Annotated in this window: 50 protein-coding genes and 2 tRNA genes (1 of these 52 running past the window's edge); 22 read left to right on the plus strand and 30 right to left on the minus strand. The window is 72.3% G+C overall.

Going from position 1 to position 55,711, the window contains the following annotated elements; genetic code table 11:
• Positions 1-125: the 5' portion of a hypothetical protein gene (locus ACIOGZ_RS20035; protein WP_400811758.1), read on the minus strand. The gene continues 4 nt to the left of window position 1, outside the view; the window shows 125 of its 129 coding nt (coding positions 1-125); its start codon is at positions 123-125; the stop codon falls past the left edge of the window.
• Positions 126-227: 102 nt separating this feature from the next.
• Between ACIOGZ_RS20035 and ACIOGZ_RS20040 the strand changes: the two genes are divergently transcribed.
• Both ACIOGZ_RS20040 and ACIOGZ_RS20045 read left to right on the plus strand, forming a co-directional pair.
• Positions 228-1,055, plus strand: a complete 828-nt coding sequence (locus tag ACIOGZ_RS20040) for a helix-turn-helix transcriptional regulator (RefSeq protein WP_363583608.1) — start codon at positions 228-230, stop codon at positions 1,053-1,055.
• On the plus strand, positions 1,052-1,255 hold the full coding sequence (locus tag ACIOGZ_RS20045; RefSeq protein WP_363583610.1) for a DUF397 domain-containing protein: 204 nt from the start codon (positions 1,052-1,054) through the stop codon (positions 1,253-1,255). The genes ACIOGZ_RS20040 and ACIOGZ_RS20045 overlap by 4 nt, the downstream gene beginning before the upstream one ends.
• A 21-nt stretch (positions 1,256-1,276) precedes the next feature.
• Here ACIOGZ_RS20045 and tgmC read toward each other — a convergent pair whose 3' ends face one another.
• The 6 genes from tgmC to ACIOGZ_RS20075 all read right to left on the minus strand — a co-directional run bounded on the left by tgmC (position 1,277) and on the right by ACIOGZ_RS20075 (position 5,405).
• Positions 1,277-2,419: an ATP-grasp peptide maturase system methyltransferase gene (tgmC, locus tag ACIOGZ_RS20050; RefSeq protein WP_363583612.1), complete on the minus strand. Its 1,143-nt coding sequence runs from the start codon at positions 2,417-2,419 to the stop codon at positions 1,277-1,279.
• Complete coding sequence (gene tgmB / locus ACIOGZ_RS20055; protein WP_363583614.1) at positions 2,416-3,387, minus strand: ATP-grasp ribosomal peptide maturase; 972 nt, start codon at positions 3,385-3,387, stop codon at positions 2,416-2,418. The genes tgmC and tgmB overlap by 4 nt, the downstream gene beginning before the upstream one ends.
• Position 3,388: 1 nt before the next feature.
• On the minus strand, positions 3,389-3,661 hold the full coding sequence (tgmA, locus tag ACIOGZ_RS20060) for a putative ATP-grasp-modified RiPP (RefSeq protein ID WP_363583616.1): 273 nt from the start codon (positions 3,659-3,661) through the stop codon (positions 3,389-3,391).
• 116 nt (positions 3,662-3,777) lie between these two features.
• Positions 3,778-4,626, minus strand: coding sequence for a helix-turn-helix transcriptional regulator (locus ACIOGZ_RS20065; RefSeq protein ID WP_363619969.1), 849 nt, complete (start codon positions 4,624-4,626; stop codon positions 3,778-3,780).
• A 31-nt stretch (positions 4,627-4,657) separates the two neighbouring features.
• A complete protein-coding gene (locus ACIOGZ_RS20070) occupies positions 4,658-5,191 on the minus strand; it encodes a DUF6879 family protein (protein WP_400811749.1) in 534 nt (177 codons plus the stop codon).
• Positions 5,163-5,405, minus strand: coding sequence for a hypothetical protein (locus ACIOGZ_RS20075; protein ID WP_363583622.1), 243 nt, complete (start codon positions 5,403-5,405; stop codon positions 5,163-5,165). The genes ACIOGZ_RS20070 and ACIOGZ_RS20075 overlap by 29 nt, the downstream gene beginning before the upstream one ends.
• 180 nt (positions 5,406-5,585) lie before the next feature.
• Between ACIOGZ_RS20075 and ACIOGZ_RS20080 the strand changes: the two genes are divergently transcribed.
• Positions 5,586-6,134 carry a hypothetical protein gene (locus tag ACIOGZ_RS20080; protein WP_400986618.1) on the plus strand — a complete coding sequence of 183 codons (549 nt, stop codon included), beginning with the start codon at positions 5,586-5,588 and terminating at the stop codon, positions 6,132-6,134.
• Here the strand turns inward: ACIOGZ_RS20080 and ACIOGZ_RS20085 are convergent.
• From ACIOGZ_RS20085 to snpA (ACIOGZ_RS20100), 4 genes are all read right to left on the minus strand, one after another.
• Positions 6,124-8,199 carry a phosphocholine-specific phospholipase C gene (locus ACIOGZ_RS20085; RefSeq protein ID WP_400811744.1) on the minus strand — a complete coding sequence of 692 codons (2,076 nt, stop codon included), beginning with the start codon at positions 8,197-8,199 and terminating at the stop codon, positions 6,124-6,126. The genes ACIOGZ_RS20080 and ACIOGZ_RS20085 overlap by 11 nt on opposite strands.
• A gap of 207 nt (positions 8,200-8,406) precedes the next feature.
• On the minus strand, positions 8,407-9,066 hold the full coding sequence (locus ACIOGZ_RS20090) for a pentapeptide repeat-containing protein (RefSeq protein ID WP_063349277.1): 660 nt from the start codon (positions 9,064-9,066) through the stop codon (positions 8,407-8,409).
• A gap of 123 nt (positions 9,067-9,189) precedes the next feature.
• Entirely contained in the window at positions 9,190-9,813 is a 624-nt protein-coding gene (gene snpA, locus ACIOGZ_RS20095; RefSeq protein WP_350882593.1) for a snapalysin, read from the minus strand.
• A 392-nt stretch (positions 9,814-10,205) separates the two neighbouring features.
• Positions 10,206-10,847 carry a snapalysin gene (gene snpA / locus ACIOGZ_RS20100; protein WP_400986620.1) on the minus strand — a complete coding sequence of 214 codons (642 nt, stop codon included), beginning with the start codon at positions 10,845-10,847 and terminating at the stop codon, positions 10,206-10,208.
• A gap of 260 nt (positions 10,848-11,107) precedes the next feature.
• Between snpA (ACIOGZ_RS20100) and ACIOGZ_RS20105 the strand changes: the two genes are divergently transcribed.
• On the plus strand, positions 11,108-12,082 hold the full coding sequence (locus ACIOGZ_RS20105; protein WP_363583632.1) for a LysR family transcriptional regulator: 975 nt from the start codon (positions 11,108-11,110) through the stop codon (positions 12,080-12,082).
• 13 nt (positions 12,083-12,095) lie between these two features.
• Here ACIOGZ_RS20105 and ACIOGZ_RS20110 read toward each other — a convergent pair whose 3' ends face one another.
• Both ACIOGZ_RS20110 and ACIOGZ_RS20115 read right to left on the minus strand, forming a co-directional pair.
• Positions 12,096-13,286, minus strand: coding sequence for a low temperature requirement protein A (locus ACIOGZ_RS20110; protein WP_400844948.1), 1,191 nt, complete (start codon positions 13,284-13,286; stop codon positions 12,096-12,098).
• A 453-nt stretch (positions 13,287-13,739) separates the two neighbouring features.
• The gene (locus tag ACIOGZ_RS20115; protein ID WP_400986621.1) at positions 13,740-15,443 is read right to left on the minus strand and encodes an ABC transporter family substrate-binding protein; all 1,704 of its coding nucleotides are present in this window, start codon (positions 15,441-15,443) and stop codon (positions 13,740-13,742) included.
• Between the two features lie 345 nt (positions 15,444-15,788).
• Here ACIOGZ_RS20115 and ACIOGZ_RS20120 point away from each other — a divergent pair, with 345 nt between their 5' ends.
• The 4 genes from ACIOGZ_RS20120 to ACIOGZ_RS20135 all read left to right on the plus strand — a co-directional run bounded on the left by ACIOGZ_RS20120 (position 15,789) and on the right by ACIOGZ_RS20135 (position 19,971).
• On the plus strand, positions 15,789-16,769 hold the full coding sequence (locus ACIOGZ_RS20120; RefSeq protein ID WP_400986623.1) for an ABC transporter permease: 981 nt from the start codon (positions 15,789-15,791) through the stop codon (positions 16,767-16,769).
• A 16-nt stretch (positions 16,770-16,785) separates the two neighbouring features.
• Entirely contained in the window at positions 16,786-17,715 is a 930-nt protein-coding gene (locus tag ACIOGZ_RS20125) for an ABC transporter permease (protein WP_350882605.1), read from the plus strand.
• On the plus strand, positions 17,712-19,784 hold the full coding sequence (locus tag ACIOGZ_RS20130; RefSeq protein WP_400986625.1) for a dipeptide ABC transporter ATP-binding protein: 2,073 nt from the start codon (positions 17,712-17,714) through the stop codon (positions 19,782-19,784). Before ACIOGZ_RS20125 ends, ACIOGZ_RS20130 begins: the two co-directional genes overlap by 4 nt.
• Before the next feature lie 113 nt (positions 19,785-19,897).
• Positions 19,898-19,971 (plus strand) — tRNA-Lys (locus ACIOGZ_RS20135).
• Positions 19,972-20,082: 111 nt separating this feature from the next.
• Here the strand turns inward: ACIOGZ_RS20135 and ACIOGZ_RS20140 are convergent.
• Both ACIOGZ_RS20140 and ACIOGZ_RS20145 read right to left on the minus strand, forming a co-directional pair.
• Complete coding sequence (locus tag ACIOGZ_RS20140) at positions 20,083-20,964, minus strand: alpha/beta hydrolase (RefSeq protein ID WP_363583640.1); 882 nt, start codon at positions 20,962-20,964, stop codon at positions 20,083-20,085.
• On the minus strand, positions 20,961-21,698 hold the full coding sequence (locus tag ACIOGZ_RS20145) for a DUF998 domain-containing protein (protein ID WP_363583761.1): 738 nt from the start codon (positions 21,696-21,698) through the stop codon (positions 20,961-20,963). Before ACIOGZ_RS20145 ends, ACIOGZ_RS20140 begins: the two co-directional genes overlap by 4 nt.
• A 202-nt stretch (positions 21,699-21,900) precedes the next feature.
• On the opposite strand from ACIOGZ_RS20145, the gene ACIOGZ_RS20150 reads away from it, so the two are divergent.
• The 3 genes from ACIOGZ_RS20150 (at position 21,901) to ACIOGZ_RS20160 (ending at position 25,890) form a co-directional block, all read left to right on the plus strand.
• Positions 21,901-21,974, plus strand: a tRNA-Lys gene (locus tag ACIOGZ_RS20150).
• A 223-nt stretch (positions 21,975-22,197) separates the two neighbouring features.
• Complete coding sequence (locus tag ACIOGZ_RS20155; RefSeq protein ID WP_363628147.1) at positions 22,198-24,627, plus strand: transglycosylase domain-containing protein; 2,430 nt, start codon at positions 22,198-22,200, stop codon at positions 24,625-24,627.
• 177 nt (positions 24,628-24,804) lie between these two features.
• On the plus strand, positions 24,805-25,890 hold the full coding sequence (locus ACIOGZ_RS20160; protein ID WP_400811732.1) for an EamA family transporter: 1,086 nt from the start codon (positions 24,805-24,807) through the stop codon (positions 25,888-25,890).
• Here ACIOGZ_RS20160 and lepB read toward each other — a convergent pair.
• Together lepB and ACIOGZ_RS20170 are read right to left on the minus strand one after the other, a co-directional pair.
• Positions 25,853-26,662: a signal peptidase I gene (gene lepB, locus ACIOGZ_RS20165; RefSeq protein ID WP_400986626.1), complete on the minus strand. Its 810-nt coding sequence runs from the start codon at positions 26,660-26,662 to the stop codon at positions 25,853-25,855. The two genes, ACIOGZ_RS20160 and lepB, sit on opposite strands and share 38 nt — an antisense overlap.
• Positions 26,663-26,817: 155 nt before the next feature.
• Complete coding sequence (locus tag ACIOGZ_RS20170) at positions 26,818-27,153, minus strand: chorismate mutase (protein WP_363583648.1); 336 nt, start codon at positions 27,151-27,153, stop codon at positions 26,818-26,820.
• A 263-nt stretch (positions 27,154-27,416) separates the two neighbouring features.
• Here ACIOGZ_RS20170 and ACIOGZ_RS20175 point away from each other — a divergent pair, with 263 nt between their 5' ends.
• Both ACIOGZ_RS20175 and ACIOGZ_RS20180 read left to right on the plus strand, forming a co-directional pair.
• Positions 27,417-27,842 carry an OsmC family protein gene (locus ACIOGZ_RS20175; protein WP_363583650.1) on the plus strand — a complete coding sequence of 142 codons (426 nt, stop codon included), beginning with the start codon at positions 27,417-27,419 and terminating at the stop codon, positions 27,840-27,842.
• Between the two features lie 663 nt (positions 27,843-28,505).
• Complete coding sequence (locus ACIOGZ_RS20180) at positions 28,506-30,446, plus strand: putative bifunctional diguanylate cyclase/phosphodiesterase (RefSeq protein WP_400986704.1); 1,941 nt, start codon at positions 28,506-28,508, stop codon at positions 30,444-30,446.
• 56 nt (positions 30,447-30,502) lie between these two features.
• Here ACIOGZ_RS20180 and ACIOGZ_RS20185 read toward each other — a convergent pair whose 3' ends face one another.
• Positions 30,503-31,594 carry an LLM class flavin-dependent oxidoreductase gene (locus ACIOGZ_RS20185; protein ID WP_363583654.1) on the minus strand — a complete coding sequence of 364 codons (1,092 nt, stop codon included), beginning with the start codon at positions 31,592-31,594 and terminating at the stop codon, positions 30,503-30,505.
• Between the two features lie 669 nt (positions 31,595-32,263).
• On the opposite strand from ACIOGZ_RS20185, the gene ACIOGZ_RS20190 reads away from it, so the two are divergent.
• Both ACIOGZ_RS20190 and ACIOGZ_RS20195 read left to right on the plus strand, forming a co-directional pair.
• Entirely contained in the window at positions 32,264-32,851 is a 588-nt protein-coding gene (locus tag ACIOGZ_RS20190) for a VTT domain-containing protein (RefSeq protein ID WP_350882667.1), read from the plus strand.
• A gap of 377 nt (positions 32,852-33,228) precedes the next feature.
• Entirely contained in the window at positions 33,229-34,509 is a 1,281-nt protein-coding gene (locus ACIOGZ_RS20195; protein WP_363583656.1) for a hypothetical protein, read from the plus strand.
• An 89-nt stretch (positions 34,510-34,598) separates the two neighbouring features.
• On the opposite strand, the gene ACIOGZ_RS20200 is transcribed toward ACIOGZ_RS20195, so the two are convergent.
• The 6 genes from ACIOGZ_RS20200 to ACIOGZ_RS20225 form a co-directional block, all read right to left on the minus strand.
• Positions 34,599-35,504 carry an alpha/beta fold hydrolase gene (locus ACIOGZ_RS20200; protein ID WP_400986627.1) on the minus strand — a complete coding sequence of 302 codons (906 nt, stop codon included), beginning with the start codon at positions 35,502-35,504 and terminating at the stop codon, positions 34,599-34,601.
• Positions 35,501-36,586 (minus strand): branched-chain amino acid ABC transporter permease, encoded by a 1,086-nt coding sequence (locus ACIOGZ_RS20205; protein ID WP_363583660.1) that lies wholly within the window; start codon positions 36,584-36,586, stop codon positions 35,501-35,503. The genes ACIOGZ_RS20200 and ACIOGZ_RS20205 overlap by 4 nt, the downstream gene beginning before the upstream one ends.
• A gap of 251 nt (positions 36,587-36,837) precedes the next feature.
• On the minus strand, positions 36,838-37,704 hold the full coding sequence (locus ACIOGZ_RS20210) for a branched-chain amino acid ABC transporter permease (protein WP_363583662.1): 867 nt from the start codon (positions 37,702-37,704) through the stop codon (positions 36,838-36,840).
• Positions 37,704-38,510 (minus strand): ABC transporter ATP-binding protein, encoded by an 807-nt coding sequence (locus ACIOGZ_RS20215; RefSeq protein ID WP_363583664.1) that lies wholly within the window; start codon positions 38,508-38,510, stop codon positions 37,704-37,706. The genes ACIOGZ_RS20210 and ACIOGZ_RS20215 overlap by 1 nt, the downstream gene beginning before the upstream one ends.
• 59 nt (positions 38,511-38,569) lie before the next feature.
• On the minus strand, positions 38,570-39,382 hold the full coding sequence (locus ACIOGZ_RS20220) for an ABC transporter ATP-binding protein (protein WP_363583666.1): 813 nt from the start codon (positions 39,380-39,382) through the stop codon (positions 38,570-38,572).
• Positions 39,383-39,387: 5 nt separating this feature from the next.
• Entirely contained in the window at positions 39,388-40,662 is a 1,275-nt protein-coding gene (locus ACIOGZ_RS20225) for a substrate-binding domain-containing protein (RefSeq protein WP_363628141.1), read from the minus strand.
• Between the two features lie 358 nt (positions 40,663-41,020).
• Here ACIOGZ_RS20225 and ACIOGZ_RS20230 point away from each other — a divergent pair, with 358 nt between their 5' ends.
• The 4 genes from ACIOGZ_RS20230 to ACIOGZ_RS20245 all read left to right on the plus strand — a co-directional run bounded on the left by ACIOGZ_RS20230 (position 41,021) and on the right by ACIOGZ_RS20245 (position 47,266).
• Positions 41,021-41,782, plus strand: a complete 762-nt coding sequence (locus ACIOGZ_RS20230; RefSeq protein ID WP_363583670.1) for a CoA transferase subunit A — start codon at positions 41,021-41,023, stop codon at positions 41,780-41,782.
• 4 nt (positions 41,783-41,786) lie between these two features.
• Positions 41,787-42,524: a 3-oxoacid CoA-transferase subunit B gene (locus ACIOGZ_RS20235; RefSeq protein ID WP_400810251.1), complete on the plus strand. Its 738-nt coding sequence runs from the start codon at positions 41,787-41,789 to the stop codon at positions 42,522-42,524.
• A 637-nt stretch (positions 42,525-43,161) separates the two neighbouring features.
• Complete coding sequence (locus ACIOGZ_RS20240) at positions 43,162-45,267, plus strand: glycosyltransferase family 2 protein (RefSeq protein WP_400986629.1); 2,106 nt, start codon at positions 43,162-43,164, stop codon at positions 45,265-45,267.
• A gap of 67 nt (positions 45,268-45,334) precedes the next feature.
• Entirely contained in the window at positions 45,335-47,266 is a 1,932-nt protein-coding gene (locus ACIOGZ_RS20245; protein WP_400810254.1) for a galactose oxidase-like domain-containing protein, read from the plus strand.
• A 102-nt stretch (positions 47,267-47,368) separates the two neighbouring features.
• Here the strand turns inward: ACIOGZ_RS20245 and ACIOGZ_RS20250 are convergent, their stop codons facing one another.
• The 4 genes from ACIOGZ_RS20250 to ACIOGZ_RS20265 all read right to left on the minus strand — a co-directional run bounded on the left by ACIOGZ_RS20250 (position 47,369) and on the right by ACIOGZ_RS20265 (position 51,628).
• Positions 47,369-48,454, minus strand: coding sequence for a glycoside hydrolase family 6 protein (locus tag ACIOGZ_RS20250; protein WP_400986630.1), 1,086 nt, complete (start codon positions 48,452-48,454; stop codon positions 47,369-47,371).
• Between the two features lie 195 nt (positions 48,455-48,649).
• Positions 48,650-49,378 carry a uracil-DNA glycosylase gene (locus ACIOGZ_RS20255; protein WP_244293451.1) on the minus strand — a complete coding sequence of 243 codons (729 nt, stop codon included), beginning with the start codon at positions 49,376-49,378 and terminating at the stop codon, positions 48,650-48,652.
• Positions 49,379-49,456: 78 nt separating this feature from the next.
• Positions 49,457-50,725 carry a low temperature requirement protein A gene (locus ACIOGZ_RS20260; protein WP_400986633.1) on the minus strand — a complete coding sequence of 423 codons (1,269 nt, stop codon included), beginning with the start codon at positions 50,723-50,725 and terminating at the stop codon, positions 49,457-49,459.
• A 123-nt stretch (positions 50,726-50,848) separates the two neighbouring features.
• On the minus strand, positions 50,849-51,628 hold the full coding sequence (locus ACIOGZ_RS20265; protein WP_063349252.1) for an HAD-IIA family hydrolase: 780 nt from the start codon (positions 51,626-51,628) through the stop codon (positions 50,849-50,851).
• Positions 51,629-52,141: 513 nt separating this feature from the next.
• Between ACIOGZ_RS20265 and ACIOGZ_RS20270 the strand changes: the two genes are divergently transcribed.
• The 3 genes from ACIOGZ_RS20270 (at position 52,142) to ACIOGZ_RS20280 (ending at position 54,824) form a co-directional block, all read left to right on the plus strand.
• Entirely contained in the window at positions 52,142-52,576 is a 435-nt protein-coding gene (locus ACIOGZ_RS20270; protein WP_363628136.1) for a hypothetical protein, read from the plus strand.
• A gap of 173 nt (positions 52,577-52,749) precedes the next feature.
• Positions 52,750-53,601, plus strand: coding sequence for a hypothetical protein (locus ACIOGZ_RS20275; RefSeq protein WP_400986634.1), 852 nt, complete (start codon positions 52,750-52,752; stop codon positions 53,599-53,601).
• A 134-nt stretch (positions 53,602-53,735) separates the two neighbouring features.
• On the plus strand, positions 53,736-54,824 hold the full coding sequence (locus ACIOGZ_RS20280; protein ID WP_363583684.1) for a Gfo/Idh/MocA family oxidoreductase: 1,089 nt from the start codon (positions 53,736-53,738) through the stop codon (positions 54,822-54,824).
• A gap of 149 nt (positions 54,825-54,973) precedes the next feature.
• Here the strand turns inward: ACIOGZ_RS20280 and ACIOGZ_RS20285 are convergent, their stop codons facing one another.
• Both ACIOGZ_RS20285 and ACIOGZ_RS20290 read right to left on the minus strand, forming a co-directional pair.
• Entirely contained in the window at positions 54,974-55,396 is a 423-nt protein-coding gene (locus ACIOGZ_RS20285; RefSeq protein ID WP_363370200.1) for a type II toxin-antitoxin system VapC family toxin, read from the minus strand.
• Positions 55,389-55,673: a type II toxin-antitoxin system Phd/YefM family antitoxin gene (locus ACIOGZ_RS20290; protein WP_363583686.1), complete on the minus strand. Its 285-nt coding sequence runs from the start codon at positions 55,671-55,673 to the stop codon at positions 55,389-55,391. Before ACIOGZ_RS20290 ends, ACIOGZ_RS20285 begins: the two co-directional genes overlap by 8 nt.
• Between the last annotated feature and the right edge of the window lie 38 nt (positions 55,674-55,711).

A 55,711-nucleotide genomic window follows, 5' to 3' on the forward strand; every position in this document is an offset into this window, starting at 1 on the left:
GCGGTCCGACCACGGGGCTCGGCGGGGACGCCCATGTAGACGACGTCCCTGCCGGTCGTCCCGTCCTCGACCAACTCGCCGACCTGCGGGCGGTAGAGCGGCCCGGTCGGGGACTCCTTGCTCACCACAGCTGACTCCGTTCCGTAGTTTAATGACTACCCGGGGTCGCCACTGTCCTCTAGCATTGGACGTCCTTCAACCTCTCAAACGTGCTTGGAGAGTGGTTCATGAACAAGGCCGAGCTGGACCCCGACTCGTCTCCAGCCGCAGAGTTCGGTGCGTTCCTCCGCAGCTCACGAGAGGAACGGGGTTGGCGGCAGGAAGATTTGGCGAGCGCCATCGGCTATTCCCCCACGCACGTGTCAGCCGTGGAAACTGGTCGACGTCCCCCAACACCGCGCCTGGCTCGCGAACTTGACAAAGCCTTCGGATGGGATCGCGTGTTCGCCCGCAAGGCGCTCGACCTCAAGACCTCGGCGCTCCTCGAAGGCTTCCCGGAGTACGTCGCGCACGAGTCAAGGGCGGTGGAACTGAGACTGTTCACCTTGGGTATCGTGCCGGGGCTGCTTCAGACCATGGACTACGCACGGGCCATCGCGGCGGGCGCGCTCCGGCGGGGCAGCATCACGGAGGACCAGGCCGAGGAGCGGGTTGCCTACCTTGCGCGCCGACAGGCGAACTTGCGCCGGGAAACCCCTCCGCTGATCCACGTCGTCCTGGATGAGAGCTGCATCCGACGGCCGGTCGGCGGAAAGTCCATCATGGCCGCCCAGCTCGACGAGCTTGCAGCCTTCGCCCGGATGCCCAACACCGTTCTCCAGGTGGCTCCGTACGCCATAGGCGAGGAACGATCGTTCGATCTCCCGGTGAACATCATCACCCTTCCGGACCGATCGCTGATGTCCTACGCCGAATCAGCGCAACAAGGGAACCTGGAACGGGACAGCGGCGCAGTACCGCCGATCCTCACGGCCTACTATCAGCTACAGGCCCTCGCACTCTCACAAGCCGAGTCTGTGGCCCTGATCAGCCAGCTGAGAGAGGAACTACCGTGACCGCCGAGCCTCAGTGGTTCAAGTCTTCGTACAGCAGCAACGGCGGCGACTGCATCGAGGTCGCGGGGAACTTGATCCCGTCCGGGACCGTCCCCGTCCGAGACTCCAAGGACACCGACGGCCCGGCCCTCCTCTTCGCGACCGAGGCCTGGCAGTCCTTCGTCTCCGCCCTCCGAGCCGGCGAGTTCGACACCGCCTGACGCCCGGTCTGAGCACAAGGGTCAGATCGGCAGGTTCCAGCCCGGTCCGTCCGCACTTCCGATCCAGACCCGCTGCCCGGCCGCCGAGACCGTCATGCCGAACCCCTCCTGGTGCGGCTCGCCGGCCCGCTGCCAGGCTTCGACGGCGTTCTCCACCTGGTCCCAGAGCCGGAGCGGGCCACGCTGAACCACGGCCCATCCCCCGTCAGGGTTGGACATGGTCCGGGCCTGCGATCCGGTGGCCACGTCGGAGAGGATCTGGTGCCCGCCGGCTCCCATCCGTTCGGCCGAGGGCGCCGCGAGCTGGGCGACCCAACTGCCGGTCCACGTGCCGATGACCTCGGGGTCGATCCGCGACGGACGTTCGTCCCCCGGAAGCAGCGAGAGGCTTTGGCGTGGCGGGCGGTCGTGCGGGCGGGCGATCATGAAGCTGGTGTAGCCGGGCATGAACAGCCCCGTCCCCTCTCCCGGGGCCGTCACGACCAGCCGCACGAGTCCGAACCCGAGCCCCCACCCGGACAGGGTGGCCAGGATGACGCCGCCGGGCTTCACCTGGTGCAGCCAGCGGGGTGGCAGGTACCGGACCGCACAGGTGGCGATCAGCCGGTCGTACTCGCCCCCGTCCGGGTCGCCGAGCAGCCCGTCACCGATGACCAGCCGGGGAGCGAACCCCGCCGCCTTGATCGCGGCAGCGGCAGTGGCGCCGACCGCCGGGTCGTACTCGATGCTGGTCAGGTTGGCGTCCCCGAGGCGGTGCGCGCCGAGGGCGGTCGAGTAGCCGGTCCCCGTGCCGATCTCCAGCACCCGGTGCCCGGTCTCGGCGCCGAGCTGGTGCCACATGCGCAGCACCAGCGACGGCAAGGTGGACGATGACGACGGAGTCCCGATCACCGCCCCCTCGGCCACGTCCTCGGGGCGGGTCCGCCCGTCGAGCTGGGTGACCAGCGTCTCGTTCGAGTAGACCTGCTCCAGCCAACCAGGGTCGGTCCTGTGCACCGGGCGGTACGCGGTCGGATTGCTTCCCGGGACCGCCGCGAAGAACGATCCGACGAACAGTTCCCGGGGCACCGCCAACGCGGCGGCCCTCCAGGCCGGATCGTCGACCGCGTCGTCCCCGGTGAGCCCGTCCACCAGGGCGGCGCGGAGCTGAGCCGATGCGCTCACGAGTCGGGGCCCTTCTCCAGTTGGTCGGCGATGGCGTGGGCAATCGCCGAAGCGGTGTCGACACCCTGCCAGGCCCATTGGCCGTTGGGGTTGCACTCAAGGAAGTACCAGTCACCTGCGGCGGTCACCGCGAAGTCGAACGCACCGTAAACCAAGCGGAGTTCGTTCAGATAAGCGATCACAGAGCGCGCAACGGGCCCGGGCACTTCGATCGGCGTACACGTCATCAGGTCTTGACGCTCGCGCCAGTCGAGATCGGGACTGCCGATCCGGACACCGAACAACCGGTCACCCACGGCGGTCACCCGCACGTCGAACGACTTGGACACGGCGGCTTGGAACATGTGCGGACACACGGACACGGCGTCGGTGATCTCGGCCGGATCGACTTCCCGTACCCACACCGTTTGCGCAGTGCCGTCGGGGGCTCGGTACCGGCTGTCCCACACCGGCTTGTAGACGGCTCCGCCGGACTGGTCGGCGCAGAACCGGCGCGCTTCGTCGGTATCGGCGGTGATGACCGTGTTCGGCACCAGGAAACCGCTCCGGCCCGCCACGACAAGCTGTGCGGGCTTGTACTCCGCGTTCCGGATGTGCCACGGGTGATTGACGTAGTGGGCGTCGGGAAGCGACGCGAAGATGCCGCCAGCACCCCAAAATGCTTGCGCACTGGTGAACTTGGACGCGTGTTCGTCCAGTCCCGGCGGCGCCCGGTAGGGCGAGGGCCGGCGGACCCAGACCGACCGCACCCGAGTGAGGTCGAGTTCCCGGCTTGATGTGCGGAGAGTGCCCCGCTGCTCGCTCCTGCTGTAGTGGGCGGTCAGCGAGGCACCCCCGAGCAGATCGGCACCGGGGTCCACCCGGACGACCGGGACTCGGCGCTCGGCCAGGATGCGGAGCACCACATCGGCCGTCACGTCGTGCGCGTTGGTCAGGACCAGGACAGCCCGGTGTCGATCCTGCGCCATGTCAGCCGGCGCCCTGGTCCTGGTCGTTCGCTGGCATGCTGTCCATGTCGGTGGGTGCGCTCTGCCCGCCGCTCTGCCCGTCACCGCCGCCCGTGTTCGTGGGCGTGCTGGTCTCCGTGCTGGTGCCGTGCGCCCCCATCTCGACCTTGCGACCCTGATCGTCCACGAACACGGCAACCTGCGTTTCGGGGTCGATCACGGCCGAGACGGCAGGGACCGAGCGGGTGTCCGGGTACGGACCCATTCGGGTCGTGCCCCACGGTGCGGTTGTCATCTGTGCTGCGCCTCCATGTTCTTCGTTGCCGTGCTCTTCCACGGCCCGAGCAACACCAACGACGGTAGGGAGAAGCCACGCCCGGCCTCAACGAAGTTGCGAGATATTGCGCCGATTCACCCGAGAGTGTCGAGCGCGGCTGTGATCACGGCGCGAGCCGCGTCCCCGTAGACGGCCGCTTCGGACAGCTGGACGAACGCCTTGGCGTAGTCGGCCAGTTCGCGAGGCTGCCTGACGTTGATCTCGGCTGTCAGGGTCTCCACCACGGCGTGCCGGTCATCGAACAAGTAGAACGCTTCCAGCGGCCAGACGGTGCGCTGGGCGGTGAACGGAACGATCCCGAGGGAGACGGTGGCGAGCGGCCCCACGGTGAGCAGGTGCCGAAGCTGGCCACGCATCACCTCGGTATCGCCGATGCGGTACCTCAGCACTGACTCCTCCATCAACACCACGAACCGGCGGCCGCCCTCGTACAGGAACCGGCTGCGGGCCACGCGGGCGGCAACGGCCTCTGTCACGTCGTCGGGAGTTCCCTGGAACTGCGTGATGGAGCGCATCAAGGCCGTGGCGTAGGCCGGCGTCTGGAAGAATCCGGGCACGACGTTGGACACGTACACCCGGCACAGACGGGCCCGCTCGTTCAGCGCGTAGACGTCCTCCTGGACCTTGCGCATGCCGTTGCGCTGGAGCCGACGCCACTCCATGTACATCGACTCCACCGCGCGCGCCGTGGCAATGAGGTCTTGCACCTGTTCCTCGGCGCCACAGGCGATGCACCAGGCCCGAACGTCCGCATCGGAAGGGGCCGTTTTCGCGGAGAGGATGCGCGAGGTCTTCGCCGGGTGCCATCCACACCGGGCAGACAGTTCTTGCCCCTTGAGGCCGGCGTCCAGCATCAGCTCGCGCAGACGCGCGGCAACGGCGGCGCGGGCGGCCTGCGCGCTGGATGAGGGAGAAGCGGGCATGAACTGGCTGTCCGGTGGGATATCGCAGAGGTCAGACGGTGTATTCCGGGTGGTCGATGCCCCGCGCCCAGACGGCTTCGAAGGCCGAGACGCAGAGCTTCACCACCGCCGGGTCCTCGGACAGTTCATATTTGGGGTCGGCCCAGTCCCCGACGCCGGTGAAGTGGTTGAACTCGACCAACCGGCCGTCGAAGACCCAGAAGTCATTGCCCGGTAGTGCGATGTCCGACGCCCGGCGGCGCGGAAGCCAACGGACCTGTTCGCCGGCCGCGACGTTCACGGCGGTCCCGGCGTGCTCGAAGCGGATGTAGTCGGTCACCGGCTCCGAAACGATCCGGGCCCTGCGCATGACCACGCCCCGGCTGACGGCCTCCCGGACGAGAGGCACCCACCCGGCCCAGCCCTCGGACTCGGGGTCGAGATCGGGGTGGACGCCGCTCCGCTGGAAGCGTGCGAAGTCCGTCGACTCATCGCCCACGCCGTACCAGTCACGCATCTCCAGGTGCACGGCCGAGTGTTGCGCGGCCTTGAGCAGGTCAGAGAAGTCCGGAACGTTCTGCGTCATCGAGTGCCTTCCTAATGATCGCCGCCATGCGGAGCGGGATACGGACCACGGCCTCACCCTCGGGGACGCCGATCGTGTGGCCAGGAACCCACTCGGTCGTGCTGACCTCGGTCAGCAGTTCCTCCCTGGGCTTCCAGCCCTGGAACACCAGCTCCCGCTCGTGGTCGTCCACCCACACCGTCGGCGATCCGTTCCCCTGGGTCTCGGGGTCCATCCCGTTGAACCGTAGTGCCATCGGGTCCTCCCGTGCCAAGCCGGTTGCGCGTCCTTGCATTACCGTTCCGCAGAGATGACGGACATTCAAGAGCGCAAGGGGAGCAGGCCGGCGCATTCGGAGCGGGTCCGACGCATCTCGCAAGCGGCACATCCCTTGCGAGTGGAAGGCAGTAAGAGAATGGGCGAGTTCACTCCTGAGGCCGCCGAAGCGCTGAAAACCGCGGCGGCCATCTGCGGACCGCTGGAGCTGGAGGAGATCAGCAACCGGCGGGGCTCGGCGGTCTGGAAGGCGACCGGTCCGCGGCGCGTCGCGAGTATCAAGCTCGGCACCGGCGAGGCCGCCGAGGTCACCGCGCGGGAAGCCTCGGTGCTGGACCAGCTCCCCGGCTACACCGTGACCGCCGGCCGGTTCGACGGCGGCGTCTGGTTCGTCACCCCGTGGCTGGTCGGACCGTCCACCTGGCAGGCCCTCCGCCCCCTGCGCAAGGGCGAAGGAGGGCGGGACGAGGCCCTGGCCGCTGCGGTCGGGCTGTGCCGCGCCGTGGCAGACCTCCACGCCGAAGGGTGGGTACACGGAGACCTCCAGCCCCAGCACGGCATCCACGGTGGCGACGGGACCGTGCGACTCCGCCGTCCGATCCCCCTGTTCGGTCCGCCCAAGACCCCACTGCCCGGCGAGGCGGGTAGTGGGGTCTCCGTCCATGTAGCAACGACCGTCAGCCGGTGACGCTGGGGGTGCCCGTCTCCAGGTGGCCGGTGAAGCGCTGGGACCAGCCGGCGTCCGCGTCCACCGTCACCGTGAAGTCGTACCAGCCGTTGTTATAGGCCACGGCGTTGAAGAAATCGGTGACGTTGCCGCCGGCGGGGACCTGGTACGTCCAGGGGCCGTCCGTCCGGTAGTTGTTGGAGGCGATGGTGAAGGTCAGCGGCGTCGTACCGGAGTTGGCGAGCTTGAAGTAGACCGCCAGCTTGCCCGTCCCCGGCTCGACCGCGTACGAGGCGGTGACGGCCGCGTTCTTGCCGGCCTTGGTGGCGTCGCCCTTGAAGCGGCGCAGGAAGCGGTTGGGGCCGACGACGGTGAGGTCGTAGGGGCCACCGCCGAAGTTGGTGCCGCAGTTGAAGAAGTCGCTGGTGGTGCCGCCCGGGTCGACGGTGTACTGCCAGGGGCCGCCGCTGCGGTAGGCGTTGGCGTAGGCGGCGAAGTGGGCGGACTTCGCCGCTGCCGCGCCCCCGTTGTCCATCGTGATCCAGACCTTCATCACCCCGCCGGAGCCGAACTCCAGGTGGTCCAGGTTGGCGTTCGGCTGGTACGGCAGGGCGCGGGCCGGCCGGGTGCCGGTCTCCTGGATCGGCAACTGGTTGTTGATCGGGGCCGGGTTGGGCAGCGGGCCGCACGCCGACAGGCCGATGGTCTGCGAGGTGTCGGGCAGCCCGGGCAGGCCGTAGACCGGGTTGGCGAAGTCGAACGCGCTGGTCAGGTCGCCGCAGACGCGGCGGCGCCAGTCGCTGATGTTCCGGCACTGCGCGGGCGTGCCGAGGGCGGCCGTCCAGGTCTCCAGGAAGCGCAGCACGGAGGTGTGGTCGAAGGTCTCGGAGTTGACCCAGCCGCCGCGGGTCCAGGGCGAGACGGCGATCATGGGGACGCGGAAGCCGAGGCCGATGTTGGTGCCGTTGTAGAACTCGCCCGGGGTGCCGGCGGGGGCGGCCGGCGGCGGGACGTGGTCGAAGAAGCCGTCGTTCTCGTCGTAGTTGATGAACAGGACGGACGAGTTGAAGACGTTCGGGTCGGCGTTCAGCGCGTCGATCACCAGGTGGACGAAGTGCGCGCCGTCGGCCGGGGTGGCGTACGGGTGTTCGGAGGAGGCCTGGTCGGGGACGATCCAGGAGACCTGCGGGAGGGTGCCGTTCAGCACGTCGGCCCTGATCGCGGCGGCGATGTCGTCCGGGGTCCTGCCGGTGGCCTTGGGCACCGAGCCCATGCCCTTGACGGCCAGCGGGCTGCCGGCCGGGGCGCCGGAGAACTGGGTGAAGTACGCGAGGGCGTTGTCGCCGTAGTTGTCGGCGGCGTTCTGGTAGACCTTCCAGCTGACGCCGGCGCTCTCCAGTGCCTCCGCGTAGGTCTGCCAGCGCAGGCCCTTCTCGTCGCCGCCGTCGTACGCGGGGCCGCCGGCGCTGCCGGCCGGGTCGATCTGGCCGGACCAGTGGTAGGTGCGGTTGGGGCCGGTCGCGCTGAGCACGGAGCAGTGGTAGGCGTCGCAGATGGTCCAGTTCTCGGCCAGCGCGTAGTGGAACGGGATGTCCTGGCGGGTGAGGAAGCCGAGGGTGCGGACGTTGCCCTTGGCGGCGACCCAGGAGTCCATCTTGCCGCTGTTCCAGGCCTTGTGCTGATCGCTCCAGCCGTGGCTGAGGTCACCGTTGCATTGGGCGAGGCGCTCGGGGTCGGCGCCGCCGGCCGGCTTGGTCTGGCTGAACTGCCACGGGTACTGGCGGCCGAGCAGGCCGTTGGGCTGGTTGAAGACGCTGTAGCCGCCGGCTATCTGGATGGCGCTGCGGTCGGCGAAGCCGCGCACGCCGCGCAGCGTGCCGAAGTAGTGGTCGAAGCTGCGGTTCTCCTGCATCAGGATCACCACGTGCTGCACGTCGTTGATGGTGCCGGTCTGCTGGAGCGTGGCGGTGGAGGCCACCGCGGGCGCGCCGGGGGCGGCCCCTGCGGCGCTGGTGCCTGCCACGGCGAGTCCCGCCGCGGCGGCACCGGACAGCGTGACGAACTTCCTACGACTCAGCTCGGCCATCAGCCCGGCCCGTCCCTTCACTGGCGATCTGGCGATGTTGTGTACACAAGTCGGGGCTCATCGATCGCGCAGCATCTTCCACCCCGGCCGGAGGCGTCCACCAGATGCGCGCGGCAGGGTTGGCGGACTGTTCGTCCGGGTGTCACCGAGCGACGCCGGGCTGAACGGGCGGCGGAAACGCCGGGGAGGGACGGAGCGGGCGGCTGGTCAGCGGTCCTTGACCTCGATTCCCAGCGCCTGGGCGAACTGCGGTGCCAGCTCCAGCAGTTGGGTGGAGCTGATGACCGCGCCGCGCAGCCCCTGGTGGCCGTCCGCGAGTCCGAGCCGGGCGGCCCCGCGCAGGTCGGTCTTCTTCAGGGTGGCACCGCGCAGCCGGACCTCCTCCAGCGTGGAACCGGGGAAGGACACCTCGGTCAGCTTGGCCTCGCCGAAGTCCACGTCGCGCAGCAGGCAGTCCTCGAACACGACGTCCCGCAGCACGGCCGCCCGCAGGTTGACCGCCTCCAGCTTGCAGCCGCGGAACACCACCCGGCGCAACGCCGAGCCGTATCCGGCGACCCCGGCCAGCACGCCGCCGACGAAGGCGCTGTCCTGCCACTCGGTGTCGCTCAGGTCGCAGGCCACCCAGCGGCCGGCCTGCACCCAGACCTCGTTGAAGCGGGCCTGGCGCAGCTTGACCCCGCTGAGCGCGACCCCGGTGAAGGCGCACTCCAGGAACGCCGCCCCGGCCGCCGACTCGTCGGTGTGCTCGCCGCCGTCGAAGTGCGTGGTGTCGTACCGCTCGTCGCTGCGCAGCCGCCCGGTGTGGGGGCGGAGCAGGTCCGCGTACGGCAGGTCGGTGAGCTGGTCGGGGGCGGAACGCGGCATGGCGGCGGCACCTCACGGTCGGGGGCGAACGGGTCTCGCCCGAATGCTCGCACGCGGCACCGACAACGCCCCGGACCGGCCGCAGCGGACTGCGGCCGGGCCGAGGTGTGGTCCTCAGAAAGGTCAGCCGCGCGCCCAGAGGGAGTTGACGCGGCTGCGCTCGGTGCTGTTCGGGTACGGGTTGGTGCAGGAGGTGCCGGGGCCGCCGCCGGACATCAGCTCGCTGCACGGGCCGGAGTAGTGGTCCGGCAGGCCGAGCACGTGCCCGGTCTCGTGCGCGGTCACCCGGACCGAGTTGTACTGCCGGTTCTGCTGGTAGTCGAGGAAGACGTAGCCGCGCCCGTGGCCGTCGGTGCTGGCGTAGGAGCCGCGGCTGTCGTTGCCCTCGTAGTACGAGAAGTCGCCGCCCGAGCCGGCCCGCAGCTGGACGTTGCTGACCGAGCTGTTCCAGATCTGCGCGGCGTTGGCTATCTGGGTGCGGAAGGTCGGTGCCGAGCTGGCGTCGTAGGTGACGACGACGGTCGCCAGGTTCGGGCTGGCGGCCTGCTTGGCCTTCGCGGAGGCCATCACGGCCTGGAAGAACGCCTGGTTGTTCGCGGCCTCGGCGGCCGAACCGGCGTACGTCGAGGCGGTGTAGCCCTGGACGGCCGGGCCGGGGGTGGCGGCGGACGCGGCGGTGGCGGGCAGCACGGCGAGACCGGCCGCGAGGGCCAGGCCGAGGGTCGCGGACAGCACGGATCGCTTCATGTGGGGGCTCCGATTCCGGTGGTGCCGTGGCCGGTTGGGGGCCGGCCCTGGGGGACACCTGGTCAGCGGGTGATGTCCCCAGAGCTTCGGGCAGCCCGGCGGGCGGGCGGATGATGTCAACCCGCGATAGCTTCGATCAATACCCCTTGCGGAAAAGGGGTTTGAGATGTCTTTAACCGGCCTTGACTCGCGCGTGCCCCTGGCATTCCGCTCCACCGGCGGTTAGGCTCCCGATCGGGGAAGCAACCGAGCGGCGGGCCGCCCGATTCCGGCCGGGCGGCCCGCCGCACCCGAAGGGCATCGGCAACTTCCTTGGCGCCGCAACGAGTTCGCGGGCTCCTCCGATTCGAGGGCTTCCCCAGTTCACGGGCTTGCCCAGTTCACGGGCTTGCCTAGTTCACGGACTCGACGCCGTTCGACCAGAGGCTGTCGACCTGGCCGCGCTCGTTGCTGTCGGGGTAGGGGTTGGTGCAGGACGGGCCGGGGCCGCCGCCGGACATCAGCTCACTGCACGGGCCGGAGTAGTTGTCGGGCAGGCCGAGCACGTGCCCGGTCTCGTGCGCGGTGACGCGCAGCGAGCTGTACTGCTGGTTCTGCTGGTAGTCGAGGAAGACGTAGCCGTGGCCGTGGCCGTCGGTGCTGGCGTAGGAGCCGCGGCTGTCGTTGCCCTCGTAGTACGAGAAGTCGCCGGTGCCGCTGCTCACCTGGAGCTGGACGTTGCTGACCGAGCTGTTCCAGATCTGCGCGGCCTGGGATATCTGGCTGGTGAAGGAGGGCGCGCTGGCGGTGTCGTAGGTGACGGTGACGGTCTGCAGCCACGGGTTGGCTGCCTGCTTGGCCTTGGCGGAGGCCATCACGGCGTGGAAGAACGCCTGGTTGTTCGCGGCCTCGGCGGCCGAACCGGCGTACGTCGAGGCGGTGTAGCCCTGGACGGCCGGGCCGGGGGTGGCGGCGGACGCGGCGGCGGCGGGCAGCACGGCGAGACCGGCCGCGAGGGCCAGGCCGAGGGTCGCGGACAGCACGGATCGCTTCATGTGGGGGCTCCGGATTCGCGGTACGCCGAACCGCCGGGGCCGGTGGGGGCCGGACACGGCTGCGGCGACGGTGGGGGCGCCCCGGTGGGGCCGGGGCGGATTCGCTGTCCCTGAGCTTCGACCCGCCCGGGCCCGCGGCGGATGATGTCAACCGGCGATAGCACCGCCGCATACCGGCGGGGCCCGCGGCGCGCCCTCCCGCCGCGCCTTGTTCTGTCATGTCCTTGGCGACAAGGCCGGGTGGCGTCTATGCTCCGGGCGTGGAGCTCGACGTGAGACACCTCCGGGTGGTGTGCGCTATCGCCGACACCGGCAGCCTCCGCAAGGCCGCGCTCCAGCTCGGCATGACCCAGCCCTCCCTCACCACCCAGCTGCACCGCATCGAACGGGCCATCGGCGGCACCCTGTTCACCCGCGAGCAGACCGGCAGCCGGCCCACCGCGCTCGGCCACTCGGTGCTGTCCCGGGCCCGGCCGGTGATCACCGAGATGGCCGCGCTGGTGGCCGCCGCCCGCCAGGAGGCCCGCGACGCGGCCGGCCCCGGGCGGCAGCGCCGGCTGCGGATCGGCAGCGTCGGCAGCCGGGCGGTCGCCGCCTGGCTGCGCCGGGTGCACGAACGGCTGCCGGACACCGACACCACCATCCACGTCGACGTCTCGGCCAGCGCCCTGCTGCGGATGGTCGCCGCCGACCAGTTGGACGTGGCCTTCGTCTACGAGAGCGAGGGCTTCCCGCTACGGGTGCCGCCGGACGCCGAGCACCGGGTGCTGATGGCCCGTGAGCCCCAGTTCGTCGCGCTCGCCGCCGGACACCCGGCCGCCGCCCGCCCGGTCGTCCACCTGACCGACCTCGCCGAGGACACCTGGATGGTCGACCCGACCGCCGACCACGAGTACGCGGCGATGCGCCGGGTGTTCAGCGATGCCGGGCTCAACCCCCGGGTGGTCCAGGTGCGGGACAACGCCACCGCCGCCGAACTGGTCGCCTCCGGCGAGGCCGTCCGCCCCTGCCAGCCGACCTCCGCCCCCGGTCCCGGCACGGTGGTGCGCCCCGTGTACGGGGACCCGCTGGCCGTCCGACTGCTGCTCACCTGGCGCCCCCGCGCGCTCAGCCAGCCCGCGCTGGACGCGCTGTACGGCGAACTGCGCGCCGCCTACCTGGACCTGGCCAAGGTCAACCCGGCCTACCTGGCCTGGCTGGCCCGGCACGAGCCGATCCTGCTGGACTGCGCCTGAGAATCAGCCCCCGTCAGCCCTCCCGACTGTGCAGCAGCACGCCCACCGCCACGGTCAGCGCGCAGACCAGGCCCGCCACCAGCACACCGGAGCCCCCGAACGCCGTGCAGGCCAGCACCAGCACCGCCCCGGTCGGGGCCAGCGCCTGCGCCAAGCCGGTCTTGGTGTGCCGGGAGTGCAGCAGCCAGACCGTGAGCAGGTAGAGCGCGGTGGGCACGGTGACCGTCGCGGTGGCGGCCGTCGCGGAGATCTCCGCCTGGTGCACGGCCGACTCCACCGCCACCTCCAGTCCGGTGCCGATCGCGGCGGCTGCGCCGAACACCAGGTAGTGGCCGTACCCCCAGGCGAAGGCCTGCCGGTTGGAGCGCAGGTGCTCGTGGACCGGCCGGGCGAAGTAGATCCACCAGGCCGCGAAGCAGATCAGCAGGCCGCCGATCGCCACCGGCAGCAGCCGGCCCAGCTCCTCGTGCTCGTCCACCGCCGACTGCACCGCGACCGTCGCGGCCGCCACCGTCTCGCCGAGCACGATCAGGGTGAACAGCCCGTACCGCTCGGCGATGTGGTGCGGGTGCCAGGAGGTCTGCATCCGCAGTTCGGCGACCACCGGCACGGCCAGCTCGCACAGCACCCCGAGCGGGATGACCACCGGCCGGACGGCGTCCGGCAGCAGCACCACCACCACCCAGCCCACCTGGCAGATCGCGATCCCGACCGCGTACCGCACGGCGACCCGGCGCGCCTCGCCCTGCTCGCTGGCCGCCGCCCGCAGCCACTGGGTGACCATCGCCAGGCGCATCACCACGTACCCGGCGATCGCCAGCGTCAGGTCCTGGGTGGCGAACAGCCGGGGCACCCCGGCCGCGAGGACCAGCACCCCGGCGATCTGCACCAGCGTGGTGACCCGGTACGGCACGTCGTCGCAGTCGTACGCGGAGGCGAACCAGGTGAAGTTCATCCAGGCCCACCAGATCGCGAAGAAGGCGATCGCGTAGCCGCGCAGGCCGTCGCCGTAGTGGCCGGCCGCCAGGGAGTGGGCGAGCTCGCGCCCGGCCTGGCCGACGGCGACCACGAAGCAGAGGTCGAAGAAGAGTTCCAGCGGGGTGGCGACCCGGTGCGGCTCGTCCCGGTCGCGCGGGACCATCCGGCGCACCGGGGGCGGGTCGACGGGGCGCGGGTGGGGGGCGGCGGCGGATTCGCTGGCCATCGGTGCTGCTCCGGGTTCGGGAGGGGCTGGCTGTCCCGCGCATCCTGGCAGCGGCCCGGGCCCCGCGCACGCACCGGCGCGACGGGCGCAGCGGTTCGCGGTCCCGGGATCGATTGCGCCTTTCGTTCGCTTTTTTCCTTGCCGTCAGCCGTAGTTGACGCCCCGGTGCGCGAACCGGGTGACAGCGCGGCGGGTTTCCGGGCGCGCCCCGCGCGCTGCGCCGCGGCCGGCCGGACGGCCCCGCTAGATTCGTCCCCGGTTGGAAGCGAGCGCGGGCCTTGCGGGGCCCCACGACACGGGCGGCCTGCGGGCAACGCGGAAGGTCAAGGCCGGTGGCAGGAGAGCGGGGGCGGCAGAGCCGACCTTCCCGTGTCCGTACCACCGGCCTCGTGATCACCGCGCTGCTCGCCAGCGCCTGCCGCCCGGTCGCTCTCGCCGCGTCCGCGGCGGGGGCTACTTCTCCCAGCCGACCTTGGCGTAGTCCTCCCCGGCCAGGCCGAAGGCGCCGTAGTTGGCGAGGCCCTTGCGCGTCGCCACCACGGTCGGCCGCTGGTAGAGCTCGACGGTGTGGCCGAGCTCCCAGATCTTCGCGTCGGCCTGGTTGTAGAGCTTCGCGGCCTCCACCAGGTCGACCGTCCCGGCCGCCTTCTTGAGCAGGTCGTCGACCTCCTGGCTGCCGATCCGCGAGGGGTTGTTGAAGGTGTTGTCCCCCACCGGCAGACGGAAGTTGCCCAGGCTCTTGGAGAGCGGGAACGAGTCGGTGTTGCGCCAGCTCGCGATCTCGAACTTGCCCGGGTTCACGTACTTGGTGAAGAAGTCGTTGGCGGGCACCTTGTCCAGGCTCACCTTGACCCCGGCCTGCAGCCACATCGCGGCGGCGGCGGTGGCCAGGTCGATCTGGGCCTGCGGGGTGGACTCGTTGACCGTCCAGTGCAGTTGCAGCGACTGGCCGTCCTTGGTGCGCGGCTGGCCGGCGCCCGCCTCCTTCCAACCGGCGTCGTCCAGCAGCTTCTTGGCGGCGGGGACGTCGAACTTCGCCCACTCGCCCGAGTTGTCCTGGTAGCCGGTCTGGTTGGGCATGAAGATGTGGTTGCCGAGCGGCTTGAACTCCACCGGCACCCCGTTGTTGGCGATCTTGATCAGCGCGGACCGGTCGAGTGCCTTGCCGAGCGCCTGGCGGACCTTCTGGTCCGCCAGCGCGCCGCCGGAGCCGAAGGAGATGTGCACCTCGTCCCACGGGCTGGCGGCCCGGATCGCGGTGTCCTTGGCGTCCTTGAGCTGCCCGTACGCGGCGGCGGTGCCGGCCGTGGCGAGGTCGATCTCGTTGTTGAGGTACGACTGGGTGGTCGCGGACTGGGTCATCACCCGGAAGGTGATCTTGTCCGCCTTGGCCTTGGTGCCCCACCAGGCCGGGTCCGGGACGAGCGTGAGGGTCTGCGCGGTCTTGTCCGCCACGCCGATCTTCAGCGCGCCCGCGGTGATCGGGATCTTCTCCACCCAGGCCTTGTTGAAGTCGTCCGGGGTGGCGATGCCGGCCGCCGGGATCAGCGGGCGGAACAGGTTCTGCCAGTCCGCGTACGGCTCGGAGAAGGTGACCTTCACCTCGCTCGGGTCGGCCCCCTGCTCGACGGCGGAGATCTGCTCGTAACCGGACGGGTCGGCGATGTTGTACGCCGGGTCCTTGCCGTTGCTGGCCTGCCAGTCGGCCTTGAAGTCCAGGTAGCTGAGCGGCTTGCCGTCCGACCACTTGGCCTTGGGGTTGAGCTTGTAGGTGATCACCTCGGGCGAGGTCGAGGTGACCTTGGCGTCCAGCAGGTAGTCGGCGTTGGGCTGGAAGGTGCCGGAGGCGTCCGTGTTGAAGAGCGACGGCTCCAGGGCGCGCATGATCGAGACCGCGTCGCCGTAGGTGCCGTCCACCTGGAGCGGGTTCCACTGGGTGATCCACTGGTACAGCGGGAACCGCACCTCGCCGCCGTCCTTGACCTGGTCCAGCGGCTTGGCGTTGATGTCCTGGGAGTCCTGCCGGGGCGGCTCGCTCTTCGCCACCTTGTCGGCCGAGCCGCCCCCGCCCGAGGTGCACGCGGTGACCGCCAGCGCGACGGCGACGGCGAGGGCAGTCGCCCGGCCGAGGCGGCGGGCCGTGGTGGAAGCGTCCATGGAGTCCCCCTGGTGAGGTCTTCGAAACGGGCGGTAACGGGCAGTTGTGCCGCGCGAGGTGTGGCGGGGCTTGAGCGTGGGCAGCCAAGTCGGCACCGGGCCAGCAGAACGTAACAGCCGATCAGTTCCGTCACCAGGGGGAGAACCGCACACCTGATCCAGAAGTCATCCGCGGCAATACTGCCGCAACACCCCGGCCGCGCACCGCTGCCAGACTCTGACCTGCGCTTTCCCCGTACCGCCTCGTCCTCCTGCCGTCCGAAGGCCTGAACGGGCCCCGACCGAAGGCCACCACCCGATGCCCACCAGACGCGTCGGCCCCTCCCCCACCCCGGGCGGCCGTTGATGCTCCGCTACCTGGCGAAGCGCCTGAGCTACTACGCGGTGCTGCTGATCGCCGCCGTCTTCCTGGCGTACGCGATCTCCGCGACCGCCCTCCAGCCGCGCACCTACTTCGACGCCAAGGTCCCCCGCCCGGCCGCCGAGTCGGTCGAGCGCCAGCTCACCGCGCTCAACCTGAACGACCACACCCCGGTCGTCGAACGCTTCGGCCACTGGGCCGACGGGCTGCTCCACGGCGACCTCGGCCGGACCATCCACGACACCCCGGTCACCGACGACTTCGGCCGCCGGGTCTGGGTCTCGCTGCGGCTGCTGCTGCTCGGCAGCCTGCTCGGCATCGTCCTCGGCATCGCCGCCGGGGCCTGGAGCGCCGTCCGCCAGTACCGGATCTCCGACCGGCTGCTCACCGTGCTCTCCTTCGTCCTGCTCTCCACCCCGGTCTTCCTGGTCGCGCTGTTCCTCAAGAACGGCGCCATCGCCGCCAAGGACGCGGCCGGCCACGACGTCATCCCGTTCACCGGCTACGAGACCCCCGGACTGACCGGCGGCCTCGGCGCCCACCTCGCCGACTGGGCGCTGCACCTGCTGCTGCCCACCATCTCGCTCGCGCTCGGCGGCCTCGCCACCTACAGCCGCTACCAGCGCGGCACCATGCTCGACGTGCTCGGCTCCGACTACCTGCGCACCGCCGAGGCCAAGGGGCTCACCCGCCGCAGGGCGCTGGTCAAGCACGGGCTGCGGACCGCGGTGATCCCGATGTCGACCATGTTCGCCTACAGCTTCCTGGGCATCTTCACCGGCGCGATCTTCACCGAGACGATCTTCGGCTGGCACGGCATGGGCGAGTGGCTGATCCAGTCGATCAACGAACAGGACGTCAACTCGGTCGTCGCCGTCAACCTGTTCACCGCCGTCGTCGTCCTCGCCTCCGGCTTCCTCGCCGACACCCTGCACGCCGCCCTCGATCCGCGCGTGCGGTCCTGACCGGAGGTGAACTAACGTGACCACCGTCGCCGTGGAACCGGCCGCCCCGGCCGCCGCCCCCCGCACCACCGGCCGGGCCCGGCTCGTCCTCGCCCGGCTGCTGGCCGCCCGCGGGGCCGTCGCCGGAGCCGTGATCGTCCTGCTGCTGTTCGCGCTCGCCTTCGGCGGGCCGTACCTCACGCCCTGGGACTACGCCGCCCCCGACTTCGGCGCGCTGCACCAACCGCCGTCCGCCGAGCACTGGTTCGGCACCAACGGGATCGGCCAGGACGTCTTCGCCCAGACCGTCCGCGGCCTGCAGAAGTCGCTGGTCATCGGCCTGCTGGTGGCCCTGTTCTCCACCGTGCTGGCCTCCCTGGTCGGCGCCTGCGCCGGTTACTTCGGCGGCTGGGCCGACCGTGCGCTGATGTTCGCGGTGGACCTGCTGCTGGTCTTCCCCAGCTTCCTGATCATCACCATCGTCTCGCCCCGGCTGAAGAGCGCCGGCTGGATCGCCTTCGTGCTGCTGCTCGCCCTGTTCAACTGGATGATCACCGCCCGGGTGGTCCGCTCGATGACCATCTCGCTGCGCGAGCGCGAATTCGTCCGCGCCGCACGGTTCATGGGAGTGCGGCCGCTGCGGATCATCACCCGCCACATCCTGCCGAACGTCGCCTCCTTCCTCATCATCGACGCCACCATCGCGGTCGGCGGCGCCGTGATGAGCGAGACCGCGCTCTCCTACTTCGGCTTCGGCGTCAAACCGCCGGACGTCTCGCTCGGCACCCTGCTCGCCGCCGGGACCAGCGAAGCCCCGGTGTTCCCCTGGCTGTTCTACTTCGCCGCCGGGCTGCTGGTGCTCTTCGTCCTCGCCGTCAACCTGATCGGCGACGGGCTGCGCGACGCCCTCGACCCCACCGCCGGGGGCGCGCCCCGCCGCCGCTCCGCCCGGAGGAAGAAGCCGTGACCACCACCGTCGACACCCCCCTGCTCGCCGTCAGCGACCTGCGGGTGGACTTCGCCGGGCCGCACGGCCCCGTCCCCGCCGTCCGCGGGGTGGACCTCACCCTGCGGCGCGGCGAGACCCTCGGCATCGTCGGCGAGTCCGGCTCCGGCAAGTCCGTCACCGCGCTGTCCGTGCTCGGCCTGCTGCCGAGGACGGCCGGCGTCCAGGGCTCGGTGCGACTGGACGGGCGGGAACTGGTCGGGCTGCCCGGCAAGGAGCTCGCCGCGATCCGCGGCCGCCGGATCGCCATGGTCTTCCAGGACCCGCTGTCCGCCTTCACCCCGGTCTACCGGATCGGCGACCAGATCGCCGAGGCCGTCCGCATCCACCAGCGGGTCGACCGGGCCGCCGCCCGCCGCCGGGCCGCCGAACTCCTCGACCTGGTGGGCATCCCGGCCCCCGAACGGGCCCTGGACAGCTTCCCGCACGAGTTCTCCGGCGGCATGCGCCAGCGCGCGATGATCGCCATGGCGATCGCCAACGACCCCGACATCCTGCTCGCCGACGAGCCGACCACCGCGCTGGACGTCACCATCCAGGCCCAGGTGCTGGACGTGCTGCGCACCGCGCAGCGGGAGACCGGCGCGGCCCTCGTCCTGGTCAGCCACGACCTCGGGGTGATCGCCGGGATGGCCGACCGGGTCGCGGTGATGTACGCGGGGCGGGTGGTCGAGACCGCCGGGGTGGACGAGCTGTTCGCGGCCCCGCGCCACCCGTACACGCTCGGCCTGATCGGCGCGGTGCCCCGGCTGGACGGGCTCGGCGGCCCGCTCGTCCCGATCCCCGGCGCACCCGCCCCGATGGCCGACCTGCCGCCGGGCTGCCCGTTCGCCGCCCGCTGCCCGCTGGCGGAGGAGCGCTGCTCGGCGGCGGAGCCGGAACTGGCCGGGGGCGACGGTCACCTGGCGGCCTGCGTCCGGTCGGTGGAGCTGGCCGAGCGGCGGCCCGCGCCGGCCGACGTCTACCCGGTGCCGGCGCTTCCGGCCCCGTCGGCCGCTCCGGAGGACCGGGGGGACCGGAGCTCGCGGGCGCCGGTGCTGGCGGTGAGCGGCCTTGGCAAAACGTTTCCGCTCCTCAAGGGCACGGTGTTCAAGCGCCGGGTCGGCGAGGTCTACGCGGTGGACGGCGTCGACCTGGACCTCCGGGAGGGCGAAACCCTCGGCCTGGTCGGGGAGTCCGGCTCCGGCAAGTCCACCACGCTGTTCGAACTGCTGAACCTCACCGCCCCCGAGACCGGCCGGATCGAACTGCTCGGCCACGACACCGCCGAGCTCTCCCGCGCCGAGGCCCACCGGCTGCGCGCCCGGCTGCAGATTGTCTTCCAGGACCCGATGGCCAGCCTCGACCCGCGGATGCCGATCGGCGACATCATCGCCGAACCACTGCGCGCCCAGCACGCCGCCCGCGAGGAGATCGCCCGCCGGGTGCCCGAACTGCTGCACCAGGTCGGCCTCGACCCGGACCACGCCGCCCGCTACCCGCACCAGTTCTCCGGCGGGCAGCGCCAGCGCGTCTCCATCGCCCGGGCCCTGGCCGTCCGGCCGAAACTGCTGGTCCTGGACGAACCGGTCTCCGCCCTGGACGTCTCCATCCAGGCCGGGGTGCTCAACCTGCTGCAAGCGCTCAAGGCCGAACTCGGCCTCTCCTACCTGTTCGTCTCGCACGACCTCTCGGTGATCCGGCACCTCGCCGACCGGGTCAGCGTCATGTACCTCGGGCGGACGGTCGAACAGGGCGAGGTCTCCGCCGTCTTCGACCGCCCCCGGCACCCCTACACCCGCGCCCTGCTCTCCGCCGTCCCGCTGCCCGACCCCGCCGCCGAGCGCGCCCGCGACCGCATCCTGCTCGCCGGCGACCCGCCCTCCCCCACCGAGCGCCGCACCGGCTGCTCCTTCCGCACCCGCTGCCCGGTGTACGCCCGCCTCGCCGACCCGGCCGCCCGCACGCGGTGCGAACAGGAACGGCCGGCGCTCCTCGACGACACCCCCGCACAGGACCACCAGGCGGCCTGCCACTACCCGGAGTCGTAGCCGGCCTCCTGCGATCGCCGCGGGTGATCACTGCGGACGATCACTGCGGGTGACCACCCGAAAGCGATTCGGCGGATCGACCGGGTGCCGTGTAAAGTTCTCCGGGTCAGCAGGCGCCGCTAGCTCAGTTGGTTAGAGCAGCTGACTCTTAATCAGCGGGTCCGGGGTTCGAGTCCCTGGCGGCGCACATGGCAAGGTCTCAGGCCGCTCACTTCGGTGGGCGGCCTGAGGCGTTTCAGTGGGCGTCGCGGCGGGTGCCCGGCCTCAGAAGGTGCCCGGCCTCAACGGATGCCCGGCCTCAGAAGGTGTCCAGGACGGCGGAGGCCACCGCGTCCGGGCGGTCGAACATCACCAGGTGCCCGGCCGGGGCGGTGGTGCGGTAGTCGGCCCCGAGCAGCGCCGCCAGCTCCCGCTGGCCGGCCAGCCACTCCTCGGTACGGCGGCTGCGGCAGCCGTCGTCGGCGGCGAGCACGGTGACCGGCAGGCCCTCGGGCAGCGGCCGGGTGCGCCGCAGCCCGTCCACCTCGGCGGCCAGGTCGAGGTAGCGCGCGTTCTCCCGCAGCAGGGCGCGCAGGGCCCGGCCGGTGCGGTAGCAGTGCCGTACCAGCGGCGCCGGGGCGAGGTCCTCGCGGCAGACCGTGGACAGCCGGGCCGTCAGTCGGCGGGCGGTCGGGCCGAGCAGGTACGGCACGGCGACGGCGGTGGCGGCGCCCGCGAGCGCCCGGGCCGCCAGGTCGCGCGCGCCGGGGGCCGGGTACGGCCGGGCCGCCGGTTCGACGCTGCCGTCCACCAGGACCAGCCCGGCGGCCCGGTCGGGGTGCAGCCGGGCGAAGGCCTCGACGTGGAAGCCGGCCAGCGAGTGGCCGACGACGGTGCAGGGCCCGCGCAGCCCGAGGCCGTCCAGCACCGCGCGGATCCGCTCGGCCTCGCCGGCGGCCGTCGGAGCGGGCCGCCCGGTGGCGGGCTCGGGGGCGCTCAGCCCGTAGCCGGGCCGGTCGAAGCGGACCACGGTGCGGTAGGGCGTGAGGAAGGGGACGACCAGGTCCCAGTCGAACCAGCTGCTGCCGAGGCCCCCGGTGAGCAGGCAGACCGGGCCGCTGCCCTCGGTGCGGACGTGCAGCGGGACGCCGTCGACGCGCAGGAAGCGCGCCCGGGTGCGGGGGTCGTCGGGTGCGGTCATGCCGGCTCCCGGCCCGGGGGCCGTTCGGCCGGCCGGGGCCCCCGGTGCGGCGGAGAAGCGTCGGACCAGGTGGATTCGTCGGACGGCGCCCCCGCGGGGAGGGCCAGGCTCAGCGCCAGGACGGCCAGCCAGAGCGCCACCAGCAGCACCTGGAGCCGCTGGCCGGCCCCGAGCGCCCAGGTGCCGCGCCCGGCCTCGAAGGCGGCGATCGCGGCCAGGCTCCAGCCGGTGGCCAGCAGTTCGGCGCCGAGCAGCCAGGGCCCGATCCGGCGCACCGGCGGCCACCAGCCGTAGCGGCGGGCGGCGACGGTGAGCGCGGCCAGCCCGGTGAGCGCACCGAGCATGGCGAGGCTGCTGGTGACGGCGTGCGCGGTGTGGGTCGCGGGGACGAGCCCGGCGGTCTCGCGGGCGGCGCACATCTCGTCGCTGGTGGGGGCGCAGCTGAGCGGCAGCCGGGAGTCGGCGGCGGTCGCCGCGCCGAACAGGGCGAGGGCGGACCAGCCGACCACCGCCCACCCGCGCCGGGCGCCGCGCGGCCCGGCCTGCCCACCGGCGAGGGCGGTGACGGCCGCGGCGAGCACACAGAGCCCGGCGACCAGGTCGGTGGCCCGGAACAGGCCGCCCAGCGGCTGGTCCTCGGCCGCGAGTTCGCTGATGTACGCCTGCACCGGGTCGAGTCCGGTGCTCAGCACGACCTCCAGCACCCACGCGGTGTACGCCGTGGCGCTGAGCATCAGCAGCGCGGCGACCGCCTTCCGCGCGTTCGGGTGTCCGGGCTTGGGGCTGGGCACCGTTCCACCCTAACCGGCGGCGAACTGCACCCCAACCGGGCGGAAACGGACACCTCGGCGGCGGGCTCGTTCCCGCGCGGCCGCGGGCGGTTCCGGGCGGTTCGAGGCACCCGCCGGGACCGTGTATTGTTTTCCAGGTCAGCAGGCGCCGCTAGCTCAGTTGGTTAGAGCAGCTGACTCTTAATCAGCGGGTCCGGGGTTCGAGTCCCTGGCGGCGCACAGACATTTGGGGAGCCTCTCGCAGCAGCGAGGGGCTCCTCAATTTTTTGGCCTTCGACGTCCGTTTTGCGTGTGATGTCGGTCTCGATTGCCGTTCCGGTGGAGCCAATCGGCCCGCCCGGCTCGTCCAGGGCAGTAAACCGGAATCGGGACAAAGGTCCCTAACCACCGATGTCCCCGTCCGTGCAGGCTGACCCGGTCCGCCCGCAGGAAAGGCCGCGCCTTGTCCGAGAACGCCCAGAGCGGCCGTCGCACGCCGTCGACAGGCCTCCGACCGGTCAAACGCTTCAAGCGCGCCGCCCCCGTGACCGGCGGCGGGAAGCCCCGCCGCCCGAAGCGCACCGGCTGGCGCCGACTGATCCCCACCTGGCGGATGAGCCTGCTCGGCCTCGCCGCGGCCCTGCTGCTCGGCGTCGGCCTGTTCGTGCTCGGGGTCACGCTGGTGAAGGTCCCCGACGCGCACGCCGCCGCGACCGCGCAGAGCAACACCTGGCTCTACGCCGACGGCTCCGTGATCACCCGCACCGGCCAGACCAACCGGCAGAACGTCAGCCTGGACAAGGTCTCCCCCGCCGCCCAGCACGCCGCACTGGCCGCCGAGGACCGCAACTTCTACCACGAGGGCGCCGTCAACGTGCAGGGCCTGCTCCGGGCCGCGGTCAACACCGCCAAGGGCGCGGGCACCCAGGGCGGCTCCACGATCACCCAGCAGTACGTGAAGAACACGTACCTGAACCAGAAGCAGTCGGTCACCCGCAAGGTGAAGGAACTCTTCATAGCCATCAAGGTGGACGCCACCGAGAGCAAGGACGACGTCCTCTCCGGCTACCTGAACACCTCCTACTACGGCCGCGGCGCCTACGGCATCCAGGCCGCCGCCCACGCGTACTTCGGCGTCGACGCCTCCGCGCTCAACCCCGCCCAGGGCGCCTACCTGGCCACCCTGCTGAACGCCCCGAGCGCCTACGACGTGGCCACCGCGACCCCGGCCGGCAAGCAGAACGCCGTCAACCGCTGGAACTACGTGCTGGACGGCATGGTCAAGGAGGGCTGGCTCTCCGCCGAGGAACGGTCCGCCACCACCTTCCCGGACGTCAAGGACCCGCAGCCCAATCCGGGCCTGTCCGGCCAGACCGGCTACCTGGTGAACGAGGCCACCCAGTACCTCACCTCGAACCAGGTCATCAGCGAGACCGAGCTGGCCAAGGGCGGCTACACGATCAAGCTGAGCATCGACCCGGCCCGCCAGCAGGCCCTCCAGGACTCCGTCCAGGCGCAGCTGCGCGACACCCTGAACCCGGACAAGCGGAAGAAGGACGCGGCCGCCCAGGCCGGCGCCGTCTCCGTGGACCCGAAGACCGGCGCGGTCGTCGCCCTCTACGGCGGCGTCGACTACGTCAAGCACTACGTCGACAACGCGACCCGGCGGGACTACCAGGCCGGCTCGACCTTCAAGGCGATCGCCCTGGCGGCCGCGTTCGAGAACAACGCCAAGACCCAGGACGGCCGGACCGTCACCCCGCGCACCGTCTACGACGGCACCAGCGGCCGCAAGGTCCGCGGCGGCAAGGGCACCCCGTACGCGCCGCCGAACGAGGGCGACAGGAGCTACGGCCAGATCTCCCTCCAGCAGGCCACCGACTGGTCGGTCAACTCGGCGTTCGCCCAGCTGGCCCAGGACACCGGGCTCCAGAAGGTCAAGGACACCGGCATCGCGCTGGGCCTGCCCGGCAGCACCCCGGGCCTCGACCCGGTGCCGTCCATCCCGCTCGGCGCGGCCACCCCGAGCGTGCTCGACATGGCCGGCGTGTACGCGGCGCTGGACAACGGCGGCAAGCAGATCACCCCGTGGCTGGTGCAGTCCGTGGACCGTGAGGGCGAGGCCGTCCCGCTGCCCGCGCACAAGACCACCCAGGCGATCAGCACGGACACCGCGAACCAGGTCACCTCGATGCTCCAGGGCGTGGTGAACGACCCGGGCGGCACCGGCTGGCGAGCCAAGGCACTGGGCCGCCCGGTGGCCGGCAAGACCGGCACCACCGACGACCAGAAGTCGGTCTGGTTCGTCGGCTACACCCCCGAGCTGGTCACCTCGGTGGCCCTGTTCGGCCAGGACCCGGGCAGCGGGGCCCAGGTCAGCCTGAGCGGCGTCGGCGGGATCGACGGCGCGGCGGGCGGCCAGTTCCCGGCACAGATCTGGACCAGCTACATGAAGGCGGCGCTCAAGGGCGTGCCGGTCAGCGACTTCCAGACCCCGGCCGACGGCGGCGACTCCTCCGGCGCCACCGATCTGCCGACGGCCCCGTCCTCGCCGAGCAGCACCCCGTCGACCGGGACCGGCTCGAACGGCGCCTCGACCGCCCCCGCGGCGCCGACCACCCCGCCGGGCGACGGCGCCGGGGCCGGGGCCGGCTCGGGCCCGACCACGCCGGCCGGCGGCTCGAACTCCGGCGGCGGCAGTGTGACCAGCCCGCCGACCGCGCCCCCGGCCACCCAGCAGCCGACCGCCCCGCCGACGACGCGGCCCACCGGACGGCCCACCGGTCGGCCGACACCCTCCACCGGCCCGACCACGGCGCCGACCACGCAGCCGACCACCCAGCCCACGGGCGGGTCGGACACGCTCACCGGGGCGGGGGCGAACGCCGGGTAGCGGCGGCGGGGGGGCGGGGCGCCCGAGTGGCGGGAGGGCTCGGGCCGGCGAGGGGGCGCGGACGGCGCAGGGGCGTGCGCGGGCCGGGTGAGTGCGCCGCTGCGCACAGTTCCGTGCAGGACCAAATGACGGAATGGCACCTTACTGACCGCCCGGTATGACTGCCACAATGCGTCGGTGCACAGATCAACGGCCTCGCCCACCCTCCCCACGGGCAGAACCCTCGGCCTCAGCCTCGCGCTGGTCTCCGCGTTCGCCTTCGGCGGCTCCGGCACCGCCGCGAAACCACTGATCGAGGCCGGCCTCTCACCGCTGCACGTGGTGTGGCTCCGGGTCACCGGCGCCGCCGTGGCCCTGCTCCCCATCGCCTACCGCCACCGGGACGCCGTCCTGCGCCGCCCCGGCCTGCTGATCGGGTTCGGCCTGCTCGCCGTGGCCGGCGTCCAGGCCTGCTACTTCGCGGCGATCTCCCGCATCCCGGTCGGCGTCGCCCTGCTCATCGAGTACCTCGGACCGCCGCTGCTCATCGGCTACGTCAAGTTCGTCCAGCGCAAGCCGATCGGCCGGGGCGCCGCGATCGGCGCCGGCGTCGCGGTCGCCGGGCTGGCCTGCGTGGTGGAGGTATGGAACGGCCTGAGCTTCGACGCGCTGGGCGTGCTCTTCGCCCTCGGCGCGGCCTGCTGCCAGGTCGGCTACTTCGTGCTCGCCGACGCCGGACGCCGGGGCGAGCGCCCGGTCGACCCGCTGGCGGTCAGCGCGTTCGGGCTGCTGATCGGCGCCGTCCTGCTCACCGTCTTCACCCGGCCCTGGCAGGCCGACTGGAGCACGCTCGGCGGATCCGTGGTGATGAACGGGCACACCCTGCCCGCGCTGCTCCCGGCCGCCTGGATGATCCTGATCGCGACCGTGCTCGCCTACCTGACCGGCGTGATCGCCGTCGGGCACCTCTCGCCCCCGGTCGCCGGGGTGGTGGCCAACCTGGAGGCGGTCGTCGCCACCGTGCTGGCCTGGGTGCTGCTCGGCGAGCACCTCGGTCTGCCGCAGATCGCGGGCGGCCTGCTCGTGCTGACCGGCGCCTTCGCGGCGCAGACCGGCAAGCCGGCGGCCGTGGAGGCAGCGGACGCCGGGGGTGCTCCGGACGCCCGGGATGCTCCGGACTCTCCGGACTCTCCGGACTCTCCGGACTCTCCGGACTCTCCGGAACGGGTCGCCGCCGAGCGGCAGGTCAGCGGCCGAACCAGCCGAACCAGTCGAGGTGATTGAGCGGCCACACCACGGCCGACACCGGCCCGACCACGTTGTCCACCGGCACGGCCCCGTCCCCGGGACCGCGCTGGTGGTAGCGGGAGTCCGCCGAGTCGCTGCGGTGGTCGCCCTCGACCCAGACGTGGCCCGAGGGCACCGTCACCGGCCCGAAGTCCAGGCCCGCGCAGGAGTCGTCACCGGGGTGCAGGTACGGCTCGTCGACCTTCTTCCCGTCGACGGTCAGCGTGGTGCCCGTGCACTGCACGGTCTGGCCGCCGGTCGCGATGACCCGCTTGACCAGGTAGTTGTCGTCCTTCGGCGGCACCAGGCCGACGAAGCTCAGCACCGAGCCGGCCGCGTTGGTGAACGGGTTCGAGTCGATGGGCTGCGGCGGGAGCCAGCCACCCGGATCCTTGAACACCACCGGCTGCCCGGGCTCCGGCTTCCAGCCGGTCAACGGCGCCAGCTTGTTCACGCCCACCCGGTCGCCGATCCGCAGCGTGTTCTCCATCGAGCCGGACGGGATGGTGAACACCTGGAACAGGCAGGTCTTGATCAGCAGCGCGACCACCAGGCCCACCGCCGCCATCGCCGGGATCTCGATCCACCAGGGCCGGGGCCTGCGCCCGGTCCGCCGGGCCTTGCGGCCGCGCGAACCGCGCGCACGGCGGCGGGCCTCGGCGCGGCCTCCGGGCGCTTCACGGGCGTCGGAAACACCGGGGTCGCGTCCGGCGGCGGGGGCCGGACCGGACCCGGCATCGCTCGGCGTTTCGGGCAGGTTCACCGCCATCGTCGCTGCTCCACCTCTCCGGCTGGGGGAACCTGCACGCTACGCCAACCCCGGAGCCTCACGAAATCCGGCGTTTAGCCGCCCCCGACATGTCCGGGCCGGGCGGCGCCGGGGCCGTTCTCGACGGCTCAACACCGGCCCCCTCAGGGGTGCTCTCAAGCGCGGGCGATGGCCTCGTGGTGCCGGATGACCTCGGCGATGATGAACGTCAGGAACTTCTCGGCGAAGACCGGGTCCAGCTTGGCCCCGGCGGCCAGCTCCCGCAGCCGCTTGATCTGGTCGCGCTCACGTGCCGGATCGGCCGGCGGCAGCTTGTGCTCGGCCTTGAGCCTGCCGACCCGCTGGGTCGCCTTGAAGCGCTCGGCCAGCATGTGGACCACCGCGGCGTCGATGTTGTCGATGCTCTCGCGCAGGCTGGTCAGCTCCGCCCGCACGGCGGCGTCGACCCCGTCGGGCAGGCCGGCGTCGGGGGTCGTGGGGTGGTCCGTCATCGGGGCGGCTCCCGGTGTCTGAAGTGGGCACCCGGCCGTACGGCGGCCGGGCTCGGGCCCGGGCAAATCTAACAGGGCCCCCGTGGTGGAGCCGCACCTTTAGGCGGATCCGTCCACAATCCGGACATCGCCCGCGCCACCCGGCGCCCCGTACCGATCCGGGCCCGTGCCGCCCCGGGCCGAACCGGGGCCGCCCCGTAGGCTGGTGCGCGCATGACCGGAAGTGACGACTCAGCAGTCCCTCAGTAATGGAGGTACCGATCGTGGCAACCACCCGCACCGCCCGCACCGCTTGGGAGGGCAACCTGCTCGACGGCAAGGGGCAGGTGACCTTCGCCTCGTCCGGGATCGGCGAGTACCCCGTCTCCTGGCCGGCCCGGGCCGAACAGCCCAACGGCAAGACCAGCCCGGAGGAGCTGATCGCCGCCGCTCACTCCGCGTGCTTCTCGATGGCCCTCTCACACGGCCTGACCGGCGCCGGCACCCCGCCCGTCAAGCTGGACACCCAGGCCGACGTCACCTTCCAGCCCGGCACCGGCATCACCGGCATCCACCTGACCGTCACCGGCGAGGTGCCCGGACTGGACGAGGCCGACTTCACCAAGGCCGCCGAGGACGCCAAGGCCAACTGCCCGGTCAGCAAGGCGCTCGCCGGCACCACCATCACCCTCACCGCCAAGCTGGCCTGACGCCCCGACGGATCGCGACGGATCCCGACGCGCTCCGGCCGCTCCGGGCGCGCGGTCGGCGCCCGGGGGCGCGATCTCGGCGCACGCGCCCCTGGCGCACATCATGTGATGTGCACCGGGGGCGTCTGCATGTACCGCCGCACATGATCACAAAGCGGGCGAATCACCCTGGCGGCGGTCACCGCGCGTTGCCGCCGCGGCCTATGATCGGCCGCAGCGCCCTGTTCTTCACGCGGGTCTCCGCGCGACAGCGCCCCACGGCGGGCGCCCCGCACCGGACCGACTCCGAGGACCTCGACAGAGTGCGGAGCCGGCCGCCGGAGTCCCGATTGGCCGGCCGGACCAGCATCCAGCGTCAGCAGCGGACGGGAGCATGCCGTGCCGGGCCAGAACGAGGGGGCCGACGCACACCACCCGGGCGTGCGGCACGAGGAAACACCGCACCACCGTCACCTCACAACACCCCTCCTGGGCCCGAACATCAGCACCGTCGGTCCGGCTGGTTCGGTTGATTCGGTCGGTCCGGTCGGTCCGGTCGGTCCGGTCGGCGTCGCCGGTTCCGTCACGGCCGTCGGTGCTGTCGCGGCCGGCGGCCGGGCCGTCGGCACGACGGGTGCGACGGGTGCGACGGGTGCGACGGGAACCGTGCTGGACGACCCCGGGATGCTGCTCTGCCCCACCTGCTCGGCGCCGCTGACCGACGGCACCCACCGGAGCGCCGTCGACGGCCCCGGCCAGGAGAACGGCGGGAACGACCGGCTGCTGGCCGCGCTGCGGGCCAGCGAATCCCGCTTCCGGGCCGCCTTCTGCGACGCGGTCATCGGGATGGCCCTGATCGACCCCGAGGACCGGATCATCGAGGTCAATCCCGCCTTCGCCGCCCTGATCGGACGCGGCGTCGGCGAACTGGTCCGCACCCACCTGCACGAGATCATCGATCCGGAGGGCATGCCGCACCGACTCTTCCCCGAACTCGTCCACGGCGGGCGGGAGCGGTTCCGCGTGGAGAAGCAGCTCAAGCACCGCGAGGGCCGCACCGTCTGGAGCAAGGTCACCGTCTCGCTGATCCGGGACGGCGCCGGCCAGCCGCTCTACACCCTCGCGCTGGTGGAGGACATCACCGAGCAGCGCCGGCTCGGTGACCGCCTGGAGTACCAAGCCCTGCACGACCCGCTGACCCGACTGCCCAACCGGACGTCCTTCTTCGAACGGCTCGACGCCGCCTGCGTCACGGCCACCGGGGCCACCGGGGCTGCTGAGCCCGCCGAGGCTCCCAACACCCCCGACACCGCCGGCACCAGCGACACCGTCCTCGCACCGGCGGACGGGCGCCGGGTCGGCGTCTGCTACCTGGACCTCGACGGCTTCGCGGCGATCAACGAGACGCTCGGGCACCACATCGGCGACCAGTTGCTGATCGCCGTCGCCACCCGGCTGCGCCGCGGGTTCTCCGAGCACGACGCCCACCTGGTGGCCCGGATGGGCGGTGACGAGTTCGCCGTCCTGGTCACCGACAGCCGGGGCAGCGACCAACTGACCGACCTGGCCGCCCGGATCCTCCAGGAACTGGAACACCCCTTCGACGTCGCCGGACACCGGCTGGTCATCACGGCCAGCGTCGGCGTCGTCGAACGGTCCGTGCACGAGACCACCCCCACCGACCTGGTCAAGGACGCCGACGCCACGCTCTACTGGTCCAAGGCCGACGGCCGCGCCCGCTGGACCCTCTACGACCCGGACCGCGGCGCCCACCAGCTGACCCGCCAGCTCCTCGCCACCGCGCTGCGGCCCGCCCTGGAGCGCGGCGAGTTCACCATCGAGTACCAGCCGCTGGTCGGCCTGGCCGACGGAGCCGTCCACGGCGCGGAGGCCCTCGTCCGCTGGCGCCACCCCCGCTACGGGACGCTCTCCCCGGACCGCTTCATCCCGCTCGCCGAGGAGACCGGCGCGATCGTGCCCCTCGGCACCTGGGTGCTGGAGGAGTCCTGCCGCCAGGCCCGGCAGTGGCTCACCGAGTTCCCCGAGACCGAGACCTTCGTGAGCGTCAATCTGGCCGCCCGCCAGATCTGGGACTCCGACGTGGTCGCCGACGTCGCCCGCGCCCTCGAACGCACCGGGTTGCCGGCGCGGCTGCTCCAGCTGGAGATCACCGAGAGCGCCCTGCTCGGCCCCGGCGGACGGCCGTTGCAGGCGCTCCAGGCGCTCGCGGACATGGGCGTGCGGATCGCGATCGACGACTTCGGCACCGGCTACTCCAACCTGGCCTACCTCTCCCGGCTGCCGGTACACGTCCTGAAGCTCGACGGCACCTTCATCGAGGGGTTCCGCGACCCGGCCCCGGCGACGAACCCTTCGGAGCTCCCCGAGCTCGGCTCCCGCCGCAGCGACGCCGACGAGCAGATCGTGGGCGCGATGGTGCAGCTGGCCCACACCCTCGGCCTGACCGTCACCGCCGAGGGCATCGAGAGCGCCGCGCAGGCCGAACGGCTGCGGCTGACCGGCTGCGACACCGCCCAGGGCTGGTACTTCGCCCGGCCGGGCGAGGCCGAGCTCGTCGCCGCCATACTCCGCGAGGGCCGCCCCGGCCCGGACACCAGCCGGTAACCGGGGCCGGCGGCCGGGCCGCTCCGTTCAGGCCTCCCGCGCTCAGGCCTCGGCCGTCAGCCTTCCGCCGTCAGGCCGTACGCCTCGGCGATCAGGCCGTAGGAGCGGAGCCGGGCCTCGTGGCCGTGGATGTGCGAGGTGACCATCAGCTCGTCGACGCCCGTCCGCTTGCGCAGGGCCTCCAGCCCGTCCGCGACCTCGCCCGGGGCGCCGAGCACCACGTTGTCGAGCCAGCTGTCGATGAACTCCGCCTCGGCCGGGCTGTACTGGTAGGCCTCGGCCTCCTCCGGAGTGGGGATCGGGCCGGGGTTGCCGCGCCGCAGCCGGAGCATGCCGAGGGCCGCGGAGCGGGCGAGGCGACGGGCCGCGCCCTCGTCCTCGGCGGCGACCGCGCTCACACCGATCAGCGCATAGGGCTCGGCGAGCACCGCGGAGGGCCGGAAGGACTCCCGGTAGAGGTCGAGCGCCGGGATGGTGTTGACGCTGCTGAAGTGGTGGGCGAAGGCGAACGGCAGGCCGAGGCGGCCGGCCAGCTGGGCGCTGAAGCCGGAGGACCCGAGCAGCCAGACCGGCGGGCGCCCGTCGCCCCGGGGGACGGCGGTCAGCTGGGCGTAGGGGTGGCCGGAGGGGAAGTCGCCGTCGAGGAAGTGGGTCAGCTCGGCGAGCTGCTGCGGGAAGTCGTCGGCGCCCTCGGCGCGGCCGCGGCGCAGCGCCCGGGCGGTGGCCGGGTCGGTGCCGGGGGCGCGGCCGAGCCCCAGGTCGATCCGGCCCGGGTGCAGGGCCTCCAGCAGGCCGAACTGCTCGGCGATGGCCAGCGGGGCGTGGTTGGGGAGCATCACCCCGCCCGAGCCCAGTCGCAGGGTCGTGGTGTTGGCGCCGAGGTGGGCGAGCAGGACGGCCGGGGTGGAGCTGGCCACTCCCGGCATGCCGTGGTGCTCGGCCACCCAGAAGCGGTGGTAGCCCCACTGCTCGGCGTTGCGGGCCAGCGCGGTGGTCGCGGCCAGGGCCTCGGCGGGCGTGTAGCCGACGCCCACGGTGGCCAGGTCGAGGATGGAGAGCGGGGCGGGCGCCGTGCCGCGGGCGGTGCCCCGGATCGCCGCGCCGGTCCGCGGTTCGGTCGGGTGCTCCTGCTGGTCCTCGGTGGTCATGCCGTCCGCCCTTCTGGCTTTCGTGAGCCGGCCCTGGTGAGCGACCGCGGGTCTCGGGTGGCCCGGCGGTCGCTGCTGCCGACCGGGGTCAACCACCGCGCCGAGCCGACTGTTCCCGTATCCGGCACGTGTCGGCCTGCACGCCGGCCTGCACGCCGGTCACCGCGCCGACCTCACGCCCGCTCCGTCGCGGCCCGTGCAGCGACCCCGCTCCGACCCGTACGCCGGCCCCGATCCGGCCCCGATCCGGCCCTGCTCGGCGCCGGCGGGCACGGCCCGGTACGGTGCCGCCGACCGACCATTCGAATGACGGAGAGCCAGCGCACGGACACGCCTGGCGACTTCATGCCAGCGCCGGAAGTCGCCAGGCGGAGGGCTCGCGACCGGTGGGCGGCGTCCGGCAGGCTGGTGGACAGGACCGGATCGCCCAACAGGATCCGCGTTCCGCCAGCAAGATCGCCGGGCTGGACCAGCGCCGATCGATCCCCGCGAGCCCCCGGAGCGGCACCCCGCTCCGGGGGCTCGCGCCTTTGCGCAGGTCGGGGCCGGGGTCTGTGACCCATGGCATACCGGGGTGCTTCATGGCATGAAAAGTCGAGGCGCTAGCGTTGACCTCAGCAGCCACCTGCTCCCCCGGGCGGCGTGGAGGGAGTACAGGCCTTGAACTTCGTGGCGGCGATCGGATCCTCGTGGATCTGCGCCCTGGCGCTCTTCGCCGTGCTCGGAGACGCCCTCCTCCCCTTCATCCCCAGCGGGACACTGGTCATCCTGGCGGTGCTCAAGACGGCGCGGATCGACGGCGCCCCGGTGCTGCTCGGCCTGGGCGTGGCAGTGGCCTCGTTCCTCGGCGACCTCCTCCTCCTGCACCTCGCCCGGCGCGGCGCCCCGCTGCTCCAGCGCCGGCTCGCCCAGCGCCCGGAACTGGCGGCCAGCGTGACCAGGGTCCAGCAGGCCCTGGTCGAACGCCCTCACGGGGCGGCCGCGGCCATGGTGGTGGTCGCCCGGTTCGTCCCGGCCGGGCGGACCGTCCTGGACGTGGCCATCGGCCACTCCCCCGCCCACCCGCACCGCTTCCTGCACTGGTCGGCACTGGCGGCGCTGGTCTGGGCCGCCTACATCGTGACGCTGGGCTGGCTGAACAGCCACTGGTTCGACACCGCCTGGCTGAGCCTCGCGGTGTCCTGCACCGCCGCCACCATCGTCAGCACCGCGATCGCGCGAATAGTGCGCCGCAACCGGCGGCTCGCCGCGCTCTGACCGCTGCGCCTCGGCCTGCACCCCCGGCCCCGGGCGCCCCGGCCGCCCCTCGCCGCGCCCCCGCGATCGGCGAGCTCTGCCCGGACGGGCGACGAGCCGTACCGAGCGATGACGAACTCTGACCCGCCCCGCCGGACCGGCGGTACCGTACTCCCCTGGCGGCGCGAGGAGCGAAGCGTCACAGGACGGCAACAGACCACGAATCCTTGCAGCCCAGCCCGGTCCTGCTGACGTGTTGACTCTCGTAGAGGGTCGACGGCCTTGGTGGCCGCTGCGGCCACATGGCATGCTAACGGCGGAAAATTCATCAATTGCCCGATTTGACCGGTGCGGCCCCGGGCCGCCCTCACCACCGGCATCGGCACCCAGGGGAGACCATGACCAGCATCTCGCGCAGGACGGTGCTCAGTGCGACCGCGGCGACCGCGGCCCTCGGCGCGGTCGCCGCCTGTTCCAGCAGCGGATCCGGTTCGAACCAGAACTCCTCCTCCCCCACGACCGGCGGCAGCCCCGGCACCACCCCGGCGGGCACGACCGACCCGACCAAGACGGGGGTGCCCAAGGGCACTCCGATCGGCGACGGCTCCAACGCCGACACCGGCCCGCAGCCGAACCAGCCGAAGCCCGAGAAGCTCAAGCCCGGCGAGCGGCCGCCGCAGTTCGTGGTGTTCTCCTGGGACGGCGCGGGTGGCACCGACGACGGCCAGTTCCCCCGCTTCCTCAAGCTGGCGGAACAGTACAAGGCCACGATGACCTTCTTCCTCTCCGGGATCTACGCCCTGCCCAAGGGCAAGGCCGACCTGTACCACCCGCCGAAGCACTCGGTCGGCGCCTCCGACATCCCGTACCTGTCGGACGGCGCGGTCAAGAGCACGCTCAAGCTCGTCAGCCAGGCGTGGCTGGCCGGGCACGAGATCGGCACCCACTTCAACGGGCACTTCTGCTCCAGCCGCCCGGACAAGAACGGGGTCAACATGTGGACCCCGGAGGACTGGCAGAGCGAGATCGACCAGGCGATCGGCTTCGTGACCCAGTGGCGGACCAACACCGGCTTCACCGACGTCGACCCGCTGCCCTTCGACTACAAGAAGGAGCTCATCGGCGGCCGCACTCCCTGCCTGGAGGGCCAGAAGGCGCTCCTGCCGACGGTCGCGAAGCTGGGCTGGAAGTACGACGCCAGCTCCTCCGGCGGCCTGCAGATATGGCCGCAGAAGGTGCAGGACGGCAAGGTCTGGGACTTCCCGCTGCAGTCCATCCCGTTCCCCGGGCACACCTTCCAGGTGCTGTCGATGGACTACAACATCCTGGCCAACCAGTCCGCGGGCAGCACCAAGGGCGACCCGTCCAAGTACAACGACTGGCGCACCCAGGCCAAGGACTCCTACCTGGCCGGCTTCGACCGCGCCTACAACAGCAACCGTGCGCCGTTCTTCATCGGCAACCACTTCGAGCAGTGGAACGGCGGCATCTACATGGACGCCGTCGAGGAGACCCTCAAGACCATCGCGGGCAAGCCGGACGTCCGGCTGGTCTCCTTCAGGCAGCTGGTCGAGTGGCTGGAGGTGCAGGACCAGTCCACCCTGCGCAAGCTGCGCACGCTCAACGTCGGCCAGGCGCCGAGCGGCGGTTGGGAGACCTTCCTCGGCGCCGCGGGCTGAGACGGGCGGACCGAGCAGGGCAGAACGAGACAGGCGCGGCCGGCGGGGTGGACGGACCCCGCCGGCCGCCGTCGTCGGGGCCGGGCCCGCTACCCCGCGGCGGTGACGTCCGCGAGCAGGCCGCGGACGATGCGCTCGGCCCCCGGCTCTCCCCAGAGGATCGAGTAGTGGTTGGTGTCCGGCACGAGCGAGGCCGGCACCCGCTCCCGGTCCAGCCCGGCCAGTCCGATCCGCTGGTGGTCGTAGAGGCCTTGGGGCTCGTCGAGCAGGCCGCGCTCGGCCCAGAGCAGTTCGGCCGGGCAGGGCAGCCGGTGCACGGCGGTGGCCGCGTCCTGGTCCAGCAGGACCTGGGCACCGTCGGTCTGCACGGCCTCCAGCACGCAGGAGGAGCGCAGTTCGGGCTCGACGCCGACCAGGTCGCGCTGGGTGTAGGCGTCGATCTCCGCCGACCAGGCCGCCCCGAAGGCCGGGTGCCGCTGCCAGAACTCCCGGTACGCGTCCCGGTCCGGGAAGGTCATCGACAGCCGGGCCAGCGCGGGGCCGAGCACCGCGGCCAGCGTGTCCTTCTCACGGATGCCCTCCGGCAGCGGGAAGGTCAGCGCGCCGTCCACCAGCAGCACCCGGCGGACGAGTTCCGGGTGCCGGACGGCGGCCAGGGCGGTGACCCAGGCGCCCATCGAGTGGCCGACCACGGTGGTCGGGCCCGTGCCGAGGGCCGTGATCAGTGCGGCCACGTCGTCGGCGTGCCGGGCCAGCCCGTACGGCCCGGCGACCGCGCGGCTCCCGCCGCGCCCCCGCAGGTCGGGCGCGAGCAGGGTGACCCGCCCGGCGAGTTGGCGGGCGACCTCGTACCAGGCGAGGCCGTTGGCGGTGATGCCGTGCACCGCCACGACCGTCGGGGCGTCCGGCTCGGCGGCGGGCCAGCGCAGGACCGCCAGCTCCCCTCCGGGCACGGCGACGGTCAACTCCTCGGGCTTCAGGGGCGACTGGCTCACGCGGGGGTACCTCCGGTGGGACGGGCGGTCCGGGCAGCGGCCGGGGTGCGGACCGCACGGGCGGATCGGGCGGCGCGGATGCGGGCAGGCAGTCTAGCCAGGCCACCGGGCAGCAGGTAGACCACCGCGACGAACAGGGTGCCCAGCAGGAACAGGGGTTGGGAGAGCGGCACCCGCAGGACCGCGGGCAGGTCCGCGATCGTCGTCGAGTTGGCGAGGTCGCCGAGCCGGTGGCCGGCCCAGGTGTAGAGGACACCGCCGAGCAGCGGACCCCAGCGAGTCCCCGAGCCGCCGAGCACCACCATCACCAGCAGGGCGAGCGTGGCGTCGGAGCCGGCGGCCTGCGGGGTGGCGCCGCCGGTCAGCAGCAGGTAGACCACCCCGCCCAACCCGGCGAGGCCGCCGGCGAGGACGAAGGCGACCAACTTGTAGCCGTAGGGCCGCAGTCCGAGCACCTCCACCCGGCGCTCGTTCTCCTTGATCCCCTCCCAGACCCGTCCGGCCGGCGAGTTGACGGCCCAGTGGACCACGGCGACCGTCAGCACCAGGTAGCCGACGGCGATCCAGTAGAGGTTGGCGGTGTTCTCGATCCCGAGCAGGCCGGAGGGCAGCAGGTCGGCCGGGGCGGAGCGGCCCTCCTCTCCGCCGGTGACGCCACCGGGGTTGCGCTGGACGAGGATCGAGCCGGCCTGGGCGAAGGCGAGGGTGACCATGGAGAAGCCGATGCCGGTGACGCGGAGGCTCACCGAGCCGAGCAGCAGGGCCAGCGCGACGGTGCAGGCGACGCCGAAGACCGCCGCGGCGGCGAACGGCAGTCGCAGTTCCAGCATGCCGAGGTCGGTGGCGTAGAGGCCGGTCGCGAAGTAGAGGGCGTGGCCGAAGGAGAGCAGTCCGGTACGGCCGAGCAGGAGGTCGTAGCCGGAGGCGAGGGCCCCGTAGAGCAGGCACAGGGCGAGCAGTTGCAGGCTGCCGGGGCTGCCGAGCGGGCCGTCGAGCAGTCCCGGGACGGGAAGCGCACTGTATGGGGCGACAAGGAGCGTGATCAGCAGGGCGATCGGCCACCAGCGTAGCGCTCTGTGCACCGGTGTCCAGCGATTAGTGACTGAATCACCTGTTCGAGGGATGGCGCCGAGGTCGGTCGTGTGTTCACAATGGGTCCCGGCAAGGCTGGTGTCAGTCCCCCTTGCCACAGTGACGGTGTTGGCGGAGCTGGTGTCAGTCCCCTCTGCCAGCATGGCGGTCATGGCAGGGCTGGTGTCAGTCCCCCCTGCCATGGCGGCGGCGCTGCGGTCGGCCGCGGGGCCACCGGTGCTCGTGATCGGAGTTTCGGCGCTCACGCGAGCCTCCCGGTGAGTCCACGGGGTCGGACGAGAAGCAGCACGGCGAGCAGGACGACGACCGAGAGGTCACCGAGCCCGGCGCCGGTGTAGTAGTTGGCGAACTGCTGGACGAGACCAACGCCCACGGAGGCGACGGCGGCCCCGGTGACGGAGCCCATGCCGCCCATCACCACGACGACGAAGGCGAAGATGAGCAGCCCGGTCCCCTGGCCGGGATTGACCGAACCGAAGTAGAGGCCACCGAGGGCACCGCCGAGCGCGGCGGCTGCCCCGCCGATGGCGAAGACGAGGGTGAACGCCTTCCGGACGTCGATGCCGAGCGCCGTGACCATCGCCCGGTCCTCGACGCCGGCCCGGACGATCAGCCCGTAGCGGGTACGGGCGAGGAACAACCGAAGAGCGAGCAGCAGCAGCGCGGCCGCGGCCACGAGCACGAAGCGGTTGACCGGGACGGTCGCACCGAGCACGTGCCAGGTGCCGGAGAGCACGGCCGGCTGGGGGAAGGGGCGGGCGTCCGCGCCCCAGACCCCCATCAGGAGGGCGGGCACGGCGAGCCCGACCCCGACGGTGGCGAGGATCTGATCGCGCGGCCGGCTGTAGAGCGGGCGGATCAGGAAGAGCTCCAGCAGGACGGCGGCGGCCGTTCCGACCAGGGTGCCGAACGGCACCGCGAGCCAGAAGGAGAGGCCGGCCTCGGCGCCTGCCCACCAGGTGGCATAGGCGCCGATGGAGAGCAGGGCGCCGTGCGCGAAGTTGAGCACGTCCATCAGACCGAAGATCAACGACAGGCCGGAGGCGACCAGGAAGTACAGCGCACCAAGACCGAGTCCGGTACAGGAGAGGAGGACGACGGTGTCCATCAGGGCTTCACCTCCGCGGTGACGACAGGGGTGGCCGGAGAAGCGGCGGGCCGGGGTCCGCCGGCGAGCGGGTGACGGGAGCCGACGCCGAGCAGGCGGCGGGCGGCCTCCTCGTCGGCCAACAGCTCGGCGGTGTCGCCCCGGTGGGCGGTACGGCCGTCGGCCAGGACGGCGCAGGTGCCGGCCAGCCGTCGGACGAGGGCGAGGTTCTGCTCGACCAGGAGAACGGGCACGGCCTCGGCCGCTCGCGCCAGCACCTCGGCCACCTCCGCGACGATCTTCGGCGCCAGACCCTTGGTGGGCTCGTCGGCGATGATCAACCGGTTGCGGTTGAGCAGCGTCCGGCCTATCGCCACCATCTGCTGCTGGCCGCCGGAGAGCGTCCCGGCCAACTGGCCGGCCCGCTGCTTGAGTTCGGGGAAGAGCTCGTGGACGAGCGGATAGTTCGGCTCGTCCGCCTCGCCCCCGCCCCGGACGGCGCGCTCGGCGAGGCGGAGGTTCTCGGCAACCGTCAGGCCGGCGAAGATTCCCCGGTCCTCGGGCGCGTAGCCGATGCCATGACGGACCACCAGGTGTGTGGGAAGGGAGGCGAGTTCGACACCGGAGAAGCGGACGCTTCCGGTGCGCGGCACCAGGCCCATCACGGCCTTGACGGTGGTGGTCTTGCCGGCGCCGTTGCGGCCGAGGAGTGCGGTGACCCCGGCGGGGGCCACGTCGAGGTCGACACCGTGCAGGATGTGCAGCCCGCCGATGACCACCCGCAGATCGCGTACGGAGAGGAGAGGGACGGCAGGAGGCGTAGGCACGGCCGCAGAGGCAGAGGCAGAGGTGGAGGTGGAGACGGGCGAGGGGAGCGGAGAGGAGGTCACAGCGCCTCGCCCAGGTAGGCCTGTTGCACGGTCGGGTCGGCCATCACGGCCTCGGGGGTGTCCAGCGCGAGCAGCGTGCCGTGGTGCATCACCGCGAGGCGGTCGGCCAGCCCGAGCAGGACGTCCATGTGGTGCTCGACCATCAGAACGGTCCGGCCCAGGTCGCGGTGCACGGACCGGATCAGCTCGGTGAGGGCCGGTACCTCCTCGGCGCTGACCCCGGCCATCGGCTCGTCCAGCAGGATCAGCCGCGGATCGGAGACGAGGAGGACGGCCAGTTCCAGTTTGCGCTTCTCGCCGTGCGAGAGCGCGCCCGCCAAGGTGTCCGCACGGTGGGTGAGTTCGGTGCGGTGGAGGGTCTCGGCCAGCTGCTCCTGGTACCGGTCGGCACGGCGCCAGAGCCGGTACGAGGCGCGCGGTCCCGCCGCCGCCTGGGCGGCCAGTCGGACGTGGTCGGCGACCGTCATCCCCGGCCAGAGGGAGGAGGTCTGGAAGGTGCGGCCGAGGCCGCGGCGCGCCCGGGCGTGCACGGCCTCGACGGTGACGTCCACACCGTCGAGGTGGAGGCTGCCGTGGCTCGCCGGATAGATGCCGGAGATCAGGTTGAAGAGGGAGGTCTTGCCGGCGCCGTTGGGGCCGATGAAGGCGATGAACTCGCCTTCGCCGACCGAGAAGGAGACGTCCTCGACGATCGGCACCCCGCGGACGGACCAGCCGAGTCCGTCCAGCCGCAGCACCGGGGCGGGCGAGACCGTGGCCGAGGCCGGGGAACCGGCCGGGGAAGGAGTGGGGGCGGTGGGAGCGGGCATCGGGATCAGCCCGCCATCGGGGTGACCGGGGGCGCCACCTCGTCCGCGGTCAGGGCCTTCTCCACCGAGGGCTTGGCGGCGGCCCCGGTGCCGGTCAGCCGGGCCTGGAACATCGGCTGGAGGAGGGCGTGGTCCTCGGCACGCACCGTGGTACGCCCCTTCACCCCGTCGAAGCTCCAGCCCTCCAGCGCCTTGACCAGGTCCGACGTGTCGTCGGCGGAGCCGTGGTTGGCCTCGACGGCGTGCACGATCAGCTGGGCGGCGGTGAAGCCGTCGGGCGTGAAGATGTCGGTCTTCCCGCCGGCGGCGGTGACGGCTTCGTCCATGGCCTTCTCCACCGGGGTGCCGGCGGCTCCGCCGAAGTAGTGGTTCAGGAAGGAGATCTTCTCGGCCGCCGGGCCGAACAGCGGGTAGGAGGCGGCCAGGTCCAGGCCGGTGACGACCTTGGTGTCGGCGAACACGTCCTGCTGGTTGAGCGCCGTCCACAGCGCCGAGGAGGTGTCGCCGGCCCAGGCGACGAACAGCAGGTCGGGCTTGGCGGTCTTGGCCTGGGTGGCGAACGGGGTGAGGTCGGTGGCGCTCGGCGGGGCGAGCACCTGGTCGACCGTCGCACCCTGGGCGCCGAGCACGGCCTTGACGGCAGCCACGTTGGCCTGCCCGAAGGCGTTGTCCTGAGCGAGCACGGTGACCTTCTTGCCCTTGGCGTCACCGATGAACGAGGCCGCGGTGCGGATGTCCTGGAAGGACTGGCGGCCGGAACGGAAGGTGTACTTGTTCAAGCCGGTGACCTTGTCGGCGGCGGCAGGGCCGCTGATGAAGAGCACCTTGTTCTGGGCGGCGATCGGGCCGACCTGGAGGGCGACGCCCGAAGCGGTGGAACCGGCCAGGACCTTGTAGCCCTTGCCGATCAGGTCCTTGGCAGCGGACACCGCCTTGGCCGGGTCGCCCGCGTCGTCCTGCTCCTCGAACTCGACCTTGTGTCCGTCGACCGCGCCGGTGCCCTTGGTCGCGTAGCTCAGCCCCGCCTTGAAGCCCTCCAGGTACTGCTTGCCGTAGGCGGCCAGTGGTCCGGTCTTGGAGTACACCAGGCCGACCTTGACCGGGCTCTTCGCGCCACCGCCGTCCGCCGAGACCGTCCCGGCGGTGCCGGCCTTGGCGCAGCCCGCGGCGAGCAGGACGCACGCCGCGACGGCGGCGAGCTTCCGGGCCGGGCCGCCGGTCAGGGTCTCGCCCGGGCGGGCGCCGGAGGCGGGCCGAGTGGGGGCTGTCGAGCTGCGCATGGTGACCGACTCCTGAGGGTGCGGCGGGGTGGATGCCGGAACCGTAGGTGTGCGGTGGGACTGGCGACATGTGCCCGGGCGACGCATCGGCCCACCGTGATATGGCTCCGGCCGACATACCACCCGGGCGGCGCCGTTCCCCGGACGTTCGGGTGTGGCCAACCGACACGGGCTCGTACCCACCCATGGCGGGAGCCGCCATGGCTGCGGCGGCCCGCGGCCGGTGACGGTGGAGGGGCTCGGCAGCCGTCCGGCGGCGGCCGCCGGGTCTTCCCGCCGAGCCATCCCGCCGGGCCTTCCCGCCGGGCCCGGCCCGGGCGTGCTCTCTCCCGTATCCCACTCCTCACGAGGTGATCCCTTGGACAAGGTCCTGGACTCCCCCGCCGACGCGGTCGGGGACATCCCCGACGGCGCGGTGCTGGCCGTCGGCGGCTTCGGCCTCTGCGGCATCCCGAGCACCCTGATCGGCGCCCTGGCGGACACCGGCACCACCGGCCTCCAGGTGGTCTCGAACAACTGCGGGGTGGACGACTGGGGGCTCGGCCTGCTGCTGCGGGCGGGCCGGATCGCCCGGATGACGTCCTCGTACGTCGGCGAGAACAAGGAGTTCGCCCGGCAGTACCTCTCCGGCGAGCTGGAGGTGGAGCTCACCCCGCAGGGCACGCTGGCCGAGCGGCTGCGGGCCGGCGGCGCCGGCGTCCCCGCGTTCTACACCCCGGCCGGGGTCGGCACCCAGGTCGAGGAGGGCGGGCTGCCCTGGCGCTACGCGGCGGACGGCTCGGTGGCGCTGGCCTCACCGGCCAAGGAGGTCCGGGAGTTCGGCGGCCGCCGGTACCTACTGGAGGAAGCCATCACGGCGGACTTCGCGCTGGTCCGGGCCGAGGTGGCGGACCGGCACGGGAACTGCGTGTTCCACGCCGCCGCCCGCAATTTCAACCCGCTCTGCGCGACGGCGGGCCGGATCACCCTGGTCGAGGCGGACCGGATCGTCGAGGCGGGCGAGCTCGCCCCGGACGCCGTGCACCTGCCCGGCGTGTACGTGGACCGGGTGGTGGCCGCCGATCCCGCGGACCGCCGCATCGAGCGCCGGACCGTCCGCCCCGCACTCCAGGAGGCCTGAACCGATGCCCACCCCGACCAGCACCCCGGCCCCCGCGCCCACCTCGCAGACCGCCCACCGACCGCAGGCCGTCCACCACCCGCACCCCGTCCACCGCCCGCAGCCCGGTCTCGACCCGCGCAACGCCCTGGCCGCCCGGGCCGCCCGCGAACTGCGCGACGGCCAGTACGTGAACCTGGGCATCGGCCTGCCCACCCTGATCCCCAGTCATCTCCCGCCGGGCGTCGAGGTGGTGCTGCACTCGGAGAACGGCATCCTGGGCGTGGGCCCCTACCCGGTCGAGGGCACGGAGCACGCCGATCTGATCAACGCCGGGAAGGAGACGGTGACGGTCGCCCCCGGCGCCTCGTACTTCGACTCGGCCTTCTCCTTCGGCATGATCCGGGCCGGCCGGATCGACGTCTCGGTGCTCGGCGCCATGCAGGTCTCGGCGGCCGGCGACCTCGCCAACTGGATGATCCCCGGCAAGATGGTCAAGGGCATGGGCGGCGCGATGGACCTCGTGCACGGGGCCCGCCGACTGATCGTGGTCATGGAGCACACCGCCCGGGACGGCTCCCCGAAGATCGTCGAGGAGCTCTCACTTCCCGCCACCGGACGCGGAGTTGTCAACCGGATCGTGACCGATCTGGCCGTGATCGACGTGACGCCCGACGGGCTGCGGGTGGTGGAGACGGCCCCGGGCACGGGGTTCGCGGACGTCCAGGCCGCGACGGGCGCCGCCCTCCTTCCACGGCTCTGACCGGACCGGGTCGACCGGACCGGGTCGACCGGACCGGCCAGCACCAGCCGGACCGGACGCACCGGCCCCGCCCCGCGGCAGCGGCCGGACCTCCGTCGGGGAGGTCCGGCCGTTCGCTTTGCCTCCGAGGCGCCACTACCGCCGCCCCGCCCGCCGAATTCGCCGCATTAGCACCACCGCGGTGCGGATTGGCCGGGAACCGTGGGATCTTCACGCTTGCGCGGTGATCATTTCCCAGACAGGTTGCGATCACGGTTGCCCTCCGGGAGAGTTGGGGGCGCCGTGGATCCCGCGTGCCCGGAGGGGAAGCCGGGAGCGCACCGGGATCCGCATTCGAAGTCCCGGGCAGGCGCGCAATGGATTCCGCTCGCAAACGCCCACCGGCGCGAGCAGACGCATGACGCGAATGACGGCCCGAAAACCGCTTGGAAACAACGGCGGTCCACCGGGCGGTGTTTCACGGGGACGGCTTTCGAGGCAAGAGGCAAGGCGAAGCAAGGCTCCGGGGGGAGCGGACCAGCCCCGCCGAACGCGGCCGGCCAGGCGCGCCGCGGGACGGCGGATCGCATACCCCCGGTCTGAACACGCACCAACGGGCCCGCCGCCACGGCCGGGCCCCGGCCGGGGGGAGAAGACGATGACCATGCCGTTCGCGCGACAGAAGGACGCCGGGACGGCCCGCGGGCGAGGCGCCGGACGGCGGCTCGACGACGACCTGGCCGCCGTTCCCGTACCCGAAGCCCCGTACGACTACGGTCACTTCAGTCGGCTGGCCGGCCCGGCACACGACCCGGACGAGGAGGACGACCTCGGCGGCGGCGTCTACCGGCCCGAGCCCGCCCACCACGGAGCCCCGCCGACACCGTGGCACGCGCACCAGGCCGCACAGGAAACCATGCACCAGGCCACGCAGGAGGCCGCGCAAGAGGTCGACCCCACCGCCTCCTACCGCGTCCAGTACCGCAGCCTGCTGCGCCGCGAGCCGCACCGGATCCGCGCCGCCCTGCTGATGGTGGCGGCCCCGCTGGTGGAGGTGGTGCTGCTGGTCTGGCTGCTGCTGCCGGAGCACTGGCCGGAGCGCCCCGGCGAGACGCACGCCCTGGTGCTGCTGGGCGACAAGGTGATGATCGGGATCATCGCCGTGGTCGAGGTGTTCCGGCTGGTCAACGTCGTGTCCAACACCCACGCCACGCTCGTCGCCCGCGATCCGATACCGGTGACGCCGGAGTCCGGCACCCGGGTCGCGTTCGTCACCGCCTGCGTGCCGGGCAAGGAACCGGCGGAGATGGTGCGGGCCACGCTGGTCGCGGCACGCGCCGTCCGGCACGACGGCCCGTACGACGTCTGGCTGTTGGACGAGGGAAACGATCCTGCGATGCGGGCGCTCTGCACCGAGCTGGGCGTCCGCCACTTCAGCCGCTTCGGCCGCCCGTACTGGAACCAGCCCAAGGGCCGGTTCCGCACCGGCACCAAGCACGGCAACTACAACGCCTGGTTGCAGGCGCACGGCGACGACTACGACTTCTGGGTCTCGGTGGACACCGACCACGTCCCGCTGCCGGACTTCTGCGAGCGGATGCTCGGCTACTTCCGCGACCCCGACGTGGCATTCGTGGTCGGACCCCAGGTGTACGGGAACTACCGCAGCTCGGGATCGGCCGTCACCAAATTCTCCGAGAGCCAGCAGTACCTCTTCCACGCACTCATCCAGCGCGCCGGAAACCGTTACGGCGCGCCCATGTTCGTCGGCACCAACAACGCCGTCAGAATCCGTGCGCTCCAGTCGATCGGCGGGTTGTACGACTCCATCACGGAGGATATGGCGACCGGCCTGGAGTTCCACCGGAGCCGGAACGCCGAGACCGGTGAACGCTGGAAATCCGTGTACACCCCGGACGTGCTCGCGGTCGGCGAGGGCCCGTCCTCCTGGACCGACTTCTTCTCCCAGCAGCTGCGCTGGAGCCGCGGCACCTACGAGACCCTGCTCACCCAGTACTGGCGGGTGCTCTGGCGGCTGTCGCCCGGGCGGCTGCTCAACTACTCGCTGATGGTGGGCTTCTACCCGATGGCGGCGCTCACCTGGCTGCTCGGCGGCCTGTCCAGCGTGCTCTACCTGGTGTTCGGTGCCTCGGGGGTCCACGTGTCCTCCGAGATCTGGATGATGCTGTACAGCGACGCCGCCGCGCTCCAACTGCTGCTCTACACCTGGAACCGCAAGCACAACGTCAGCCCGCACGAGCCGGCCGGCTCCTCCGGGGTCGCGGGCATGCTGATGTCCGCGCTCTGCGGCCCGGTCTACGCGGCCTCGCTGGTGCAGGCGCTGCTGCGGCGGCGCAGCCGCTTCGTGGTGACGCCGAAGGGCCGTTCGGCCAGCGCGGACCGGGTGAGCACCTTCCGCTTCCACCTGTTCTGGACGCTGGTGTTCGGCGGCGCGATAGCGGCCTCCTTCTTCACCGGCTACGACCACGTCGCGATGCGCACCTGGGCCTGGATCGCCCTGGTCCTGACCGTGCTGCCGATCCTGGTGCTGGCCGGCGACGCTATCCGCCGCCGACGCGCCCGGCCCACGGCCACGCTCACCGTCACCGGCGGTCCGGCGGCGACCCCGAGGGTCGTCCTGGAGAAGCGCCGCCCCCGACACGCCCGCGATCCCCGGCGCGGCCCGACCGCACCGACCGCCCCGGCCGCGCCGCCGGGCGCCCCCGCAGTGCCCGACCGGGCGGAGCACACCACCACCCGCTGAAGCCGCCCGACCCGCCAGCACCCCCGAACCTCACGAGCTCCCGAACCTCACGAGGGGACCAACCACCGTGAAGATCCACAAGACCGGCCGGACCAAGCGCTTCGCCCTCGGCAGCACCGTCGCGCTGACCGTCGCCGGGATGAACGCGCCCGCCGTCCTCGGCTTCGCCGGCCAGCAGTACCACCAGTACGTGATCAACCGCCCCGATTACAAGGCGGAGTACGGCCACTGGCAGACCCTCACGCTCCCCGCCGAGTTCCGGGTCAACGCCGTCCACGCCACACTGCTGCGCACCGGCAAGGTCCTCATCGTGGCCGGCTCCGGCAACGACGAGAAGCGCTTCGACGCGGGCAGCTTCCGCAGCCTGCTCTGGGACCCGGCCGCGAACACCTACAAGCTGATACCCACCCCGGCCGACATGTTCTGCGGCGGCCACGCCTCGCTGCCGGACGGCCGCGTCCTGGTGGCCGGCGGCACCCAGCGGTACGAGAAGCTGGCGGGCGTGGTGAAGAGGGCGGCCGGCGTCATGCGGGTACGCAACGAGAGCCCCGAGCGCGCCAGGACGTTCCCCAAGGGCACCGTCTTCGTCGGCCCGAACGGGCGCGAGTACGCCTCCACCGTGCCGGTGACCGTCCCGGCCGCGGTGAAGACGGGCGCCGGCAAGCAGACCGTCGTCACCGCCGGCGAGCAGCACGTGTTCGTCGAGGCGGTCGGTGAGGGCGCCGGCTACGTCACCGACTCCCCCGCCCAGTACCGGATCAAGGGCCTGGCCGGGGTCGACGCCCACAACCTGTACGGGCAGAGCGCGAAGCTGACCCTGGACAAGCAGGAGTACCAGGGCATCCGCTCCGCGTTCGAGTTCAACCCGGACACCGAGCTGTACGAGCAGGTCACCGACATGGCGTACGCCCGCTGGTACCCGACGCTCACCGGGCTGGGAGACGGACGGGTGGTCACCGTCTCGGGCCTGGACGACACCGGGGAGATCCTCAACGGCAACGACAACGAGATCTACGACCCGAAGAACAAGACCTGGTCCAAGGGCCCGGACCGCTACTTCCCGACCTACCCGTCGATCTTCCTGACCGCCTCCGGCAAGCTCTTCTACTCGGGCTCGAACGCCGGCTACGGCCCGGCCGACAAGGGCCGGGACCCCGGGGTGTGGGACCTGTCGAACAACGGCTTCCAGCCCGTCCCCGGCCTGCGCGACCCCGCCCTCACCGAGACCTCGTCCTCGGTGCTGCTGCCGCCCGCGCAGGCGCAGAAGGTGATGGTGCTCGGCGGCGGGGGCGTCGGCGAGTCGCCGCTGTCCACCGCCCGCACCGACATCGTCGACCTCTCCGCCGCCGAGCCCGCCTTCACCCCGGGCCCGGACCTGCCGGCCGGCGGCACCCGCTACCTGAACAGCGTGATCCTCCCGGACGACACCGTGTTCACCACCGGCGGCTCCAGCGGCTACCGGGGCCGGGGCGCCAGCGACCTGCTCAAGGCGCAGGTGTACCACCCGGACACCAACAGCTTCAGCACCGCCGCCGAGCCCGCCGTCGGCCGCAACTACCACTCCGAGGCGCTGCTGCTGCCGGACGGCCGGGTGGCCGTGCTCGGTTCCAACCCGCTGTTCGCGGACAAGGCCGAGACCACACCGGGCGGCTTCGAGCAGCGCATCGAGATCTACACCCCGCCGTACCTGTTCCACGGCGACCGCCCGCAGGTGGCCGCCGCGCCGGGGGCCGCGAAGCTCGGCACCACCGTGCGGATCGGCACCGCCCGGCCGGACGCGGTCGCCACCGCCAAGCTGATCCGGCCGAGTTCGGTCACCCACGTGACCGACGTCGAACAGCGGTCGGTGGCCCTGGACATCAGCGGTCGCACGGCCGACGGGGTCTCGCTCACGCTCCCCGCCAACCCCAACCTGCTGCCGCCCGGCTGGTACATGCTGTTCCTGACCGACGCCGCCGGCACCCCGTCGGTCGCGCGCTGGATCCAGGTGACCGGCTGAGCGAACCGGTGCGTCACGGCCTGGCGCGGACCGGCACTGGTGCGTCGCGGCCTGGCGCGGAGCCGCACTGGTGCGGACCGGCACTGATGCGGAGCGGCCCCCTCAGCGGGCGGCCTGCGCCAGGCCGAGCGCGTACGGCAGCCAGAACTCTCCAGCCCGGGGCTCGCCGCGCCCGCACTCGCCGTCCGACTCCCCCGGGTTCTTGATCCACAGGTAGGCGTCGACACCGTCCCGGCCGGTGTCGGCGGTCGGCCGCTCGCCGAGCGCGCGGCCGGGCGGATTGCACCAGGCGTCGCCGCCCAGCGGTCCGTTGCCGTTGCGGCTGGTGTCGATGACGAAGTGCTTCCCGCCCAGGGCGGCGGAGAGCTGGCCGCCGTAGGCCGTGTTGCGGCCGGTGTCGTAGAAGTTGGCGACGTTCACCGCGAAGCCGTCCGCCGCCGCGATCCCCGACTTGCGCAGCGCGGTGGAGAGTTCGGCCGGGTCCTGCGACCAGCCGGGATTGCCCGCGTCCAGGTAGACCCGCACCTGCGGACGCTTCTTCAGCTCCTGCACGGCGAAGGCCAGCAGGCCGTACCGCTCGGCGGCCAGGTCACCCTTGATCCCGCAGCTGTCCAGGGTGTGCGCGACGGCGTCCGGCTCCAGCACCACCCAGGCCTTGCGGTCGCCGAGGGCCTCCGCGACACCGCTGATCCAGGCCCGGTAGGAGGCCGCGTCGGCGGCGCCGCCGGCCGAGTACAGGCCGCAGTCGCGGTGCGGGATGTTGTAGGCGACGAAGACCGCCGTCCGGTCCGCCTCGGCGGCCCGGCGGCTGACCTGTTCGGCGATCTCCTTGGCGCCCTGCTCGCCCAGCCACTGCGAGGAGGGCTGGGCGGCGATCCGCAGCAGCGTGTCGGCCTCCGCCGGCCGGCCCTGGCCGCGCAGAGCGGTCACCTGCCGGGCGGCGTTGGTCTGGTCGGAGACGTAGAAGGCCTGGCCGGGGAGCTGGGCGAGGCTCGCGGGGCCGGTGCCCGGGTTCGCGGCGGAGGCGGTGGGCGCGGCTGTGGGCCCGCCGGCCGCGGCACCGGCCGAGGCACCGCCGCCCGGGCCGCCGGGTGATCCCTTGGCCGATCCGGCGGTCGAACCGCTACAGCCCGCGGCCCCCGCCAACAGCACGACCAGGGCCGCCCCCACGGCCCGTCGGATTGCCACTACCCGTCCCACCCGGCGCACGTACCGCCCCTCCCCCAGAGCCGGTCCGGCGACCGGTCGGCACCAGCTAAGCACACCGGCCACCGCCCGCCCGCGACGGGCGGTGAACGCCGGGTGCCCGTGAGCGGGCGGACGGGCGACCCCGCCCGCCCGAACCACCCCTCACCCAGCCCCCGGGCGCTCAGCCCCGGGCGCTCAGCCCTGCTTCAGGTTGGGCACCTGCCAGTCGATCGGCTCGCCGCCGAAACCGTCCAGCGCCGTGTCGATCTGCGAGAACGGGCGGCTGCCGAAGAACAGCTTGGCCGACAGCGGCGACGGGTGCGCGCCCTGCACGACCACGTGCTTGGACGTGTCGATCAGCGGCAGCTTCTTCTTCGCGTAGTTGCCCCACAGCACGAAGACCACCGGCTCCTCGCGCTCGCTCACCGCCTTGATCACGGCGTCGGTGAACTTCTCCCAGCCCTTCGCCTTGTGCGAGTTGGCCTCGTGCGCGCGCACCGTGAGCACCGCGTTGAGCAGCAGGACGCCCTGCTCGGCCCAGTGCATCAGGTAGCCGTTGTCCGGGGCGGGGATGCCGAGGTCGGCGTCCAGCTCCTTGAAGATGTTGCGCAGCGAGGGTGGCGTCCTGGTGCCGGGCAGCACCGAGAAGCTCATGCCGTGGGCCTGGCCGTCGTCGTGGTACGGGTCCTGCCCGAGGACCAGCACCCGGACCTTCTCGTACGGCGTGGCCTCCAGCGCGGCGAACTCCTGGCCGCTCGGCGGGAACACCTGGTGCTGCGCACGCTCGGCCGCCACGAAGGCCGCCAGCTCGGCGAAGTACGGCTTCTCCGTCTCGGCGCCCAGCACCGGGCGCCAGGACTCGGGCAGCTCCAGCCCGCCGCCCTCGCCGGCCTCCACCACGCCCGCCTCGACCGTGTCCGTCACGACATCTACCTCCCACACCGCGGCTGTTGTGCCGCACGCCCTCTTTCACCCCGAACGCTACACAGCCCCACCGACAACTCACTCCGCCGAAGCCGCCGAAGCCGCCGGAGCCGCCGAAGGCAGCGGGGACCCAGCGGGAAGCGGGGACCCAACAGGCAGCGCGGACCCGGCAGGCGGCACCGACGCGGGGTCCGCACCGACCGCCCGCACCACCCGGACGTGCTCCACCACGTTGAGCGCCACCAGCAGCACCGCCAGTGCCACCAGCACCGCCAGCGCCGGCAGCCGCACCACCGCCGGCGCCAGTCCCAGCACCACCGCCGCCGCACCGACCCGGGTCGTCGCCACCTTGCGGAACATCATCCAGCGGGTGTAGCCGAAGGTCAGCAGGTACAGCCCGCACCCGCCGTACAGCAGCGCCACCGACCCCGGGCCCAGCGTCTGCCACGGGTCCGCGACGGTCTCCCCGAAGCCGACCGCCACCCCGATCACCCCGGCGGCCAGCGCCAGGTGCCCGTACTGGAAGATCCGCCGGACGACGTCCCGCCGGGAGTCGGCGACCTCCACGGCGTACCGCATGGCGTCCGCCGCGTACACGAAGTACTGCCACCACAGCCCCGCCGAGATGGTGAACGCGGCGGCCACGGCCGCGAGTTCGGCCACGTCGAGCCGGGCGCCGGCCGCCGTCCCGCCGATCCCGACGATCGACTCGCCGAGCGCCACCAGCAGGAACAGCGCGAACCGCTCCGGCATGTGCGAGGGGTGGTACGCCACCGCCGCCAGCCGCCGCCGGAACACCAGCGGCGCGGCCAGGTCGCAGAGCGCGGCCGCCGTCCACAGGGCCAGCCGCGGCCCGTCCGGCAGCAGCCCGCCCACGACCAGCAGCGGCCCGCTGACCAGCACGCCGACGCCGTACGGGCCGCGCCAGACGCCCGGCAGACGGATCAGCAGGAGCAGCAGCACCAGCCGGGCCAGCCAGTACGCGGCGCCGAGCAGCACGCCCCGCCCGCCGTACGCGCCCGGGACGGTGAGCGCCATGAACAGGCCGGCCAGCCCGACCGCCAGGATGCCGAGGCGGTCCCGCAGGTTGTCCACGTCCCGGATGTTGGCCTGCACGGTGGTGCCCACCCAGCACCAGTACACCGGCACGAACACCACCAGCGCCCGGACCAGCCCGGTGGCGTCGTGGTGGTGGTGCAGCAGCCCGGAGACCTGGGTGATCGCGAAGACGAAGACCAGGTCGAAGTAGAGCTCGGCCCAGGTGACCCGCTTCTCGTCGGCCTCCCCGCCAACGCCCCCGGCATCCCGCCGCGCCTCCGGCGGCCCCGCATCCCCCGTCGCGCTCATTGCGCCAGCGCCTCCCCACAGGTACGAACCACCGGTGCCTCCCCACAGGTACGAACCACAGGTACGAAACGGGCCCCGCTCCGGCGACCGGCCGGAACGGGGCCCACGACAGCACCGCAGAGGCTAGACCAGCTCGACCAGGTCCGCGATCGACTTGACCACCCGGGTCGGCCGGTACGGGAAGCGCTCGACGTCGGCGGCGGCGGTCAGGCCGGTGAGCACCAGGATGGTCTCCATGCCGGCCTCCATGCCCGCGACGATGTCGGTGTCCATCCGGTCGCCGATCATCACGGCGGTCTCGGAGTGGGCCCCGGCGGTGTTCAGCGCCTCGCGCATCATCAGCGGGTTGGGCTTGCCGACGAAGTACGGCTCGACGCCGGTCGCCTTGGTGATCAGGGCCGCGACCGAACCGGTGGCCGGCAGCACGCCCTCGGGGGACGGGCCGGTCTCGTCGGGGTTGGTGCAGATGAACCGGGCGCCCTGGTTGATCAGGCGGATCGCCTTGGTGAGCGCCTCGAAGCTGTAGGTGCGGGTCTCGCCGAGGACGACGTAGTCCGGGTTGTTGTCGGTCAGCACGTAACCGGCCTGGTACAGCGCGGTGGTGAGCCCCGCCTCGCCGATCACGTAGGCGGTGCCGCCCGGGCGCTGGCCCTTGAGGAACTTGGCGGTGGCCAGGGCGGAGGTCCAGATGCACTCCTCCGGCACCTCCAGGCCCATCCCGGCCAGGCGGGCGCTGAGGTCGCGCGGGGTGTAGATGGAGTTGTTCGTGAGGACCAGGAACGGCTTGCCGGACTCCCGCAGCCTGCGCAGGAACTCCTTCGCACCGGGAATCGGCGTGCCCTCGTGGATGAGGACGCCGTCCATGTCGGTCAGCCAGGACTCGATGGGCTTGCGGTCTGCCACGTAGGTGTCTCCTTGGTCTTGCAACGGTTCTGAACGATTTCGCACATCGCTCCGGACCGGACACCCTCGGCCGGCCGGGCGCCACTGGCTGCCCCAACACGGACCAGCCTAGAGCCTGCCTCCTCGGGCCGACCCCGGCCCCGGACGGGAACGGCCACGACGTGCCGGCAGCAACATCATCCGCGTGCGCCACTTCCTCCCGGGCACGGCCGCGGTGCGAACGGAGGCAGTCGGCCGGTGGACGGGTTCGTCCACGCAAACGCGCTACGCCGATGAGGGGACCACCGGGCAGTTCGTACCGGACCTTCCCGCACGCTCCTGACCAGCGAAGTCGCACAGGAAGTCGGACAGTTCCGGTCCGGCTTTCGGCACGTCGGCGCGATGATCGAAGGGACAGGCGGGCCGCTCGGTGTTCTTGTTCTGGTGGGAGCCGGTTCGGCTCTCGTCACCGTGGCATCCGTGTTCGGCTGTGCTGCCGGGCACGTGAGCCCATCCTTCCCAGAACAGGGACCCATGAAGATCCATCGCATAGCCGTCGCAGCTCTTGCCATCGGCACCTTGCTGGCCGGAGGCACGGCTGCGGCCGAGGCCAACATCTCGACGAACACACCGAGTTCGGCGTCGACCGGTCAGGCCCGCAGGGACGCCGTGGCCTGCGCGGCCGCCACCGTCTCCTCGTCGGTCGCCGCCGCCAACGCCTCCACCGCGGCAGCCGCGGCGCAGGCCGACGCCGCGTCGGCCGCCGCCGCCCTCAAGACCTTCATCGCGGCGACCCAAGCCGTGCCACCCAACGCCGCCGCAGAGGCCGCAGCCGCCACCAGCGCCGCCGCCGCCGAGGCCGCCGCGGTCACCTCCTCCACCGCTGCCGCCACCGCGGCCGCCACCGCCGCCACCGCCAGCACCGCCGCCGTGAAGGCCTGCGCCGTTCCGCCGGTTCTCACCACCTGAGACGGACGCGCGGCATCGCTCGGCCGCCGGGCCAGGCCGTGGCGCGAAGCCTCCACGGCCTGGCCCGGCCCGGTCTGCTCGCGCGGGCCGAACCGGGCCCGCGCCCGCAGCAGCTGCTGCTGCTGGCACGGCACCACGAACACGGGGGTCTCCATCAACCCGAAGGGAGCGTCATGCGACGCATCCGCACCATTCCGGTCCTCGCCGGTTCCGTCGTCCTGACCGCCGTGCTGGCCGCACTGGCCCCCACCTCCGCACAGGCGGCCGTGGCCTGCAACGAGACGGCGCTGGTCGCGGCAATCAATGCCGCCAACAGCGCCGGCGGGGGCAACGTCGTCCTCGCGACCAACTGCGTCTACACCATCGCCTCGTCGCACAGCAGTGACACCGACGGCGCGAACGCGCTGCCGATCATCACCACCGCCATCACCCTGACCGGTGACAACGACACCATCACGCGCTCGACGACGGCCGGTACGGCCGGCTTCCGCATCGTCAAGGTGGCCGCGGGCGCCAGCCTCACCCTCAAGGGCAACGTCACCCTCAGCAACGGCTCCGCCGTCACCGACGGCGGCGGCATCCTCAACTACGGCGCGGTGACCCTCACGGCCAGCGCCCTGACCGGCAACACCGCCCAGGGCAGGGGCGGCGGCCTGGCCAACGAGGACATCGGCGCCCCCCAGAAGGGGGCGGTGGCGACCTTCACGAACAGCACCGTGGCCGGGAACAGCGCCACCGGCCAGGGCGGCGGGATCTACAACGGCCTGCGCGGCTCGCTCACCACCACCAGCAGTTTCATCGACGCGGGCAACAGCTCCGGGTCCCAGGGCGGCGGCATCGCCGCCATCGGCTCCACCTCCACCACGCTGACCAGCACCCAGATCAGCGCCAACCATGCCGTCATGACGGCCGGCGGCATCTACCGGCAGAACGGCACCATGACACTCACCACGACACCGGTCAGTGGAAACACCCCCGACAACTGCGTCGGCAGCTCCCCCTCGGTACCCGGCTGCGTCGGCTGACCCGTCAACTGCCCTGAGACGTCTCGCCCCCATGCCGTCCGACGAGCGAGGACGCGAACCGACGTCCGCCCCGCCTCCCGGCTCCGCCACTGCGAAACCGGGAGCAACCGGGCGCCTCGTGATTGAGTGGTCGCATGAGCGCCTCGACCCCCTCGTCCTCTCCGGACCGCCCGTTCCGCGTCGGCCTGATCGGCTACGGCCTGGCCGGCTCCGCCTTCCACGCCCCGCTCATCGCCACCACGCCGGGGCTGCGGTTGGACGCCGTGGTCACCGCCAACCCCGAGCGCCGCGAGCAGCTGCGCCGCGAACACCCCGGTGCCCGCGCCGTCGACACCCCCGAGCAGCTGCTCGCCGACCCGGACGCGCTCGACCTCGTCGTCGTCGCCTCTCCCAACCGCACCCACGCGCCGCTCGCCCGCGCCGCCCTGCGCGCCGGGCTGGCCACCGTCGTCGACAAGCCGCTGGCCGGCACCGCCGCCGAGGCGCTGGAGCTGTGCCAGCTCGCCGAGGCCGGGGGCACCTTGCTCTCCGTGTTCCAGAACCGGCGCTGGGACGGCGACTTCCTGACCGCCGCCCGGCTGGTCCGGGGCGGCGCGCTCGGCCGGGTGCACCGCTTCGAGTCCCGCTTCGAGCGGTTCCGCCCGAAGCCCAAGCCCGGCTGGCGCGAGCTCGCCGACCCGGCGGAGGTCGGCGGCACGCTGTACGACCTGGGCAGCCACCTGGTGGACCAGGCGCTGACCCTGTTCGGCCCGGTGGAGACGGTGTACGCGGAGGTCGACGTGCGCCGGGACGGCGCGGTCGTCGACGACGACGCCTTCCTCGCCCTCACCCACGCCTCCGGCACCCGCTCGCACCTGTGGACCAGCGCCATCACCCCGCTGATCGGCCCCCGGCTGCGGGTGCTCGGCGACGCCGCCGGGTACGTCAAGCCCGGCATGGACCCGCAGGAGGCGGAGCTGCGGGCCGGGCACCGACCGGACGGCGCCCGCCCGTGGGGTGCCGACCAGCCCTCGCAGTACGGCACCCTCGGCACCGACGAGTCCTCGATCGCGCTGCCCACCGAGCCGGGCGACTACCCCGCCTTCTACGCGGGCATCGCCGCCGCCCTGGCCTCCCCGGGCACCCCGCCCCCGGTCGACCCGCGCGACGCGGTGGCCACCCTGGCCGTCCTGGAGGCCGCCCGGGCCTCCGCCGCCACGGGCACCGCGGTCCGCCTGGGCTGAGCGGCTGCCGGGGCTGCCGGGCCTGCCACCCCCTTCCATCCCCCGATTCCACTTCTAAGCTGCTTAGATGACCAGCCAGCGGGGCGGGGGCGGCAGGCCAGCGGCACGAAGAGCGCGAAGAGCACGGCTCCACCGGCGAGCGGCGGCCGTCACACCCCGATGACCTCCACCGCCGAACCCAGGCCCCGGAAGTCCGCGACGTTGCGGGTGTACAGCGGCAGGCCGTGGGCCGAGGCCACGGCCGCGATCATCAGGTCGATCCGGCGCGGGCGCGGCTGCCGCCCGGCGGCGATGGTGAGGGTCACCAGCGTGCCGTAGCGGGCGGCCGCCGCCGCGTCGAACGGCAGCGGGTCGAAGTCGGCCATCGCCGCGCCCAGCACCTCCAGCCGGGCCGCCCGGCTGACCGCGTCGCGGGCCATCGACACGCCCTGTTGCAGCTCCGCGAAAGTGATCGCGGTCAGCTCCGGCACGGCTGGCAGGTTCGCCGGGGAGAGCAGGGCCAGATCGATGTAGACACAGGTGTCGAGCACCCCGGCCGGCCGCCGCCGGGCTGCCCGCCTGCGCTCAGCCACGCCGCCGCTCGAACGGGTCGTCGCCGTCGTCGCCCACCAGCTCCTCCGGCCCGAAGTACTCCTCGGCCTCCTTGCGCATCTGCTGGTAGTCCACCCGCGGCAGCTTCACGTGCCGCGCCACCAGCTCCTCCGCCGTGAGCCGCCGCCGTCCGGACACCGGTCGCAGCTCCGCGACCTCGACCCCGTTCCTGGTGATGTGGAAGGTCTCCCCGGCCTCCACCGCGTCCATCACCGCGGCGGAGTTGTTCCGGAACTCCCGCTGGGTAATCGTCTTCATCCCTCCACGGTAGCCCCGTGTAGCACCTGCGGCTACGC

This window comes from Kitasatospora sp. NPDC088160 (assembly GCF_044741445.1).
Taxonomy (GTDB): domain Bacteria; phylum Actinomycetota; class Actinomycetes; order Streptomycetales; family Streptomycetaceae; genus Kitasatospora.

What these genes read in the sequence shown, in the direction of transcription:
- ACIOGZ_RS20085 (WP_400811744.1), bottom strand. Translation starts at nt 8,199, where the DNA reads ATGGCCGAGCTGAGTCGTAGGAAGTTCGTCACGCTGTCCGGTGCCGCC.
- ACIOGZ_RS20290 (WP_363583686.1), bottom strand. Translation starts at nt 55,673, where the DNA reads ATGAAGACGATTACCCAGCGGGAGTTCCGGAACAACTCCGCCGCGGTG.
- ACIOGZ_RS20195 (WP_363583656.1), top strand. Translation starts at nt 33,229, where the DNA reads ATGACCAGCATCTCGCGCAGGACGGTGCTCAGTGCGACCGCGGCGACC.
- ACIOGZ_RS20260 (WP_400986633.1), bottom strand. Translation starts at nt 50,725, where the DNA reads ATGAGCGCGACGGGGGATGCGGGGCCGCCGGAGGCGCGGCGGGATGCC.
- ACIOGZ_RS20120 (WP_400986623.1), top strand. Translation starts at nt 15,789, where the DNA reads ATGCTCCGCTACCTGGCGAAGCGCCTGAGCTACTACGCGGTGCTGCTG.
- ACIOGZ_RS20270 (WP_363628136.1), top strand. Translation starts at nt 52,142, where the DNA reads ATGAAGATCCATCGCATAGCCGTCGCAGCTCTTGCCATCGGCACCTTG.
- ACIOGZ_RS20280 (WP_363583684.1), top strand. Translation starts at nt 53,736, where the DNA reads ATGAGCGCCTCGACCCCCTCGTCCTCTCCGGACCGCCCGTTCCGCGTC.
- tgmA (WP_363583616.1), bottom strand. Translation starts at nt 3,661, where the DNA reads ATGACAACCGCACCGTGGGGCACGACCCGAATGGGTCCGTACCCGGAC.
- ACIOGZ_RS20275 (WP_400986634.1), top strand. Translation starts at nt 52,750, where the DNA reads ATGCGACGCATCCGCACCATTCCGGTCCTCGCCGGTTCCGTCGTCCTG.
- ACIOGZ_RS20115 (WP_400986621.1), bottom strand. Translation starts at nt 15,443, where the DNA reads ATGGACGCTTCCACCACGGCCCGCCGCCTCGGCCGGGCGACTGCCCTC.
- ACIOGZ_RS20070 (WP_400811749.1), bottom strand. Translation starts at nt 5,191, where the DNA reads ATGACGCAGAACGTTCCGGACTTCTCTGACCTGCTCAAGGCCGCGCAA.
- ACIOGZ_RS20040 (WP_363583608.1), top strand. Translation starts at nt 228, where the DNA reads ATGAACAAGGCCGAGCTGGACCCCGACTCGTCTCCAGCCGCAGAGTTC.
- ACIOGZ_RS20185 (WP_363583654.1), bottom strand. Translation starts at nt 31,594, where the DNA reads ATGACCACCGAGGACCAGCAGGAGCACCCGACCGAACCGCGGACCGGC.
- ACIOGZ_RS20090 (WP_063349277.1), bottom strand. Translation starts at nt 9,066, where the DNA reads ATGCCGCGTTCCGCCCCCGACCAGCTCACCGACCTGCCGTACGCGGAC.
- ACIOGZ_RS20110 (WP_400844948.1), bottom strand. Translation starts at nt 13,286, where the DNA reads ATGGCCAGCGAATCCGCCGCCGCCCCCCACCCGCGCCCCGTCGACCCG.
- tgmB (WP_363583614.1), bottom strand. Translation starts at nt 3,387, where the DNA reads ATGGCGCAGGATCGACACCGGGCTGTCCTGGTCCTGACCAACGCGCAC.
- ACIOGZ_RS20180 (WP_400986704.1), top strand. Translation starts at nt 28,506, where the DNA reads ATGCTGCTCTGCCCCACCTGCTCGGCGCCGCTGACCGACGGCACCCAC.
- ACIOGZ_RS20220 (WP_363583666.1), bottom strand. Translation starts at nt 39,382, where the DNA reads ATGCCCGCTCCCACCGCCCCCACTCCTTCCCCGGCCGGTTCCCCGGCC.
- lepB (WP_400986626.1), bottom strand. Translation starts at nt 26,662, where the DNA reads ATGGCGGTGAACCTGCCCGAAACGCCGAGCGATGCCGGGTCCGGTCCG.
- ACIOGZ_RS20145 (WP_363583761.1), bottom strand. Translation starts at nt 21,698, where the DNA reads ATGCTCAGCGCCACGGCGTACACCGCGTGGGTGCTGGAGGTCGTGCTG.
- ACIOGZ_RS20210 (WP_363583662.1), bottom strand. Translation starts at nt 37,704, where the DNA reads ATGGACACCGTCGTCCTCCTCTCCTGTACCGGACTCGGTCTTGGTGCG.
- snpA (WP_400986620.1), bottom strand. Translation starts at nt 10,847, where the DNA reads ATGAAGCGATCCGTGCTGTCCGCGACCCTCGGCCTGGCCCTCGCGGCC.
- ACIOGZ_RS20075 (WP_363583622.1), bottom strand. Translation starts at nt 5,405, where the DNA reads ATGGACCCCGAGACCCAGGGGAACGGATCGCCGACGGTGTGGGTGGAC.
- ACIOGZ_RS20240 (WP_400986629.1), top strand. Translation starts at nt 43,162, where the DNA reads ATGACCATGCCGTTCGCGCGACAGAAGGACGCCGGGACGGCCCGCGGG.
- ACIOGZ_RS20140 (WP_363583640.1), bottom strand. Translation starts at nt 20,964, where the DNA reads ATGACCGCACCCGACGACCCCCGCACCCGGGCGCGCTTCCTGCGCGTC.
- ACIOGZ_RS20225 (WP_363628141.1), bottom strand. Translation starts at nt 40,662, where the DNA reads ATGCGCAGCTCGACAGCCCCCACTCGGCCCGCCTCCGGCGCCCGCCCG.
- ACIOGZ_RS20065 (WP_363619969.1), bottom strand. Translation starts at nt 4,626, where the DNA reads ATGCCCGCTTCTCCCTCATCCAGCGCGCAGGCCGCCCGCGCCGCCGTT.
- ACIOGZ_RS20080 (WP_400986618.1), top strand. Translation starts at nt 5,586, where the DNA reads ATGGGCGAGTTCACTCCTGAGGCCGCCGAAGCGCTGAAAACCGCGGCG.
- ACIOGZ_RS20170 (WP_363583648.1), bottom strand. Translation starts at nt 27,153, where the DNA reads ATGACGGACCACCCCACGACCCCCGACGCCGGCCTGCCCGACGGGGTC.
- snpA (WP_350882593.1), bottom strand. Translation starts at nt 9,813, where the DNA reads ATGAAGCGATCCGTGCTGTCCGCGACCCTCGGCCTGGCCCTCGCGGCC.
- ACIOGZ_RS20235 (WP_400810251.1), top strand. Translation starts at nt 41,787, where the DNA reads ATGCCCACCCCGACCAGCACCCCGGCCCCCGCGCCCACCTCGCAGACC.